The sequence below is a fragment of the Corynebacterium choanae genome, assembly GCF_003813965.1.
GTDB classification, from domain to species: Bacteria; Actinomycetota; Actinomycetes; order Mycobacteriales; family Mycobacteriaceae; genus Corynebacterium; species Corynebacterium choanae.
Window position 1 is genome coordinate 288,358 of sequence record NZ_CP033896.1, and the last position, 57,671, is coordinate 346,028.

The following is a 57,671-nucleotide window of genomic DNA, read 5'->3' on the forward strand; positions in this document are numbered from 1 at the left end:
ACGTTGCTCCCGTTACAAGTTCCTGATGCTGCAGGCGCTTCCTTATGCTGCAGGCGCTTTACTTGGGCAGGCTGGGGGCTATGCGGGCAGTTGACTCCCTCGGTGGTGTGGGATACCGCCGGTTGTGGCGTTGAGGTCTTGCAACAACTACCACCGCATTGGATGGTTTTCGCTAAGGTTGGGACGTGTGGCACACCTGGCATGGTGCAGCAACTGTTGACGGTGTGCCGGAATGATGGTTTGGGCTGATACAACAACGGTGAAGGAATGCAAGTGGCTGGCCTCACATTGACCCGGGCGCGACGTGGTGCCGGTGCACGACTGCGTCAATTTCATGACGATGGGCTCACTCGGCTGCGGTCATCGCTTGTCCCCATTGTGCAAGGCTCGCTGGCGGCCGGGGTGTCCTGGTGGGTGGCAACCCACTGGTTTGGTCACCACAATGTGTTCTTCGCCCCCATGGCTGCGATCATCATCATCGGTCTTACCGGCGGGGAGCGGCTGCGCCGTGCTGTTGAACTGAATATTGGCGTTACCCTCGGGGTGGGGTTAGGTGATCTGCTGGTTACCTGGCTTGGCGGTGGTGCCTGGCAAATGGGGGTGATTGTGGCTATCGCGTTAGCGGCAGCAGTGTATGCGGATCGTTCCCAACTGGTATTCACCCAAGCTGGTATTGGGGTCGTGCTGATTGCCACGATTTTCCCGCCCGGCACTTCCGGTGGGGTGGATCGGATGCTGGATTCGTTTATTGGTGGGTCGGTGGCCATTGTGATTTTGGCGCTGGTTCCCGATAATCCGTTGAAGGGTGCCCGCAACGAAATTTCAACGATTCTGTCGATTGCGGCTCATGTGCTCGCGGAGGTCGCTCTTGCTCTTCCTACCCATGATGCGCCCCGGATTCGTCGGGCCTTACAGACTGCCCGGGGCACCCAGGGCAATATCAATAATCTCATTGCACAAGCAAAAGCTGGGCAAGAGGCCGCGCTGGTCAGCCCGCTGCATTGGAAAACAAAACGGCGCGTTCGGTCGCTCAACCGGGTGTTGAACCCAGTCGATAATGCGATGCGCAATACGCGGGTGCTGGCCCGCCGAGCCCTCGTGTTAGCGGAAGACAATGATGAGGTCTCCGCCGACCAGTTGCATCTCATTACTGGCCTTTCTGAGGTGATGACGGTACTGGCGGTGGCGTACCGGCAGCCACAACACAAACTCGAAGCGTCAGTAATCGGTGAGCTCACGGCGAAATTGCGACGAATGGGGGCGATGGCCGGTCCTGCTGTCGTTGATGGGAAAGTGCTCTCGGCGGTGATGGTGCTTGGACAGACCCGTTCCCTGATTGTGGATTTGCTCTCTATTTGTGGATTGTCCCGCAGCTCAGCGAAGGCGGTGCTGCAGCCAACGAGTGAACATCCGGAAGTGCCGCCCGAGTTGCATGAGCCCCGCCCGGAAGAGCGGCACGCCCATTTTCGGCAGCCCACGATCAGCGGCGAGCAGCTCAATGATCCTGCCGATACGGCTGAACAATAGCTGGAGTTGCGTAGCAGTGTTATGCAACCTTTTTAAGTTGCACCACGTTGTCATCCACTCTTGAACCACGTTGTCATGCACACTTGAGCCATGGGCATGGCCTTATGTGAGCTTTCCCTGACACCTGCTGGTGGGACTGAATTTATCAGCACCACGCTTGCAGTGCACCGCGTACGTGTTGCGCTCCGCAATCTTGCTAGATCCGCCCAATCTTGCCGCGTTCCCTTTTTCTTCCGTGGCATACTAGCTAGCTTTGCACCAGTTGCTGTGTTGTGGTTGCTGTGTTGCAGTTGGCAATGGTGCAGCGGTGTTTTCGCCATGGTGCAGGATTGCTACGGCTGTGAACCACCGCGGGTGATGAACTATTTGGCTGTGCGGTCATCACTTGGATCAGCGGGCCGCACAAGCTGCAGATCCCGCAGATGACGATAGAACGTTACTCGTTTCACCGGTCGGGGTCGGGCAATCCCGTCAATGGTGACCACCAGCTCGAGACCGCCGGCCTGGAGGGCACGGCCGGTGGCTAACGTCGCTGGATCATATTCGACCGGCGGCTGTTTCCCGGCCGGGGTAGGACTTGCAGTGAGACCAAATAGGCGACGCAACACTCCCGGTGTTCCTTGTGGATCAAAGGTGGTGATTGCCCGGGCGGCTGCAATGCCGGGTGCAGTATTCATGGGTACGAGCCGCACCCCATAGTTGCCGTGGCGGGGTAGTCGTTTGGTTGCTTCGTGCCGCAGCAGCACTGTGTCATCGACAATGATCTCCCCGGTGATCTCCCTAAAGTCGGCGCGGTGAATCGTGGCATAGCCGACTACCGCATTGGCGGAATCATCGCGGATGAGCGGAATAGGATGAACTTCACCTGTGGCGGCAAGCGTCCACGCCGCAGCACTGGTTGTGGGTATGGCGAAGTTTGCCGCCACCACAGAGGCAGGATCGGTTGGCACATAAGCTACTTCGATCCAATGCTCATCCCGCCGCATCAGCCGGGTGACAATGAGGCTGAAGAAGCTGTCATCGCCGTACACAATGATGCGCATCTCCACATCTATTAGCTGGCTGCGTTGTGGAATGCCCAATGCGGGCACAGCGTTACTTGCCTGAATCTCTTCGAGACTCGGTCCGGTGTCGGCGGGACGATACTGCGCAAGGATGTCGTCGAGTGTTTTGAGTTCGCGGCGGGTGGGACGCGGCGGCAACGAAACCACTGTGGCCTGTGACACCACCTGTGGTGCTGCGGCTGGAAGTGGGCTGCCCGGCACATCAGTGGCGGAATCCATGGCGACGACCAAGACTGTCATAGCTACAGCAGTCTACTGGGTGGTCAGTAGTACCTGTTATGCAGGGATGGAAGCCTTTGGTGTGGAGAGAACGTGTTTGGCTAAAGGCGCGTCGAAGGTGGGCTGTAATCAGGCCGAGTTTTTTTCTTTTGTTTCACCGACGAACGGCAAACGGGCTGCTTGCAAGGTGAGCACTTGACTTGGGGTGGTCTTTCCCACACTGGCCGGGCAGGTGTGCCGTGTACACTATGATGCGTTCTTGTCCCAACACGTGCCGTGGATGAGGACAATCACCAAGGGCAGTGCAACTCTGGCCGAATCTCGACACTTCAAGTAGGTGCACCAATGGCAGTAATCGTGGTAGTCGGCGCTCAATGGGGCGACGAAGGCAAAGGAAAAGCCACCGATATTCTGGGCGGACAAGTGGACTATGTTGTCAAGCCTAACGGTGGCAACAATGCTGGTCACACTGTTGTAGTGGGTGGTGAAAAATATGAGTTGAAGCTGCTTCCTGCCGGTGTGTTGAGCGAAAACGCCACCCCAATTCTTGGCAACGGTGTGGTGATCAACTTGGAGGCACTCTTCGACGAGATCGACGGATTGGAGGCCCGGGGCGCGAACGCTTCCCGGCTGCGGATCTCGGCAAATGCCCACATTGTTGCCCCCTATCATCAGGTACTTGACCGGGTGCAGGAACGATTCCTTGGTAAGCGTGCCATCGGCACTACTGGCCGCGGTATCGGGCCGACCTATGCCGATAAAGTATCCCGGGTTGGTATCCGGGTGCAGGATCTCTTCGACGAGTCGATTCTGCGGCAAAAAGTTGAATCTGCGTTGGATGTGAAAAACCAGATTCTGGTGAAAATGTATAACCGCAAAGCGATCGAAGCTGATGCGATTGTCGACTATCTGCTGTCTTTCGCTGACCGGCTGCGGCCGATGGTTATCGAAACCGAATTAGAGCTCAACCAGGCGCTCGACGCCGGCAAACACATTCTTATGGAAGGTGGCCAGGCCACCATGTTGGATGTGGATCACGGCACCTATCCTTTTGTGACCTCGTCGAACCCGACCGCCGGTGGCGCCTGTGTCGGCTCCGGGATTGGGCCTACGAAGATCACCGCTTCGTTAGGCATTGTCAAGGCGTACACCACTCGCGTCGGTGCCGGTCCCTTCCCCACGGAATTGTTCGATGAGTGGGGCGAGTTTTTGCAAACCACCGGTGGCGAGGTGGGGGTCAACACTGGTCGGAAGCGGCGCTGCGGCTGGTATGACTCGGTGGTGGCACGCTATGCCAGCCGGGTGAATGGGTTTACTGACCTGTTTGTCACCAAGTTGGATGTGCTCACCGGGATCGGGGAGATTCCGATCTGTGTGGCCTATGACGTCGATGGGGTGCGTTTCGATGAGATGCCGGTGTCCCAGTCGGACTTCCATCATGCCAAGCCGATCTATGAGACGATGCCGGCATGGGATGAGGATATTACCGGCTGCCGCACCTTCGAGGAGCTGCCGCCGAAGGCGCAGGCCTATGTGCGCCGGCTCGAGGAATTGTCTGGCTGCCGGGTGTCCTATATTGGGGTCGGCCCTGGCCGGGATCAAACCATTGTGATCAACGACGTGATGGAGAGCTAGCAGGGGTGTGCTGTCGCTGGCGGCCGTGGTGTGTTGCCTGGTGCTGGCGGTTGTAGCAGTTGTGCTCAGCGGGCTATCGCACCTTGGTTGTTGACACATCCCACACGAGTAAAGCAGCCTGTGGCAATCGTTGTTTGAACGATATGCTGCAGGCTGCTTTTCCTTATGTCTTGGTAGAGACCAGGTAACCTCCGGATGCACAGCCACCAACGGCGCGCCACCACACTGTGCACCACTGGTTTGGGTACCACAGTCGCGGGGACGCGCCGAGGGGGTGTTGGAACACTGCCTTCGCAGTAGGTTGTTGCTTGATAGAAGTCTTAGAAATCTAGTTCGTAGACTTTTCTACTGGCTTTTCCGCCGACCAGGGGAACACAATCCACTCGTCGGTGCGTTTCCACACGAAGGTCGGATCGACGACAGAGCGGGATTTCGCGTAGAGCACCGCGGAACGCACATCGCCGGCGCCGGCTTTCTTTAGCAGCTCGAGTACCAGGGCAAGGGTGCGACCAGAGTCGGCTACATCGTCAACAACGAGGAGTTTTTTTCCGGCGATCTCATCCATGTCGAGCAGGGGCGCCAGCAGCACCGGATCGGGAAGGGTTTCTTCGACGTCGGTGTAAAACTCGACGTTCATTGTGTCCGCCAATTTCACCCCCATGGCATAGGACAAGGCGCCGGCAGGCACCAGGCCGCCGCGGGCAACGGCAATAATAATGTCCGGGGTGAAATCCTGATCGACAATGGTTTGTGCCAGCTCACGGGTGGCTTCACCAAACCCATCCCAGGTGAGCACTTCTTTTACTGTGAGATCGCTTGAGTCTGCATGGTATGCCATAGCAGCAGTGTACTGCAGATTTCGCGGGCTGTGCGGATGCCTTGACGTAGCATGGGGTTTCCTACCTGGGAGGAAAACCTAAGAGTTGTTGTGGTATTCGCCACCCTGGCAGGGTGTGCTGCTTGTAGGGTGGAAGGCAAGCCCTATGGCGTAGCCGGCTGTTGGCGGCACCATTAGTTCGGTGTACTGGTGTTGTGTTCCAGCACGGTGTGCCGGTGCATCCTTCAAACCACCTATGGTGCTGTGGCGCAGGCGAGCGCTGCTATGTTAGCTGTCCGGTGTTCTGCACCGTCTGGTGACAACCAGATGGTGACAAGTTGGCAGCTGCACGAACTGTTTGGTCATCCCGGGCAGGGTGGTGGCCGGATTGGGCGAAAACTGGTTTGCTGCTGTGCGAACAATCAAGCGACGTGAAACACAAAAAGTGAAGGTGTTGTGCTGATGTTTACCCCGACCGAATTTGGTTGCCCGCATCCGAAACAGGCCATTACGGTCATGCTGCTGGGCGCTGGGGAGTTAGGCAAAGAAGTGGCTATTGCGTTTGCCCGCTACGGTGTGGTGGTGCATGCGGTTGACCGCTATGCAGGTGCCCCCGCCCATCAGGTCGCAGATGTTGCCCATGTTGTCGATATGACTGATCCGGTGGCGCTGCGGGAACTGATCACCACAGTGCAGCCGGATGTGGTTGTCCCGGAGATTGAAGCGGTGGCAACCAGTGTCCTGCAGGAGTTGGAAGACACCACCGAGGTCACTGTCATCCCCACCGCACAGGCCACTTGTTTGACAATGGATCGGGAAGGGATCCGCCGGCTTGCCGCCGCAGAACTCGGACTTCCGACCAGCCCCTATGCGTTTGCTGGATCATTGCCGGAGCTGCAGGAGGCAGCCGCCGACATTGGTTTTCCTTGCGTGATTAAACCGGTGATGTCTTCCTCCGGGAAAGGCCAGTCGGTGGCGCATTCCGCAGCAGAGCTTCCCGCCGCCTGGGAGACTGCCCAACGTGGCGGACGGGTGACCAACACCCGGGTGATTGTGGAAGGGTTTGTCGACTTCGACTATGAGATCACCTTGCTGACGGTGAAAAGTATTGATCCGGCAACCGGGCAGGATGCCACCTGGTTTTGTGAACCGATCGGCCACCAGCAGCTTGACGGTGACTATGTGCAGTCGTGGCAGCCGGCAGCAATGTCGGATGCCGCGAAAGAAGCAGCCCGCTCCATTGCTGCGCGGATCACTACTGCCCTTGGCGGGCGGGGAGTATTCGGTGTGGAACTGTTCGTTGCCGGCGACGATGTGCTGTTTTCTGAAGTGTCGCCGCGGCCGCATGATACCGGTATGGTGACGATGGCAAGCCAACGGTGCAGCGAATTTGAACTGCACGCCCGCGCGATTTTAGGGCTGCCCATCGACGTGACACTGACAACACCTGGGGCAAGTCAGGTGATCTATGGGCAGACCACCACAGATATGCCCGCATTCACCGGTTTGCGGGAGGCGCTAGCTATTCCCGAATCCCAGGTACGGCTATTTGGTAAACCTTCGGCGACACCCCGGCGTCGCATGGGGGTGGCATTAGCGACCGCGGACACAGTGGAGCAAGCCCGGCAGCGTGCCGCTGAGGCGGCCAGCTGTGTGCGGCCAGTAGACACTAGCTTGGAGGGCCAAGCGGGGCAGTAACCTTGGTGGATGATCCTTCGTGCGTCATAGCAGAAGGAACATGGAAGCAAATACTGTGCCGGGGTTTGGGTGCTCGAGTGGTGCTGCCCACCCGGTGTCGAGTACCCCACGCCGAGTGGGTGGCTGTCCCCGGATCCCAACAGGGCGCCCCAGCAGGTTGGTGACGTGAAAACAGTACAACCCTGGCACTGGTCGGAAGAAGGAATATCTTCTCCTCACCGCAGCCAGCAGCACCTGGAACTGGCCGGGAGGAGTAATACTGTGCTGTGATAGGTGCAGTAGAAACCCGGCGTTGCTGTGGCACCGGGCAGAAAAACCCCATGCTGTGAGCCACAGCCGCACCAGTGGAAAGATGAGTCGGTTATGACAGATGCCAAAGTCGCGCAGGCACTGCGGGCGGCAAAATTGTATTACACCGATGAGATGTCCCAGTCGCAGGTTGCTGAAGCGTTAGGGATCTCTCGCCCCACCGTGGCGAAATTGCTGCGTTTCGCCAGGGACACGTCCCTGGTCACCATCACTATTCACGATCCGAGCTCGCAAACCAGCGCCCTTGCCACCGCCCTTGAACAGGCGTTTCCGATTACTGCGGCAACGGTGGTGATCCCCGCCTCGAATGCGCACAAGCATGTGTTGACAGAACTTGCTCAAGCGAGCACGGCGGTGATTCCACCGCTGGTGGATGATGGAATGCGGGTGGGGATCTCGTGGGGCAACACCATGTATGCAGTGTCGCAGGCGCTGGCTGCGCATCCGTCACCGCGCCGGGATGTGCAGGTGGTGCAGCTCAAAGGCGGTACTTCCCATTCCACCCATTCCACCTTTGACGCGGAAACGTTACGCAATGTCGCGGAGGCGTTTACTGCCCGGGCAGTGCCGCTGCCGCTGCCGGTGATTTTTGATGATCCCACGACGAAAACCATTGTGGAACAAGACCGTTTTATTGCCGATATTTTGGCCGCCGGGGCAGCAGTTGATGTGGCGGTGTTTACCGTCGGTGATATTCACCGGGAGGCGCTGCTGTTAAATCTTGGGTTGATAACGGAAGGTGAGATCACCGAACTGCTTTCCCGGGCGGTGGGGGATGCATGTTCCCGGTTCTTCACGATTGATGGACAGATCGCCGTACCCGATATTGATGCCCGCACTGTGGGGATCACATTGGCACAGTTAGCTTCCCGTCCGGCGCGGGTGCTGATCGCCGGTGGGGTGGAAAAAGCACAAGCAATCAGTGCAGCCTTATCGATGGGATTGGCCACACATCTCATTATTGATGCCCCCACTGCGGAGCTGGTTCTGCAAACCGTGTAGCAGCCTGCTGCCGCTACTGGTGGGCAACACCGGTGCCGCTATAAGCGCGTCACGAGTTGCCGCTGGTAACAGCGGCTCACTGCTGGCCTGGTTGGGGTATGTCACCCTCTGGCAAGGGGGTGACCTGTGTGGCGCGGTAGCTTGTTTTCGTGGTGGGCGGTTTCCCGCATGACACCACCACCTCATCGACAGTGCTGGCGGTTACCGTAACGGTGAAACGACGACCATCCCGGTGGGTGACGATGTCGCCGTTGACGGTGAGATCCCCGAAATGGAGTGACTCCCCGGCCGCCGCAAGCCTGTGGGCGACAGCAAGTTCACGAACTTGGCCTGGCTGATCGAATAATGTTGAACCCCGGTTACCGGGCAGGAACATCTCGCCGCGATATGCTGCCCGCAGCAGGGCGATTGTGGCCTGTTCGTTGAGCTGCCCATAGGAATAGCCCCACGGATAGAGCAACACTGCTGGGGCGAAACGGTGACCACCCGCATGGGAGCATTCCCACACATGGGCGGCAGGGTATGCCTCCGCGGCTGCCGCCACAATCGGGCGGCCTTTCACCGCACAGCATTGATCCCGTTTCGCGTGGGTGCACACCAGCAGCAATGGTTCGTCTAACACTGTCGCCCCGTGGGCGGTGTTGCGACCAGGGTCGGTGAAGTCCAAGGTGGGTACGGTTTCCTCCGGGGCGAGGAGCGTTTCGATGATGCCTTCACTGGGATAGATGAGATAGATCCGCCGCAGTGTTTTGGGATGTCGGCCTTCCCGACCGGGGCGGCGAATGAGCATCAACCCCGGGATGTCGCGGAAACGGTCGGTGTCGGTGAGTGTGCCGCCATCTAAAATATCCCGTGACCAGGGGCCGGGATGTTCCATGGCGACAAACATGCGCCCGGTGCGGGCGGTTCCCGGCAACGGTTCAACAGTCGAATCACTGCAGGCGTGTTGCATAGTAGGCCAGTGTACTCATCCACGGCGCACCACCGGTGGGGTAAGGATGGACCCGTGCCCGTCCAGGCAAGCATCAGGCCACGTATCAGCGCCGGTAGGGAAGGGTGGGGTGCGGGTCGGTGCCTCGGCAGTGGATTGTTGCGGCGCGGTCGGTGCCTCGGCAGTGGATTGCTGGGGCGCGGTAGGCTGAAAGGACGCGCACACCGATCATCCCGGTTACCCACCTTGCGTTTCGTGTCGAGTCGCGCCCCTTGTTGTTGCTATTTTTGTCTCCCGTAGTCCAAGTACCACCCCGGGTGAATCATGATTGCTTGGGGCCGGTGTTTTCGGTAGTGGAGCCACAACCCTGGTGGTGCCACAATGTTGGCCAACACCCGGCTACACGATGGTGGGAAACCGCTGGGCGTGTGACAAAACAGGGTGTTTGCCGCACGGCGACACCATTGCAGAATAGGAGCTGTCATGCATCCCAAACTCGCCATTGATGCCACCAAGTTATTTGTTGCCCTTGTCGGATTGGTGGCGCTTCTTCTTGCCGCTATTGGCATCTCCTCCCGGGCAGGTGATCTTCCGCCGTGGCCGAGTTTCTCCGGGAGTGGTACCACCCGCGGCCCGGTGACCCGGGACAGTGATCTTGCCGCTAATCCCCAAATCGAAAACCCGCATCAGACGACATGGGATGGATACGAGATCATCGGGGATGGTTCGCAGATTCGCGTGTTCTTCACCACCGGAACGCATCGCTGCTATGGCATCAACACCGCCGTGACACAAACCCCCACCCAGGTGAAGATCACCGTGTTTCAGGGGCGGCTGCCGGATGCGCCGATGGCTTGCACCCGGGAGCTTGTGGTGACCTCTACGGTGGTGGATCTTGACCAGCCGCTAGGTGCCCGAATGGTGACACAATAAGTCGGCTGTGCGCCCCTGGGCTGGTCGGCCACATCCCTTCGCTTGCTTCTTACGCTGTAGCAATACCGGTTGTGGGTTTTGGTGTACCCCCGTTTCATCTGGTGTGGCAACACTTGTCGCCCACAACAGGCACACCTGGGGTGTACCCCGATGGGGCAGCTGGGTATGTAGTACGCGACGAGCTTGGTGCGCCGCATAAGGGGCTTGTGCACGGCGGGGCTTGTGCACGGCGGGGTGTGGTCACTGGGGAAAGGGAGCTTGTGCACGGCGGGCTGTCATGCATGGTGGGTGGAACATTGTTCGCATCCTGCGAGGCAAACAACCCGGCTCAGCACCTACAAACACCGCACCCGCCACCGGCTGTGCGTGCGACGCGACGCCGGTGACGGGTGATCGATGGGAAAAACTGTTTTTGTGTTGCCGCTTCCCATCGCTGGAACGGGACGGTTGCGACTTTGGTGGGCAAAGCCCTAGAAGGCCACCACACCAACAATTGCGGCATTGAGCATGTTGACTAAGAAACCAGTCATCAACGCCAGCGGCCCGAGTTTCGCGACTTCGCCGCGGCGCTCCGGGCACAGCCCGCCAATGGAACCGATTTGGATTGCAATCGAGGAGAAGTTTGCAAAACCAGCCAGGGCGAAGGTGGCGATCATCAGCGACTTCGGGTCGAGCGCATCCAAATTGTCCCCCATAGAGGTGAAGCCGACGAACTCGTTGATTACCGTCTTTTCACCGATGAAGGAACCAACCAGTGGGGCTTGATCCCATGGCACACCGATTGCCCACGCAAATGGGGCGAACACGGCACCGAAGATTCCTTCCAGTGACCAGTCATCTTGCCCGAACCAGGTGCCGACGCCGTGGATCATGGTCGACAGCATGGTGATAATGGCAATGAAGGCGATGAGCAGGCAGCCGACAGCAATTGCAATGCGACCGCCGGCCATGGCGCCGGCGCCGATCGCGTCGATAATGTTGCGGGAATCCTCATCGCGGACGTCCCGCACCGTGGCATCCAGGCTGGATTCTTCCGTCTCTGGCCAGAAGGCTTTTGCGACGATCAGCGAACCTGGGGCGTTCATCAGCGAGGCGGCAAGCAAATATTCCAGCGGGGCACCGAGCAGCGAATAGCCGATCAGGGTGGAACCGGCAACCGAAGCAAACCCGCCGGTCATACAAGTAAACAGTTCTGAGCGGGTGAGTTTCGGCAGATAGGGGCGAATCACAAGGGGTGCTTCCGACTGGCCGAGGAAGATCACCGTCGATGCCCACACCGACTCCACCTTTGAGGTGCCAAGAAGCCATTTCAGGGCGCCGCCGAGATAGTCCACAAAATATTGGATAACCCGCCAATAGTAGAGGGCACCGATAATTGCCCCGAGCACAATAATGACCGGCAGTACGTTCAGTGCAAACACAAAGCCGTTGTCTTCGCCGAAAAGTCCACCGAAGACAAACTGGGTGCCCTGGTTGGTAAATTCGGTGAGTTTCTCCAGGCCGCGGGCTACCGCCTCGAGGGCTTGGCGTCCTGGTGTCCACTTTAAGACGATCAGCGCGAACGCGATTTGCAACAGCAGCCCGACGCCGAGCGTGCGCCACTTGATGTGGGTGCGGTGCCGAGAAAACGAGATGAGAAAGACGAAGATCAGCGCAATACCGATCAAGCCTTGCAGTCGTTCCATGGAATGTCCTTACCTGACATGGGTGGGTGGGGTGGCAGAACACCAACACGGTGTCGCACAACTAGTTTCCGTGTGCGCAAATCGGCACCATAGTTGCGACCCCCACCTGGTCGGGTGTGGCACAGCTGACCAGGCATCGCCGGGACGCGCAGGGTGACGTGGTTGGGCGAGGTGTTGGCGTTGGTTGATTTTTTTGACCCGGTTGGGGTGACAGCGGCTGGGTGCGCTGTCAATAGGGTGACGCATATGTTGGTCGTTCCCAGGCTACAACTGGCAAACGAGAGGCTACAACTATGCCGTGCTCCCCGTTGGTGGAATGTTAGAGTGCGTCGGGTCCAAAGGCGTGCGGTAGCAGTTCGCTAAACGGCAAGACCAGGGGATTGTCGGCATCGTCCGGGTTTTCGACGACGACTGTTTCGCAGGAAAACTCGGAGAGGAATTGCCGGCAGGCGCCGCACGGCCAGCAGGGTGCGGCTTGTAGACCGACGATCGCCGCAACTTTGATCTTTTTGCGTGGCGGATGACCGTCACCGGGGGCGTGCTCGCTGCTGGCAACCATGCGAGTGATGGCGCATCGTTCCGCACAGATCGCCAAACCATAGGAGGCGTTTTCCACATTGCAGCCGGTCACAACTGTGCCGTCGTCGAGGAGCAGGGCGGCGCCGACGGGGAACGAGGAATAGGGGGCGTAGGCGTGTGCGGCGGCAGCTTTTGCCTGCTGCAGAAGTGCGTGATGATCCGTCATGGGATGAGGGTCCTTTCGCTGTGCTGCTGTGCATGTGGTGGGCGTGTGCACAATCACGGCCACGGTGAACAGGTGTTGCCTGTGCCCTGCACAATACGGTGATCAGTGGTGGTGAACAGGGCTGTTGCGGGTGGCGGTGGTGGCGAAGTGGAATATTCGGCCAGCGCCACAACCACACATTGCGAACAAATGGAAACCAAAGTGCTTGACAAATGTTCGTAATGGATCATAATCGATATCGGTAGGACACGACACATAGGACGTCGCTTTATGTGACAGATCACATTACCTTCGGGATGTGCTGGTCGCACGCAGCGTGCCGCGACACAACCGGGGAAGGCGCCTGCACGGAAGCTTGCGTGCGGTGGTGTCCGCGAACAACAACCCATTACACACACCAGTTCCTGCAACCGGTCTTCACCGCCCCTTCATTGGCGGTGGCAGAAAAAACCGGCTCATCTGGTGCAACAGCTGGAGGTTTGCCCACTCATGGCGCACACATTCGACACCGTGGACATTATTCGTTGCAAACGAGACGGTGGCGTGTTGTCCACCGAGCAGATCAATTGGGTCATCGACGCCTATACGCGCGGCGACGTCGCCGATGAACAAATGGCCAGTCTGGCGATGGCGATTTTCCTGCAAGGAATGAACAACGACGAGATTCTGGCGCTCACCCAGGCAATGATCAATTCCGGGGAGACCATGGATTTCTCCGGGTTGGGGAAAATCACGGCAGATAAACATTCCACCGGTGGGGTGGGTGACAAAATCACCCTGCCACTGGCGCCGTTGGTGGCATCCTTTGGGGTGGCAGTGCCGCAACTGTCCGGCCGGGGACTTGGCCACACCGGTGGCACCCTCGACAAACTCGAGGCTATCCCCGGCTGGCAGGCCGACATTTCCAACGACCGACTCATGGAGATCCTCGCCGGTCCTGGATGTGTGGTGTGTGCCGCCGGTGCCGGTCTTGCCCCAGCGGATAAAAAACTCTACGCCTTGCGTGATATCACCGGCACTGTGGACTGTATTCCGTTGATTGCTTCCTCAATCATGTCGAAGAAGATCGCCGAAGGCACTGCCTCCCTGGTGTTGGATGTAAAAGTCGGTTCGGGGGCGTTTATGAAAGACCTCGCCCAGGCACGCGAACTTGCCGAAACCATGGTCACCCTAGGCAACAATGCCGGCTGCGCCACCACTGCATTGCTTACCGACATGAACACCCCACTGGGGTGCAAGGTGGGCAACGCGCTGGAAGTGGCTGAATCTGTGGAAGTATTACAAGGCGGCGGTCCTGCCGATGTGCGGGAACTCACCCTTGCTTTAGCGACAGAAATGCTTACCGCTGCTGGTTTGCCGGATGCTGATCCGGCTGCCGCCCTTGATAACGGGCAAGCCTATGACACCTGGCGGCAAATGATCACCGCCCAAGGTGGTGACCCGGATGCGCCACTGCCGACCGCGAAACACACCCACACTGTTGTTGCTGATCAGTCCGGGGTAATTTCCGAATTAGATGCGCTCGCAGTCGGTGTCGCCTCCTGGCGGCTCGGTGCTGGACGTGCCCGCAAAGAAGACCCAGTACAGCTCGGGGCCGGCATCGAAATCCATAAACAACTCGGGGCGACCGTGCATGCCGGTGACGCACTGTTTACCCTGCACACCGACACCGAAGACCGCTTCGAACGCGCCTTAAGCGTGCTGAACGACGGGTGGAAAGTCAGCAATGATGCCCCGCCCGTCCGCAGCTCGGTCATTCTCGACCGGATCAGCGCCACCAGCTAACCGAGCTGCCCCGGTGCAGTGACTCGGCCAATGTGGACGCTGTCGTCATCCTGGCGCTGTCGCCACCCAGTCGCTGCTGTCACCGCTGGCATCCCATACCCTTGTACCTACACGCTCGCAACAGCAGAAAGAACACCTCCTATGAGCCAACACACCCGCGCCGAAGTAGCCGCAATGATCGACCACACCCTGCTAAAACCTGAAGCCACCCAGGCGCAGGTAGCAGCCCTGCTCGCCGAAGCGGCAACACTCGGGGTGTATTCGATCTGTGTCTCCCCATCGATGCTGCCCGTGCAGCGCACCGGGGAGGTAAAAATCGCCACCGTCATCGGTTTCCCCTCTGGGGCGGTGAAACCCGAAGTGAAAGCCGCCGAAGCCCGGCAGGCTGCCGCCGACGGTGCCGACGAGATCGACATGGTCATCAACATCGCCAACGCAATCGAACACGACTTCGCCGCAGTTGAACGGGAAGTCCGCCTCGTTCGCGAAGCCGCCCCCAATGTGCTGCTGAAAGTTATTTTAGAAACCGCTGCACTCGACGATGCGGCGATCATCGGCTGCTGCACCGCCTGTGAAAAGGCCGGCGCCGACTATGTGAAAACCTCCACCGGATTCCATCCTGCCGGCGGCGCCAGCGAACACGCCGTCGCCGTCATGCACCGCACCGTCGGTGGCCGACTCGGGGTAAAAGCCTCCGGCGGAATCCGTAACGCTACCCAAGCAGCCGCAATGATCGACGCCGGGGCAACCCGACTCGGCCTATCGGCCTCCAAAGACGTGCTCGACGGCTTCGCTGATGCCTAAGCACCACCTCTCTTCTGTTTTCGTCTGCCCCTCATTGCTCCCTTAGGAAAGAAGGTTCGCGATGAACCAACCCCTCACCACCCTCATCGACCTTGGCCGCAACTGGGCCAACCATGATGTCAGCGACACCGATCGGCAAGCCCTCACCGAACTCATAGATCTTGCCGCCGCCGACGGGGAAGGCAGCAAAGCCCACGAAGCACTCGACATTGTCATGGGTGCCCCGCTCACCTTCGGTACCGCTGGGCTGCGGGGAGTGCTCTCCCCGGGGCAAGGAGCAATGAACCGGGCAACCGTTATCCGCGCCACCAAAGGGCTCATCGACTGGCTACACACCCACATTGACCAGGCCAAAGTGGTGATCGGCTGCGACGCCCGGCACGGCTCCAGTGCCTTCGCCCGTGACGCGGCAGCAGTCATTGCGGCCGCCGGCGGCATCCCACTCGTGCTCGACCCCAAGCAGCCCACCCCAATGACTGCCTTCGCGGTACGCCACTTTGATGCCGACGCCGGAATCATGGTCACTGCCAGCCACAATCCACCCCAAGATAACGGCTACAAAGTGTATCTGGGTGGCCGGATCATCACCGGTGCCGGGCAAGGTGCACAGCTGATCGCTCCCGCCGATGAACAAATCCACACCCTGATTCAACAAGCCCCACCAGCCGATGAAATAGCGCGCGACTACAGCACCGTCCATCCCGTTGACGTGCGACGCGCCTATCTTGACCGCGCAGCCGAACTTGGTGCCCGCGGCAACATCGGCCAAGCCCACAAAGACAATCTCACCATCGTTGTCACCCCCATGCACGGGGTGGGCGGCGCGACGGTTGTACAAGCCCTGCACCGTGCCGGATTCACAGGTGTGCATCTTGTCACGGCACAGGCCTATCCTGATCCAAACTTCCCCACCGTGGCATTCCCCAACCCGGAAGAACCAGGGGCACTCGATTGCGCCATCGCCACCGCCAACACGGTTGGTGCCGACATTATCGTCGCCCTCGACCCGGATGCCGACCGCTGCGCGGTCGCCGTACCCGATCCGACTGCCGCCACCGGCTACACCCAGCTCACCGGTGACGAACTCGGTGCCCTGCTGGGGGAATTCGTACTCAGTGTCACCGACCACGGCGGGGTAGCGAACTCCATCGTGTCCTCCCAACTCCTCGCCGCTATCGCCACCGCCCAGGATCGACCAGCCACCCAAACCCTCACCGGGTTTAAATGGATTGCCCGCACCCCAAATATTGTCTTCGGCTACGAGGAAGCAATCGGCTACTGCGTTGACCCTGAATATGTGCGGGACAAAGACGGCATTACTGCCGCGATCACGGCCTGTCTGGTGGCGGCGTGGGATAAGAGCCGGGAAACGACACTGCTGACCCATGTTGCCGCACTGCGGGAACGCTACGGCATGATCGTCAGCGCCCCACTGACATTCCGGGTCGACGACGTGAGCCAAATCAGTGCAGCGATGCAACGACTGACCCAGAATCCACCAGCACAGCTCGCCGGTGCTACCGTCACCGAAACGATCAACCTTGCCGACGGCTATGGGGATCTGCCCCCAACCAGTGGTTTGATCCTGCATCTGGAATCGGCAACAAGTCGGGATCGAGTCATCATTCGCCCCTCCGGGACAGAGCCGAAGCTGAAGTGCTATCTCGACGTGCACATCACCGACCCCGAAAGCAGCGACCCACGCGCCGCCGCGGATGCACGCATTGCCGCTATCCGGGCGGATCTCTACGAGCTCATCGGCATACAGCAGTAGCCCGGGAACACCCGCGACCCACCCCAACATCACGCGAGTATCCCAACATCAAGGGAATATTCCGATCCCTCATCATGCAGGTGGCATCATACAAAGCAAGGCGGCAGGAACACCCCTGCCGCCTTGCAGTCGTTACCGGCCGCGCCGCATCATCGGCAGATGATCCATTCCATCCCAGTCGAAGACATCCCCGCAGCGGACAAACCCGAACGATTCGTAATACTGCTCCAAGGGAACCTGGGCGGTAATAACCTGTAACACCCCAGGATATTCCGCATCAGCAAGTGCACACGCATACTCCAACAGGCGCCGCCCCTCGCCCTGGCCGCGAGCCGACGTTGCAGTCACCAATCGGCCAATCTGTACTAAATCAGATGCGTCATCTAAGACCACATCGCCAAGACACTTCTGAACGAAATGCTCCCGTGTATCGGGAAAGAGCCGGGCGCAGCCCATAATCATCCCACGGTCATCGCGCCCAATAATGTGCAACGTGTCAGTAAGCGGATCGATATCGTCAATCTCCTGATACGGGCACTGCTGTTCGTGGACAAAAACATCAACTCGCAGCTTGTACAGATCATGGATATCCTTCCACGACAGCTGCGACAGGCGGGCATGGGAAAGCTGTAATGACAACGTAAAGGCTCCGAATCGTAATCCAACTGAAGGAAGGTGGGAACAAACCTGCTTGACAGCACAGCCCCAAGCAAACTGGCAGCAGCGAGCAGGTAGTCTCCACTGTAGTTCAGGAGGCGTTCACTCGTGGGATGGGTGATGACAGCTGCTCAGCAACAGTCGCAAGGATTGATCGCACGCACGGACCGCGGTGCTGGTGATAACAGCCGGTGCAAGGATCCCCAGCCGGTGTATCCATCAGGATAAAACAGAATACTAGTCGCGGCAGTACTCCCACGCGGCCTGCCACTGTGCCGCGAGCGAATCGATCGTGGCGTGCGCATTCAACCCGCTTGGTTGCGGCACCACCACCAAGGCTGTATCCACTGGCCAACCTGGGAAAATGCTTGTTTCTTGAGTACCCAATTGGGCTTTTCGCTGCTGCGTTGCCACACGATACGCAGTAATCCCAGCTACTGTCACCACATTCGGTTTGAGTATTCCAGTAAGCCGCACCACCTCGTGCCAACCCTGAATCAGTTCCGCAGGCAACAGTTCATCGGCACGGGCTGTAGCACGATTCACGAGATTCGTAATACCGATCCCCAAATCAACGAGTCGCTGTTCATCCGTATCAGACATACCCGCTGTGCAATCAATGGCCGGAGTGATAATGCCTGCCCGGTCAAGAGATGGCCAGAAGCGATTGCCGGGATAGGCGAAGGGAGCATTGACTGCGGCAGTCCACAAACCCGGGTTGACTCCAACAATAAGCATTCGCACCGGATATGGAGTGTCAGCAGTTGGCAGTCTGTCATCGACAGTCTTCCCCCGAAAAGCGGGCAGCTCACGACGGGTCGGGCGGCGGCCCGCACACGGGGATGGAAAACGAGTACTCATATCCGCCCAGTCTGCCACCCCACGATAGGAGACGGGAAACACCGGAGAAATAGACAGCGACCCGGCACCAGTAATCATCCCTGGTAATAAGGGGTGACACCGATGTCGGGTCGATGCGATGGTTATTTGCTAGGGGTGCTTCGTAGGAGCACTATAAGCAAACTTTTTACGGCTCCTGACGGCGGCGACGGAAGAACGCCAAGAGGCTGCCGACGACCATTGCGAGAAGCCCACCAAGTACGGTGCGATCAACATCGGCACCGGTGGTTGCCAAAAGTTGGCCGTTTGTCACATCGCGATTCGGGGACTGCACCACATCAGACTGCGGAGCATTTCCATCCGTTGCGCCAAGGTCTGTGGGAACTTCACTTGGTGAAGGCACATCGAGTGGCAGATGCGTGTTCGGCAGCAGCGCAGGAATACTGCCAATAACCCCGAGAATCCCGGCGAGTGCACCAAGACCAAGCACGACCGGAATGATCGACTTGAGCGCATCGTTTTCGATACTGGAGGTGTTCTCACTCGGTGGCGTGATCTGCCCCTCGTTATCGGTGTCACCAGGGTTTGCAGGAGGCGTGAAACGTTCCACGGAAACAGTTAAGGATGCCTGCAATTGCTGGCCATCTTCCAACGTCAAGGTGGCCGGCAGCTTCACAATATCGGCCGACCCGGTGCCGGTGAAGACATAGTCTTGGGAAACTTTGACCTCAATTTGACCGGTGTTTGGATTCACCGTGGCGGAAATGCCAGTTGGAAGTGTCGAGGTATTGATCGACATCTGGGAGTGTTCAGGCAGCACCATTGGCGCTCCGGTTGTTGCATCAACGAACTTCGGCTCGACACGAATCTTCTGACCAGCGGAAACCTTACTGTCCGGATAAGAAAGGGCGTAGTCGCTGTTGACCCCCTCCACGATAATCGTGACGTCGATGTTTTCGCTGGTGCCGTCGGGGTAGGTGACCTTCACGGTTGCGGTCTTGTCACCAGGGGTGGACGTGTCGATGTCGCCTACGAACTCGAAGGTGGTGTCTGCTGGGAGTTGATCGGCGTTGGATATTGCCTTTTTCGCCTCGTCGGCACCTGGGGTGCTTTGTTGTCCGACGGTCACCGTTCCGGCTGCAGGGTCGTAGGTTTCCGCGTCGGTGGTAGACGAATCTTCCGCGACCTTGATGGTCACCTGGACTTCTTCGCTGGTGCCGTCCGGGTAGGTGACCTTCACGGTTGCGGTCTTGTCACCAGGGGTGGACGTGTCGATGGTACCGACGAACTCGAATTTGGTGTCCGCTGGCAGATCGGCGGCGTTGGTGATTGCCTTTTTCGCCTCGTCGGCACCTGGGGTGCTTTGTTGTCCGACGGTCACCGTTCCGGCTGCAGGGTCGTAGGTTTCCGCGTCGGTGGTAGACGAATCTTCCGCGACCTTGATGGTCACCTGGACTTCTTCGCTGGTGCCGTCCGGGTAGGTGACCTTCACGGTTGCGGTCTTGTCACCAGGGGTGGAGGTATCGATGTCGCCTACGAACTCGAAGGTGGTGTCTGCTGGGAGTTGATCGGCGTTGGATATTGCCTTTTTCGCCTCGTCGGCACCTGGGGTGCTTTGTTGTCCGACGGTCACCGTTCCGGCTGCAGGGTCGTAGGTTTCCGCGTCGGTGGTAGACGAATCTTCCGCGACCTTGATGGTCACCTGGACTTCTTCGCTGGTGCCGTCCGGGTAGGTGACCTTCACGGTTGCGGTCTTGTCACCAGGGGTGGAGGTGTCGATGTCGCCTACGAACTCGAATTTGGTGTCCGCTGGCAGATCGGCGGCGTTGGTGATTGCCTTTTTCGCCTCGTCGGCACCTGGGGTGCTTTGTTGTCCGACGGTCACCGTTCCGGCTGCAGGGTCGTAGGTTTCCGCGTCGGTGGTAGACGAATCTTCCGCGACCTTGATGGTCACCTGGACTTCTTCGCTGGTGCCGTCCGGGTAGGTGACCTTCACGGTTGCGGTCTTGTCACCAGGGGTGGAGGTGTCGATGTCGCCTACGAACTCGAATTTGGTGTCTGCAGGCAGATCGGCGGCGTTGGTGATTGCCTTTTTCGCCTCGTCGGCACCTGGTTCGGAGTTCTGGCCGACGGTCACGGTCCCTGGGTTGGGTGTGAACGTGGTTGCGTCGTCAGCGACCTTGACAGTTACAGGAACAGTCTCGCTGGTGCCGTCCGGGTAGGTGACCTTCACCGTTGCTTGTTTGTCACCAGGGGTAGAGGTGTCGATGGTGCCAACGAACTCGAATGTGGTGTTCGCTGGGAGTTGATCGGCGTTGGATATTGCCTTTTTCGCCTCGGTTGCGCCGGGTGTGCTCTGTTGCGGGACGGTGATGGTGCCACCGGTTGGGGTGTAGGTGTTCGCGTCGCTGAGGGTGACGGTGGTGGAGGCGGTGGTGGTGTCGGTGGTGTCATCGTTGTAGGTGACGGTGACTGGGAAGTCGTATTGTTTGGCTTCCTGGTTGGCGGTGGGGGTGAAGGTGATTTCACCGGTTGCCGGGTTGATTGACACCTGTTCCTGGGTGACTCCTTGTGGGAGTTTACCGAGTGCGTAGCTTTTCACCGGGTTGTCGGTGGTGGCTGTGGTTTCCCCGGTTTTGGTGGTCTGCGGGGTGGTGGTGATGGTGGTGCCTTGTTTCCCGGAGACAGCCGCAGGATAGGACACGTCGTAGGTGGTGTTTTGTGGTTCGTCTGTGACCTTGACGGTCACCTGGACTTCCTCGCTGGTGCCGTCTGGGTAGGTGACCTTCACCGTTGCTTGTTTGTCACCAGGGGTGGACGTGTCGACGGTACCGACGAACTCGAAGGTGGTGTCTGCAGGCAGATCGGCGGCGTTGGTGATTGCCTTTTTCGCCTCGTCGGCACCTGGTTCGGAGTTCTGGCCGACGGTCACGGTCCCTGGGTTGGGTGTGAACGTGGTTGCGTCGTCAGCGACCTTGACAGTTACAGGAACAGTCTCGCTGGTGCCGTCCGGGTAGGTGACCTTCACCGTTGCTTGTTTGGCACCAGGGGTGGACGTGTCGATGGTGTCAACGAACTCGAATTTGGTGTCCGCTGGCAGATCGGCGGCGTTGGTGATGGCTTGTTTTGCCTCGGTTGCGCCGGGTGTGCTCTGTTGCGGGACGGTGATGGTGCCACCGGTTGGGGTGTAGGTGTTCGCGTCGCTGAGGGTGACGGTGGTGGAGGCGGTGGTGGTGTCGGTGGTGTCATCGTTGTAGGTGACGGTGACTGGGAAGTCGTATTGTTTGGCTTCCTGGTTGGCGGTGGGGGTGAAGGTGATTTCACCGGTTGCCGGGTTGATTGACACCTGTTCCTGGGTGACTCCTTGTGGGAGTTCACCGAGTGCGTAGCTTTTCACCGGGTTGTCGGTGGTGGCTTCGGTTTCCCCGGTTTTGGTGATTTGCGGGGTGGTGGTGATGGTGGTGCCTTGTTTCCCGGAGACAGATGTCGGATAGCTTGCGTCGTACTTCGCCGCATCAGTTTGGGTAATGGTGACCGGGACGGTGACTTCAGTTTTATTCCCAGCATCATCGGTGACGGTAACCGTGACGTTCACCGGTCCATCAGTTGGGGTCGTTGGGGTGCCGGTCAAGATGATCTTGCCGTCTTGTACATCCCAGGAAAGACCATTGGGAAGATTGTCACTGACCTGCACATTGTTCTTGGCTAGCGGGGCTGCTTGGTCATCGCTGATGGTTGCCAAGGTGATCGGAGCATCCATAGGGATAGCTTCGCCGGCGGTGGTGCTTACCTGAGTCGGGGTGACCACTGGTTTTGTCGTGTCGGTTGAGACGACCGCAAACGGCACTGTGTCAGTGACTTTCGACCATTTCCCGGAGCGATCCTGCACCTCATAGGTGACAGAGAAAGGCTGTTCACCAGGTTGGGTGGGGGTGCCAGCAAGTACACCTTCCGGGCTGAGCGTCATGCCAGCAGGTGGATTGCCGTTGATGGCAAAGTTTCGAACCCGGTCGCCCATTTCAGGGGTGACCACGAGTGGAGCACTGTAATCGTTGCCGACAACAGCGTGTTCAGTGGTCGCATCGGTCGGGAACGGGGCATCCTTGTCCCGGGATGCCGCCGTGTCGACGATGGTGATCGAACCAGGAATATGGGTGATAGTGGAGCGTCCATCCTTGGTGGCGGTAGCCTCGATTTTGAACTCGTAGTCGCCCGGGATGGTCGGCGCGCCGGTGATTGCACCTGTTGCGGGGTCAAGTTCCAGGCCACGGGGCAGACTCGTGCCCGGCTGCAAGGCGTAGGTGACGGTGGTGCCGTCCGGCACTGGGAGATTCACAGAACCGGCATAGGGGGTGTCCGCGTCGATAGCGCGCGACGGCAGATCGGTGGCATAGGACGCCGCCATAAAGCTGTCGAGGGCGATAATATCGTTCGGGTCTTGGCTGCTGTAGAGCTGTGCTGTGTACAGCACGCGGCCTTCGAACTGCTTCGGTACGGTCACCGGACAAGAAGGGATCGATGAGTCGGGCTGTGGTGTGATCGTCGCACAGGTTGCTCCGGGGACTTCTGTTTTTTCCCCTAAGGTGCCGTCGTCCTGGACGGTCTGCTGATACCACTTGATGGTGTAGGTGGTGTCTGTAATCGGCGGGAACCCAGAGGCGGTGGTTTGCACCGTCACCCCGGGAGGGGCGATGTTGGTGATGGCGTCATAGTCGGTGACGTCAAAGTTGGTGGCACCGCGGGACAGTGCCATCTTAATGTTGCCGAGCGAGTTCGTCACCGACAGCCATAGCTGGTCTTTGTCTGGCGGACGAGTGACCGTGCCCGGATCAAAATAGCCAGCAAAGTTGAAGTCAGAGTACTCCCCGATCTCTGGGGGTGTGTCTGTTTGGATGTAGAGATAGTCCCGGTTGATGTGCTTGAACTCTTTAATCAGAGTTCGCCAGCCGAAGCCATTGAGCTTGCCATCAGTTTTATTACCAATGGTCATTTGTTCATCGACAACATCTTTTCGGTCGTTGAAGATGCCCTTGAAGTTCATTGAGAAATCGCCGCTGGCATTGGTGGTGGTGTAGATCGTCTCAGCGATATATTCCGGATGCTCGGCCACCAGTGCGCGGCTTTGTGCAGCGAGCTCGTCTTTGGTGAAGTCTGGATGGGCTTTCTTCCATGCATCCATGACTTCTTTGCCTGTGTCGTTGAGATAGGAGGCAATGACTTTCACCCCGCTAGCAGGCAAATCCCCCGCGGTTTTCCGGGGGATACCGACCGAATAGTGGTACGGGTCACCGGATGGTTCGTTGAGGTTCCAAAAGACGGTGCCTTGCAGGCGGCCATATGGAGAGGTGAGATTTGAGTCGTAGTTGTCTTTCCGGTCACCAAGTCCACCGTCGTACCACTGGTCTTCCGGCTTGTGCAGGCTCGACACCGGGATTTCTTGCACAGCAATGTGGAAGTCCCGGGCTGAGCCGGCAATCCAGGAACCAGTTTCACGGTTGGTGCCGAAGGTTTGCATTTTCCCTAAGGCATCGTTGTCTGCCAGCCGGTACGGGGAGCCGGAAAGGTCAGCCCAGACTTTTAAGCGTTCCCCGATGGCGGCGATAAAGTCGTGGGTTTTGCCGTCGGCGCCGACAAAGTCTGGCATCGCAATCGAGTAGTAGCCGGTTGCGTCGGTGACAGTGTAGAAGATCGGCGAGCGGAAGCCTTCCGACTCGTAGTAGGCATACACCGGAATTCCCGGAATACCGAGTTCGATCGGTTTGTCGTTGCTGATGGCATTGTTCCGGTCACGGTTGATATAGACCCGCCCATTGACGGTCTTGGGTTGGTCGGTGACACCGGGGGAGTAAATCGCTTCTTTTTCCGCGCCATCCGGCACAGAGACATAGGATCCGCCGATGACTGCTGCGGCGAGGGGTTGCACTGGCAGTGGCAGTAATGTTGCAGTAGAGGTGGCAAATGCTGTGGTGAGCGCTACCAAGGCGCGTTTTCCGGCGATGCGATTGCATGAGATGTTCATTTTGGGGTGTGGATCCTTCCCACAGTAAAAGTAGCCATCGGTACTGGCGTGTCGTACCGATGGATGGTGATCCGACGACGAGGTGTGGTTGTCGTAGGGATCGGGAAAAGTGCCAGTGCAACGGGCGCGCGTGATCGGGGCGCACAGGATGGTGGCGGTAACCTTCATCCTAGAACGGCCAGACCGGTTTCTGGCCAGCGAGTAACCGGATACCCCTTAGGCGCTGACCGGAGATCTATCAATGGGGATCTGCTGTTGAGGAATCTGGTCGGGGGCACCCCGCTTTTCCCAGTTCAAGACGGGTGGTGAGTGCTTTTCGTTGCTTATGGAAGCGGCGATGGTGCGCACCATGTGAGTTTTCCGTCGGCTGTTCCTTGTTCACCCCCGAGGGCAGTGCACCACAGCGTGGGCGCAGCTGATGAGAAAGCCAGGTGAAAATGCTGAGATTCGCGGCAAGTGTATCCGGGGTGGTGTTGCGTGCTGCTGCGCCGCGCGGCAGCGGGGCAGCGGGGCAGCTACGCCTTTTCGGTGGCAGTGACGTGGTAGCGCTGCAGGGTGCTGGTCGTGGCGCGCAGGATCCGAATAATGGCAGTGGAATTGTCCCGCATCATCAAATGGCTGGCCTGAATCGGCAGGAAAAATACGGTGGCATCCTGGTTGCGGGTGGCAAGACCCCGGGCGTGGCGGCGGAGTTTCCGCTGCCAGCGGCCAAGGATCCGACCGCCGAAGTTTGCCCACCCCTGGCAGGCGGCAACCACGACGGTGTCGCCGCGCAGCGGCAGGGTGCGGTCGATGAGCGCCAGTTCTTCCGCCCACAATTCATAGCCCCGCAGTTCGCGCAGCATACCGTCGACGAACTGTTCTGTGGCGGCAAGCCGCACCATGAGTCGCCGATCAGTGCCGCCGCGCAGGGGGGTGTCGCGGCCGGGTTTGACCAGCTGCCAGGCGTGGGCGAACACGATCCGGGCGGCGTCAATATCAAGGACGAAACGATCAAGCTTTTCTACCAAACCCGGGGTGCGGGTGTCGTGCCACAGCCGCTCAATGATTGCGCGACTACCGGTGGTTTTCGGCTCATAGGATCCATCGAGCAGGGTTAGGCGGGTGGTGCGCGCCGGATAAATCAGGGCGAACGCCTCCCCGATAAATCCGGCCATGGAGTGCGCCACAAGATGTGCCTTGTCAATACCGGTGGCTGCCATCACTTGCGCAACAATATCGACTTCGCTGGCCAGGGTTCCCGGGGGATGCCCATCGGTGGCAGTGGACAGGCCACTGCCGATCCGGTCGAAAACGACCACATAGTGATCCCGGGCAAGTTCTTCCGCCACCTGCTGCCAATCAAACCAGGGCACCGACAACCCGGAGAGCAGCACTATGGCGGGATTGGATTGGTTGCCGAAGGTGACCACATGCACTTGTGCGTCATAGGTTTTCGCATCGGCGTCGGGTCGCTGCGCCACCGTGGCGGTGTGCGCATCTAAGAAGAGGTGCGGTGTGTAGCGCACCGCAATATGGGTGCCAATCGCCACCGGGCTTTCCACCGGGGCGCGATCATGATTGCCGGCCATAGCTGTAATCCAACTGTAGTGCTGCCGTTTTCGGCAAGCGGGTGAACTTGTGGTGGGTGGGGTGACCACCCGATATTTTCAAGGATGCGGGGTTGTCGTGTTGTACGACGGTGCAGCCCCTTTGTTGCGGAGGTTACGAAACCGGTGCGGTTGGGCGTTTCGCGTCACTGTTGGCAGTGGTGTGCCGGGCGCGGGTCATACCGTCAAGGAAGCCATCAAACCCAAGCCACGAATTGATGCACCACAGCCACCACAGGCTGCACAGGGCAAGGGAGATCCGCTGGATGAGACCAAGATAGGGCAGATCGTGGATGAACACGCTGGCGGTGCAGTACAACGCGGCGGCAGTAAACCCAACCGCCAGCACGGTGCCACGGGTGACATGCCGGTCGGCGGGGAATCCTTGCCGATAGTGGCGGCGGGATCCCGCCGCCCGGGAAAGCTGGATCATCCGATCCAGGGAAGGATCAGGGCTACCGCTAGTCAACGGTATGCCGCGTCGTTTCGCCTGCGGGATGAGGAAATGCTGCATCAACGCCACGAGCAGCATGGCGATGACCGCCACAGTGCCAATGAGTCCCGAGGTGAACTCGTGAATGTGCAGCTCAGGGGTGTCACACAGCGGCCCGTTGATAGCCGACGGGGCAGTGGTCTCAACGGGGCAGGGCAGCGGGTTGGAGGCGTCAAAAATGGTGGCGATAGCAAAGATCAGCCCGCACAGCACCACCAATGCCCGACAGATCGTCAGCGGCCGGGTAATAATCCGGTCGTGGGTGATATGCACCCGGGCGGCAAGAATAGTCAACGCACACAGCAGGATGCCGGTAAGTAAATCCCCGAGCTGAAACAGCCACGAGAGATGCCACACCGGGGAGGCGTATTCACTGGCAAACGCATTGGTGGCATCCACCTCTGGCACGAGCGGACCTGCCGCCCAGGTGGCGTAGGCGAGCGCGGCCGCAATCGCTAACACATAAACAATTTTCAACATGGCAATCTAGGCGTAGCTGCCACCGGTGGGACGCTGATAGGGGAAGGCGATAATGCTGCGGATATCCACCCCCAGCAGCAGCATCACCATCCGGTCGATGCCCATGCCCATGCCCCCGGTGGGGGCAAGACCCAACTCGAGGGCGTGCAGGAAGTCTTCGTCGACACTCATCGCCTCCGGGTCGCCGGCGGCAGCCGCCAGCGACTGTTCGACAAACCGGTCGCGTTGATCGATCGGATCCGTAAGCTCTGTGTAGGCGCAGCCCAATTCCATGCCGAAGGCAACAAGATCCCAGCGTTCCGCAAGCAGCGGATTATCCCGATGTTTGCGGGTCAGCGGAGAGCCTTCAGCCGGAAAATCGGTGTAGAACGTTGGCAGCCCGGTGCGGCTTTCCACCAGTTCGTCATACAGCTCTGTGATCATTGATGCAGTCGTTGCAGTGGGTGGAATGGCCACGTTGAGCCGGTCACAGATCGCCGCCAACTGTGCTTGTTCAGTGGTGATATCGATCTGTTCGCCGACCACAGCTGATACCGCATCACACACCCGCACCACCGGCCAAGGTGCAGCAATATCAACTGCCACCATCCCTGATGGGAGCGCAGCGGAATGCTCCACCACCTGTGGGGTGGGCGCAAAGGGAAGCGGATCGGTGCTGAACTGTTCCACCTTCGCCGCTGGTTGCCACACCACCTGTTCGCCGTGCACGGCAGTGGCTGCGGCGCGAATAAGAGCCTCGGTGAGATGCCGCATGGTGGTGTAGTCGCCCCCGGCCCGATACGCCTCAAGGGAGGTGAACTCCGGGTTGTGGGTGGCGTCGACTCCCTCATTGCGGAAGGAACGACCGATCTCAAAAATGGCATCCATGCCGCCGATCGCCAACCGTTTCAAATACAGCTCGGGGGCGATACGTAAAAACGCCTGCGCGTCATAGGCGTTGAAATGGGTGGTAAACGGTCGCGCATTCGCCCCACCTTGCACCGCCTGCAAGATAGGGGTTTCCACTTCCAGGAAGCCGGCATCGGTTAAGGTGTGGCGCACCGCGGCGATCGCCGCCGACCTGGCATAGAGCAGCTCCCGCTGACGCGGTACCGCAATAAGCGCCTGGGTGCGGTTTTTTACCCCAGCTGCCGGTGATGACACCGGTGCACTCGGAGGTTTGTTTGCCCCCCACAGCGGTGGCAACGCCACCGGGGTCAAGGTTTTCGCCAACATCTGCCAGGAGTCGGCAAATACTGACCAGCAGCCGGTGCGGGTCGCCCCCAGCACACCGGTGACCGATATCAGATCACCCGCGTCGAGTAGTTTCAACAGGGAAAAATGCGCGCAGCGATCCCGTTCGCAGGCGATTTGTACCTTGGTTGATCCGGTAAACACGTCCAGGAACACAATGCCGCCGTGGCGGCGTTGTTTCCCTACCCGGGCATGCACTGTGACCGTGGTGCCCGCGGGCAAATGGGCGAGCTCCGATAAGGCGGTGACTGTCACCCCGGGTGTTGCCGGGGGATAGGGATCCATGCCTTGTGCCTGTAATGTTGCCGCATGTTGACGGCGCACCTGCGCCTGATCGGAATATTTTCGTTGCGGCAGGGCAGGGGCCGCCGCGGCGGAGGCGTAAATCGCTTGCACTGCTGCGGCATGGGTGGGATCCCCCAGCCAGCTTGGTGTGCCCGCATGACGCGAAAGCAGTGAAGGTAAAAACCCTTCCAATGTGGCGGCCGCCGTAAGGACCACGGTTAACCGGGCGGAATCCGGATAGGCGAAATAGCGTGGCCGCCACGACGGCTGATAGCGGGCATTTGATTCCAGCAGGGATTCCAGCTGCCAGAATCGTGAAAATACTTGCATAATGCGCCGCAGTAGCCGATCACCAAGATGCGCGTCCACCGCAGCACCTTGCACAAACACGTTGCGCAGCATGGCAAAGTTCAACGAGATTTCAGCAATATGCACATCACGGCAATAGTCGATGAGGCTTAACACCATCGCTTCAACAACACCGTTGACGCTGCCTGGGCGGCGGCGCATCACATTCAGCGACAATCCGTGTCGCCCAAACGGAACGAAGGTGAGTAGCCCCTGCACCACCCCGTCCGTGTCGTAGGCGGTGACAACCAGCTGCTGTGAGTCAAGCGGATCCAACACCCTATCGAGCGCCATGGAAAACCCACGTTCATCACCCACCCGATAGGCGGCGGCCGCCGCCTGCAGGGTGCGCTGCTCCTCGGCGGTGATCGTGGCGAGTTTCCGGCAGGTGATCGTCACCCCTGCGCGGGCAACCCGGCGCCGCGCCACCTGCAGCGGTTTCATTTGTGGATCACTTAAACTAAACCGGTCAACGGCGATGACTGCCTCATCACCCATGAGACGAATCTTGAGTCCCGCCGCCCGATAGGCGCGGGCACCTTTCTCCGACGCGGAGATCACCCCCGGGATGAGACCGCGCTGATAGGTTTGCGCCAACCAGGCTTGGATAGCCGCATCCCACTGGCCTGGATCACCGATTGGATCACCACCAGCCATGGACACCCCGCGCGCCTCAGCGAAAGAAACCGCCGCCTGGCCGGACGGTGCAAACACCACATTCCGGTTCGTGCCGGTGGCGAAATAGCTTAAGGAATCCCCCGGATATTTCGCCAGCAATGCATGCACGGCCAGATCGTCGGCAGCGCTGCGCGGCTGCCGTCGATTCGCCCGCAGGAAAACAAGTAGCCCGGCGAAAAACGCAAGTCCTGACAATAGTGCCAGCACAAAGGCCAACCAGGCTGGTCCGCCACTGGGTAGTCCATCTTCGCCGAATACTGTTTCAAACCCCATGGCGCGCAGCGCCCAGTCCAACCGGTGGGTATCAGTAAAGAGTCGGTTGGGTACCAGCTCCACTGAGACAAACCCGATAACGAACACCAGTGCCTGTCCGATGAGCATCACCACAATGCCCAATCCGGCGGCTTTCAGCGACAACCGGGATGGCAAAGCCGGACGAGCCCACCACACGGCGGCAATAATGACGATGGCGCTGAGGACATTGGCTATCCACGACAGTGCCCACACCCGATCAGGGCCAAACAGGTTAAACACTTGGTTTGTTGCTACTGCAGTAAGCACAATCGCCTGAAAGACGATCGTCACCCACACCACGACCCGTTTCCGTAGAAACGCGGCAACCGCGAATACCAGCATCATGCCCGCCACGGACAGGGATGGTTCGTGGACAACATTGATGAGATCCAACCCGTAGCCGATGCCGTCAACAAGCGGCGAAGGGACATAGCGGAAGAGGAACTCCACTAAGGAAAACACGGCCGCAAACAGCGACATCCAGCCGATCGTATCGGCAATTTTTCCCCGCAGCGGATCAGTTGCCTGCGCCACCATTGACGGTGGCGGTGCGACCACAGTCCTTGTGGCCTGATCGGCAGGAGCAGCCGCTTGACCAGCATGCGTCACAGCATTTTGCTTCGACACCCGAACCCCTTACACAACGTTGAACCTGACACCCGAAGCCTGCGACGACGACCAGTAGCAACACGGTATCGCCGAAAACAGACAATCATGTTCAACAATAGATCCCGAAGATCAGGCTTGCCTGAGTAACAACTGGCAGTTCAGCAAAATCCCAGCACAATATTCACAGGTCATACCATTGCGTTCGGTATCGTTAGCCAAGCACCCCACCTACGGATCGATATTCACCGCTGCTTCACTGCGCCGCCCGCCAACGGCTTACACAGGGGTCTGCTGACATGACAAACCCCTGGCCGTTGCGCGCTTCCGGTGAAGGTGAAAGCGCCGCAACACCAGGGGGTTAAACCGCATCTACACCCGCTTTAGTGGGGTAGCCCTAAGCGGTTGAGGATATAGCCGATAAGGCCGATGCCAACGATCGCGCCGAGCAGCTTGCCAAGCCCGATTCCGAAGGATTTTGCCCCACCTTCCAACGTGGAGGAGTTGGTTTCTTTGGTTGAAGAGCCAACCTTGCTGGAAACCTCGTCACCAGTGCTGGCTTCCGGATCGGTCGTTTCCGAAGAGCTGTCCAGACCGAGCTTGCTGAAAAAGCCATCATCAGCAGTTGGGGTTGTTGTGTTCGCTGCTGGTGGTGGGGTTTGCTGAGCCACCGCCGGGGCGACGGGGGCAACAAGACTTGCAGCGACAACAGCTGCGATCACGGAACGACGAGCAGGCAGGAAACGCATAAGGTTGATGACCAATCGTGGAAGTAATAGGAGCGGTGGCATGGCAGCCACTCAAAGGGAAAGTGCCGGATAACAAGCACATCGCACCATGTGCTGGGGTGCCGTAGCTCAAGCGTCGGCTAGACAACCGGTGAGGTATCCGACTTGCGGCATGGCATCGACAGCAAGCAGGTAGCCGCCCATCACAGACAGGCACAAGGCTCAAGCTGTTTGCAGTGAAGCCCCGGACATTGTGTGTTATCGACTGTTGCCAGCGATGGTGTTACACCAGCCGGCGAACCTTGTGCCGCAGGTGCTGGCAGGGACTACCCGTCGAGGTCACCTTCCTGGTACTTGGCGTGGCGCACCATATCGTCCCATTCGACAATCTTGTGGCGTTCGCGGCCTTCCTGCTGCCCGAGGGCTTGCTCAGCAGCGTCAAGGCGGTGCCACCCCTGCCAAGTGGTGAACTCAATATTTTTGTCCTGCAGGAACCTCACAACCGCATCAACCTCCGGCTGCGCTGGTGTGTCGAGGGCGCCTGCAGTGTAGTCACCGACAAGCATGTCGATGGTTTGTTTCGCATCAGATTTCGTGTTGCCAATAAGCCCAACCGGCCCACGCTTAATCCAGCCGGTGCAGTACAAGCCAGCAATGGGGGCGCCAGTTTCCGGGTCGAGGACGTGTCCGCCATCATTCGGGATGACGAAACGGTTCTCATCAAATGGCACACCTGCGACCGGATCAGACTGGTAGCCAACCGCCCGATAGACAGCTTGCACTGGCCATTCGTGGAATTCGCCGGTGCCGGTCACTTGACCGTTGCCGTCGAGCTCCATCCGCTCAGTCTTCAGGCCAGCCACATGGCCGTCCTTTTCGATGATCTCCACAGGGGAGTGAAGGAAGTGAATATAGAGCTTGTGCGGCGCGTCACTGGGATCAGCCATGGCGTAGCCTTCTAGCACCTGGCAGACTAGATCGACTGTTTTCGAGTCGCGTCGTGCCTGCTCCCCAGCTTCGTCGTAGACGATGTCTTCGGGATCGACCACGACTTCGATGGTGTCGGAGTGGTTGAGTTCTTTCAGCTCAAGCGGGGTGAACTTGGCCTGGGCTGGGCCGCGGCGGCCAAAGACGTGTACCTCTTTGGCTTTATTGTTCTTCAAGTTTTGGTACACATTGTCCGGGATTTCGGTGACATGCAGCTCGTCACCGGTTTTCGCCAGCACTCGGGCGATGTCAAGGGCAACGTTGCCGACCCCGATAACAGCGACTTGTTCCGCTTCGAGATTCCAGTCACGAGAGAAGTTTGGATTGCCGTCGTAGAAGCCAACGAATTCCCCGGCACCGTAGTGCTCCGGAAGATCTGCGCCTGGAATGTTGAGGTCACGGTCGCCGTAGGCGCCGGTGGAAAACACGATCGCATCATAGAACTGCTTGAGCTCTTCGATGGTGACGTCTTTGCCGACCTCAATATTGCCCAGCAGGCGCAGCTGCGGGGATTCCATCACCTTGTGCAGGCTCATGACGATGCCCTTAATACGGGGATGGTCAGGGGCGACACCGTAGCGGATGAGCCCGAATGGGGCAGGCATCATCTCGTAGAGGTCGATGGCAACTTCCTGGCCGGACTTCATCAACAGATCAGAGGCGTAAATACCGGCAGGACCTGCGCCGATGACAGCAACACGAAGGGGACGGGTCATAGGGGAAACCAAGCTACTTTCGTAAAAGGTCAGTGATGTCGGTTGCCTGCGTCGACAACGTCGGCAACCGGCAGGGAATGATCAATCAGCACAACTTGTGGCACAGACAGGTGTTCCTGTCTCGCCGATGTGGCGTGCAGAACAACAGCATGAGCATTGCGCTTGAGAGCCACAGGTGTCGGCAACTATGCCACAACTGCTGCAATTTACCGCTTTAGCGTCGATATTTCTAGCCTGATTGCGTCCAGCAGGCGAAGCGGTGGACGTGGAAACACTGGAAGTCCTTGGCTGCTGTGCTCTGTAAAGATGCAGTGCAGTGTCAGATTGTGCGCGCCATGTCTGGATGCCACCCCACCCGGGGAAGTTGGCTTTCGGCAGCCTGCCGACGGGCATGGGGGTATCTCGTCGCGGGTGGAGCGATCCGGGGGCACTGCAATTGTGGTGTTGCCTGTCACAGTAGTGTGATTTTGCCCAAGGTAAGCGTCGTGTGAACAGGGATTTTTCGTCGACGGGGGAGGGTTGGCAAGCGGGAAAGCGGACACCTTTGTGTAGTCGTATGTCGCAATCCCTTACACTTATGCCATGACTCACACTTTTTCGGTGCCGTGCCCTCGGCCACCGGAAGGCGTGATGGCAAGCGACAATTCACCGTTGCTTGCTGCCCGCTCTCTCGACGAGCGAACTTTGTCCATCCCATGACGATCTCGGGGACACTGGTGATCCCCGAACCAAGGAGAAGCTGTCACGTGACTGCCGCACAACCGCAACTGAACGGATCATTCATTTGCTCCTGCGTCGCCGCGAATCCGGCGGAAGTGAATTTCTCAACGATTGCTAGCACGTTGGGGATTGATCACCGGCAGCTGGTGGGCGAAGAGTTCACCCTTGCCGCAGTGCTTGAGCAATCACCAGTCACTGACAAACCGGCACTTCTTGTCGGCACCGGCAACACAGTCTTTGACGCCCGGTGTGCCGCAAGCCTTGGTGTACCACTGCTGTTAGTTGCAAAATTCCCCGGCCATCACGTGGATTTGGCGGTCGCCGATGCGAAAGCAACCGATGCGACGGTGCTCGGATGTTTAGTGGGGCAGGATGTAAACGCTGATCGGGTACAAGAGATTGTTGCCACAGCCCCTGCTGAGGTTCCTGTGGTGATGGGGCCGGAAGTTTTCGAGCACATGCTCATCAGCAAGGCGAAAGAGCAGCGGCGCCATATTGTGCTTCCCGAGGGGGAGGATGATCGCATTCTCACCGCCGCATCGATCCTGCTGGAAAAAGATGTTTGCGATTTGACGATTCTCGGCGATCCGGCCGCGATGCAGGCTCGTGCGAAAGAGTTAGGTGTGGATATCTCTCGGGCAAAGCTCGACGATCCGAAAGCATCCCCACTGGCAGAAGAGTTCGCTGAAACCTTTGCCGAGCTGCGCAAATCTAAGGGAGTGACCCTGGAGCAGGCGCGGGAGACGATGCAGGATATTTCCTACTTCGCCACGATGATGATCTATAAGGGGTTGGCTGACGGCATGGTCTCTGGTGCGGTAAACACCACGGCACACACGATTAAGCCTTCCTTCCAGATCATCAAGACTAAGCCGGGTGTTTCGGTGGTCTCCTCGATCTTCCTCATGGTCATGCAAGATACGTTGTGGGCATTCGGTGACTGTGCCGTCAATCCGAATCCGACTGCGGAGCAGCTCGCTGAGATTGCAGCTGTGTCGGCTGAAACCGCTGCCGGGTTTGGTATTGATCCGAAGGTTGCCATGCTCAGCTACTCGACTGGTACCTCCGGTACCGGACCTGACGTCAATCGGGCAGCTGAAGCGGTACGGATCGCTCACGAGAAGTTCCCGGATCTTGTCGTCGACGGTCCGCTGCAATTTGATGCTTCGGTTGATCCGGTTGTGGCAAGAAAGAAGGCGCCGGAATCCCCGGTCGCAGGGCAGGCCAATGTCATGATCTTCCCCGATCTTGAGGCTGGCAACATCGGCTACAAGGCGGTGCAGCGCAGCGCGAGTGCCCTGGCGGTCGGTCCAATCCTGCAGGGGTTGAAGAAGCCGGTGAACGACCTATCCCGGGGTGCAACGGTGCCAGATATTGTCAACACTGTTGCCATCACCGCCATTCAGGCGCAAAGCTAGATCGCCTCTTTCAACTTCACCTGGGTGTCCCGCAGCACTTGACCAATGATTGCTGCGGGGCATCGCGTGGGAATCCCCTGTGGTTGTGTCTTGCCTGCGGGCAGGAGCACCGTTGCCACGCGCGGGTATCCCCGCGCGTACCTTCATCGTTTCGGTGACCCAGGGTGGTGGCCACAGTGACTACTGCAGCAGCAGGCACTGGGTGCACCTCAGGTGGCAGTCACCGCCCGTTTTCATCATGAGTCTTAGTTCTTAGTCTTCCCAGTTTTACAACACAGAAACACCCCAATTATGAGTCTTGCACTGGTATTAAACTCCGGATCGTCGTCAATCAAATTCCAGGTGGTGAATCCGAAAAATCACGCCACCGATGCTCCGCTCGTCTCCGGGCTCGTCGAGCAGATCGGGGAGCCGACTGGCTCGATCACCTTGAAATATGATGGCGAAAAGTATGTGCTGAAAGCACCGATTCCGGATCATTCCGCCGGTCTCGACTTGGCCTTCAAGCTTATGGATGAGCACGGCTGTGGTATTGCGCAGCTCGATATTGTGGCGGTCGGCCACCGGGTGGTGCACGGCGGGATTTTGTTCTCCCAGCCGCAGGTGATCACCGATGAGATTCTTGGCATGGTGAAGGATCTCATCCCGCTTGCCCCGCTGCACAATCCGGCCAACATTGACGGCATTGAAGTGGCAATGAAGCTGCTGCCGGATGTGCCGCATATCGCAGTGTTTGACACCGGTTTTTATCATTCGATGCCACCGGCTGCGGCACTGTATGCGATTAATAAAGAAACCGCCGCGGAGCATGGGGTACGCCGCTACGGGTTCCATGGCACCAGCCACGAATATGTTTCCCAGCATGTGCCTGCGCTGCTTGGGAAAGATCCCGATGAGGTCAACCAGATTACGCTGCACCTGGGCAACGGTGCTTCGGCGACGGCTGTGCGCGGCGGGAAAGCAGTGGACACCTCGATGGGGATGACACCACTTGCCGGGCTGGTGATGGGTACCCGCTCGGGGGATATCGATCCGGGTATTGTTTTCCACCTGCACCGCTCGGCGGGAATGAGCATTGATGAGATCGATAAGCTGCTCAACCGGGATTCTGGTGTCAAGGGCATCTCTGGGGTGAACGATTTCCGCGAACTCGGTCGTCTCATTGAGGATGAGGATCCTGATGCTTGGCTTGCCTACTCGATCTACATTCACCAGCTGCGACGCTATATTGGCTCGTACATGATCGCCCTGGGGCGGGTGGACGCGATCACCTTCACCGCTGGCGTGGGGGAAAATGATGCGATGGTGCGTGCGGATGCGCTTGCCAACCTGGGGATGTACGGCATCAAGATTGATCCGGAGCGCAATGCTATTCGCGCCTCTGAGGCACGGGAAATCTCCACCGATGATTCCACGGTGAAGGTGTTTGTTATCCCCACCAACGAGGAGCTGGCTATCGCCCGCTACGCGGTCTCTTTGGCTGGTGTTGAGTAAACGAGCAGCTTGTAAGTCTTTTTAGTTTCACCTAGCGGTGCCGTTGCGAGCAGTGGCACCGCTAGGTGCTTATCTGAGCAGTGCACACGTCTGGCCAAGTCATAGGCATCACAGTCTGTGACTTTGCCATTGGTACAGCCACTGCCGCTGGCGCTGTGTGAGCCGCTGCCGTTGTCGTAGGGCATTGCCCAGGGCGCAAGATAGTTTGCTTGGCTGTTCCTCACACGTTCGGTGACTAGTTCAGGGCATAGCGCAAGTTGAGCGAAGTTCATCCCGCGGTGCGGCTGGTGTAAGAACATACCCGAGCCGCACCGTTGTTGTGTGGTGGGTATCTGTGTACTGCTGTGCAAGCAGCGTCATTATTCCACACATTGCATGCCTCATACGTCACGGTAGACTACAGCTGTCACACTATGTGGTGGGTTTGTCCCGCGGACACTGCTTTGTGTGAGGTAGCTACTTCTCCAAGGAACAAGGACGACGTGAACATGATGCGCAGCGCCCAGTTAGTGCCGGCACCCGGTAAAGCATGTACCACGGTGCACCGCCGCCGGGTAGGACTGGCGATGCTCGTCGGGATCGGTCTTATTAGTACACCGGCGACGGCGACCGCCATACCAACCGTGCCAACCGCGCCACCCGTATCGGGAGTCCTTGTCGCCGATGCTGCACTGGATAATGCAGTGGAACAAGGCACGGTGATGCTCCCGGAGCGTCTCCAAGCAGTAGCGCAAACCTTTGGGGGAGTTGTTGCGGTAGCAAGTGATCTGCCACCAGCGATTGCCGCACTACTAGCGGGTGCGTATATGGACGAGCCGGTGACACAGACTGTCACCGTAGTGCCGACAGATCAAGGTAACCGCTATCAGATCACCCCGGCACCAGGAGTAACCGAACTGCCAGTCAACGCCCGCTACGCCGGTTGGCTGCAAGCCATCGCCCTGGGTGTGCCGGACACGCCAACCCTGCGGCACCAGTATTACTGCCACTTTGATGGCCGGGCAGCACTCGTCGACAAGCCCACCTGGAATATTGAGGATTTCCGGCCAGATAAAGGCATGGACGGCTTTTACGCGAGCCTCTGTAACTAGCAGGAACAATATCCTGCCGGGCAGGCATCTCAAAGCGTGTTGCTCCCCGTGGAAGCGGGTGCTTCCAGTTCGGGCGGTAAAGCAGCGGGTTGACTACACTGTTAGCGCATGACCACCCCACCTGCGCAGACGGATTTGGAAGTTGCGGCGTTACAGATACTGCGGCGTTTGACGAAGAATCCACACGCGGAATTTCGCCCAGGTCAACTCGAAGCGATCACCGCACTCGTGGAACGTCGGCAGCATGTGCTGGTGGTGCAGCGCACCGGATGGGGCAAGTCCGCGGTGTATTTTGTGGCCGCACTGCTGCTGCGCGCCGGATTTGGTTCATCTGACCGTCCTGCCCATCACCCATATCCGCAAGGACCTGCAATTATTGTCAGCCCCTTGCTGTCACTGATGCGCAACCAGATTGCGGCCGCCACCCAAGCAGGTGTCGTGGCCGTCACCATCAACTCAGGCAACGCGGAACAGTGGGATGCGATCGCCGAACGTATCCGTGCCCGGGACGTGGATGTCCTGCTTATCAGCCCGGAACGACTCGTCAACACCGACTTTCAACAAGGGATCCTGCAGGAAATCTTCGCTGAAGTCTCACTGCTTGTTGTCGATGAGGCGCATTGCATCAGCGACTGGGGGCATGATTTCCGCCCCGACTATCGGCGCATCCGGGAACTGATCAATACAATCGGCGCAGACTTACCCGTCCTGGCCACCACTGCGACAGCCAATACCCGGGTGATGGAAGACGTCGCCGCCCAATTAGGTGCCGGCACTGTCACACTGCGCGGGCCGCTATCCCGGGCTTCCCTGCAGCTTGGGGTGGGGCCGGTTGCCCCACTAGAGGACCATCTTGCATGGCTGGTGGACCATGTTGCCGACATGCCCGGGTCGGGAATTATCTACACCTTGACGGTGAATGCGGCTGAAGATACCGCGGCACTGCTATCCGCCGCAGGGATCACTGCACACGCCTACACCGGTCGCACCGATGCGGCAACCAGGGAAGCGCTGGAAGCAGCGCTGATCGCCAATGAAGTGAAAGTACTCGTTGCCACGAGTGCTTTAGGGATGGGATTCGATAAGCCCGATCTAGGATTTGTCATCCACCTGGGCGCCCCATCGTCGGCGGTGGCCTACTACCAGCAAGTAGGGCGTGCCGGCCGCGCGACGAAGCGCGCCCAAGCCATTTTGCTCCCATCACCAAGTGATGCAGCGATTTGGGCATATTTCGCCACCGCCGCGATGCCCGCTGCAGACACCGCATATGCGGTGCTTGCTGCCCTCCAGGAGGCCACCACACCACTGAGCATTCCCCAGCTCGAACAGGTTGTTGGGGTGAAACGCTCCCGCCTGGAACTCTTACTTAAAACCCTGCACGTCGAGGGGGCAGTAGCAAAAGCTGGCGGCAAATATCAGCCAGGACCACAGCCGAACTGGGAATATGATCATGCCCGCTACGCGGCGGTCGCCAAGGCGCGCCGGGCGGAAGCGGATGCCATGCGGGGCTATATCACCACCAGCGAGTGTCGCATGGTCTATCTTGCCCACCAGTTGGATGATTTCACCGCACAGCCGTGTGGGATTTGTGACCGTTGCCAAGGACCGTTCTTCCCCACCACCATTGGGGATGCGGCGAGAAAGCACCTGAACATGTTGCAATCTGCCCCCGGCATTGTCCTTGAGGTGCGCAAACGTTGGCCCAATGGGTTGCGCCAGTTTGGGATTGACTATGCGGGGATTATCAACGAACAAGCTCGTGCCGAACCCGGTCGGGCAGTTGCCCGGGCAACCGATTTAGGCTTAGGTCAACGGCTGCGCGAACTCGTCACAGCAAGCGATAAGGATCAACCCCTCCCCGCGGAGTTGCACGATGCTATTTTTGCCACGTTGCACCACTGGGACTGGGATACGCGCCCCACTGTGGTGGTTGGGCTTCCCCCACGAGAACAACCCCAATTGGGTCACTCACTGGTGAAGCTCATCTCGTCGGCCGGCCGTATCCCCTTTGCCGGAAGTCTGCGCTATACGGCAGGCGCCGGTTCCCGGGATGTCAACAGCACCTTCCGGGTGAAACACTTGGCGAACTCGCTTGTGTTGCCCCCGGAGGTTGCGGCAGCAGTGACCGGTGAAACCGTGCTCCTCGTCGATGTGGATACTGCCAGTGGTTGGACGTTTACTGTCGCCGCAGCACTGCTGAAAGATGCCGGTGCACAGGCGGTGTTGCCGTTTGCCCTGTTGCAATCCCGGTAACGAACCCTGCGGGTTATGCAGCCGGAAGTGTCGCGGCTGCGTACATGAGTTGTGCCGCGTGTAGTGAGCCACCCCCAAAGTGGTGGGGAACAGGGATGTTCAACTGCGAAAAATGTTCTTTGACGGCTGTGACTGTGGTCTTGTGGATAGTGCAGATAGCCTGTCCCTGCAGGCAGTCCCGAGCGCCTTATTGGTGTGATGATAAAGGGTCTCATTTCTTCCTAATCGTCATATGAATAATTGCAGGTCACCAATCATTTTCTGGCTCTTTCATCACTGCTAAGCTGCGAGGTACAAGCACTGTTTGCCGCGGGAGCCGCAAGCTTCCAAAAAGCAGACAGCAGAACAGCTGGCGGATATCAACGACAGCAACACGCACAACAGCAGTGATCATCATGGAAGGGGCGGAGCGGTTCGTGACTGTGCAACTACAGCAAGCCATTGCAGCGCGGATCAGGCAACTGGTCGAAGACGCTGCAGTCGCTGCTGCCATGGATCACACCACGACCGGCCAGCCGGGGCAACAACACGTCGGTGAATATCTCGCCATCAAACGCGCAATAGACACCCTCCATCGACCCAGCTACGAATTACTCCCGCGCAGCGGCTATCCCCTTGCCGGCAGACGGCGCAATGCGAGTATTCCCCCAGTCGCAGGAGCTGGCAGCCGACCAAGTGGGCCGGTGGGGGCGATCCCGCCGAGCTATCGCCATCGGGCGCAACTACACGCGCTGGAAGAACGACTCGCCCAGCTGGAGCAGTCCGCAGAACATCCCCTGGCGACCAGTGAATCCCCCGATCAGCGTGCAGCTGTAGAACAAGCCGTTGCCAACGCGCTTTCTCGCCTCGCGGAAGATGACTATATCCAAGACCAACTCGCTGACCTGCAAGACACCATCAACTATGTTGAGGAAAGCAACCGCCAGTGGCGGGATTTGGTCTACACCTGTGCCCATCTGCAGGCGGCAGCTGCCGATCCGCGGGTTTTAAGTGCTGCCCCGCGGGAGCAGGTTGCCGATGTTGCTGATCTGCTTGCCCACTATCTGCGAACGATTACCCAGTTTCAACAAGTCAGCAAGCAACGCGCCGCCGAGCAGCACAGTCATCCGTCGCGACCGGCTGCCAATACTGGACCCGCAGCAAATTCGGCGGAGAAGAAGGCCGCACCGGGGTTGGACGAAGTCGGCTGGCAGAAAATACCAGTACCGCCAAGCCACCAGACTCAGGCTCAAGATTCTGGCCAACCGTATCTCGACGGTGTGCAGCAGCCGGGCGCTCAACTGCAGTCTCAAGGTGGATCATCGAACCAGGTTGCTGCCGGCGATAGCGGATCGCCGTGGATCACCGCCCTACCCAGACTGCTTGTATTACTAGTTGCTGGGTGGTGGTTGATGGTGGGGCAAGCACATCTTCTGCCAGAACTGGTTTCCGCAGAACACTTTGCAGCGGTTCACCGCATCGGCGTGACGGTGCTCGTGGCAATGCTGTTTGGTATTTGTTGTTGGATGTTGTGTGCGCTCAGCGGGATGAGTAAACCTGCCAAAGCGCTAATCAGCCACCGGAAACCAACCAGCCATGACAGTGTTACCGCCGCCCCATGGCTGCAGGCCGACCTGGCGGAGGCACAGCTCAGTGCACTGCTCGCAGCAGCGCAAGCAGCACAGTCGGCGCGTCCGAATATTTCCCGGCACGATCGGGATATCCTCTTGGCCACAGAGCCGATCAATGTCAGCGACCTCACCGATCATGCGCCGATGGTGCTCCACCATCCGGAGGCACAGACATTGCTTGCCGAAGTCGTCGATCTTGTGGCGCGCTATTGTGTCGACGACAATCCCACAGCTGAACCACCGGATCTCCCCGAGCTAGAGATCGACCTGCAGCCGCCGACTTCAGCTGCCGGCAAGTTCCTCTACGAGGTGTGGCTGCAGGAATAACATCATCGCTGCATCTGTCAGCCTCGTACAGCACCAGTAGCGATGGTAAGCGACAGGCAACATTTGCCTGCCTCAGCCCTCTAAGGTGGCCACATGCGCCCGCGGGCGGTGTGTTTTCGTCGCAGCAGGCAACGAGCAGTTGCGGTAGCTGGCAGGCTTGATGTTTTCACTCACCAAGTTGTGGGAACGCTTTGCGGTGAGGGGGACTCGACCCGCTCGCGCAGCCAGGGCGAAGCTACGTGTAAAGCACTGCACGTTGAGTACTGCTGGCCTTGGTGCTACTTGCTAACGGTGCAACATACCTCACCATGATTGCTGGGGTATTTGCTCACGATCGGCACTTGGGTGTGAAGAACCCCGGGTCGGTCCCCAGAAAATTATGGATGCCTATAGCTTGCGGGGTGGGAAGCGCGGCAACCAGGTGATGGCAGAGGTCATTGAGCAGGTCGCATCCGAGATCCCGCAAGGCATCGATGAGCTGCGGGTATGAGGTCGGACGATGAACGAGCACGACGAGGACATTCAGATGTAGTTCAATCCTGAGACATCGAACGGGACAGTTGAAGCGATCCATAGTCGGCTGGAGCACCTACGGGGATCCGCTGTAGGGTTCAAGAATTTGGAACACTGCATCTTGTAATCATTGCTTTACGCCGGGCAACTCTGGGGGAGGTTTGATGCACCGTAAATTCTGAAGGATTACTTAAAATCTCCTTGAGCATTTCCGCAGGTAGGTCTCTAGTTGCATAGATGATTGCTAAAAAAGGTGGGAAACCTTAGGTTTTTCACATTTTTCGCAGTGTCTTTCCTGCTCGCCGGCAGTCTACTTTCAGTAGATCCCATTGCCTCAGCTGAGCCGTCCGGCGCAAGTCTTGATAGCATTGCTCTCGAGAGACGGTCCTTCGGGGAAAACTTGGAAGAAAGCATCCAGATTAACTATTCCCCGATCGACATCGAAACATCTCCGAGAGTTCTCCAAAACACCGGCGGCTTAACTGCTGAACAGGTAAAAGAAGCTCAAGGTGTAGCAGCAAGCTGGCCTGAATCACCTGCTTATACGCCGGACGATCCTAAGGCAACCTTGATTACGTCCCCTAGAGCGAAGAGGTCACTCGCGCAACCGAGATGCCGACGATTTGCGCCCCACAATATCGAGGTTTGCGGAGCAATCCTCGGGCGTGATGAGCAAGTTGGTGGGGTGATTTCACCCTTTTTGTGGCCCGTTGAACCTATGCAATGAAATCCGGATGGATGCGGCTACCGGCTTGCTCTTGCAAACGGAATGATCTACTGGTCGCCCGAAACGGGGGCACATGTCGTTTCAACACAGGTTGTAGCTGTATGGTCTGCACTAGGGTGGGAAGCCGCCGAGCTTGGTTACCCGACGACTGATCAAGATGGCATCTCTGCAAATCCTATTGAGCGCATGCAGCAATTCCAGGGAGGTGCCATCGTACAAAACTGGCTAGGTGTCAACGCCGCCGTTTACGGGCGGATCTACAATCGATGGATTGAGTCTGGCGGCATCAGGGGTGCTGCAGGATTTCCAAGCACGAATGAATCCGATTCAATTTCTCGGCGAGGTCGCTTGAATGTATTTGAGCACGGGATCATCGTATGGTCTCCTGAAAACTGATGCGCATACACTCACCGGTAATCCACTGGCGCAGTGGATTACCAACGGATTTGAAGTAGGGAAATGGGGGGTTTCCACCCAGGAAGCCCTAACATTCGAAGGCGATACGCATCAGGAGTTTCAGGGAGGGATTTCCACGCCCGGAAATCGCGAGTTCGACAAGCAATTAATCCACCTAGATGGAAATATGGTCTACAAAGGGGATGTGGACTTTCTGGACAATTGCAACAATCTGGAAAATAGATTTCAACCACTCCGAACTGGAAGGTCTTTCAAAGAGCGTCAAGGAGCTTTCGATTTCGAGAGCTCAGTCAAAATACCTAGCACTTATCCACCTGCCGAAGAAGTTAAGGAATCGTTGAAAGATTTCTGCACCTCCTCCCCGGATCTATTCCCGCTTGGTAGGCAACCGCTTGTGCGATTAGATCTACGAGGGTCGTGCGCCCGTCACAATACCTGCCACTATGAGTCCGATCGCAAGTTGGCCTCGATCGAAGCATGAAAAAACGGGTAACTTGTGACGAGAATTTCAAAAAGGATCTGAAAGCAGTTAGCTCGGAATTTTTCTCCGAAGGGTTCGACTATTCGAACCTTTACTTCAAGACCAAGTGCTTGCAGAATAGCCTCAAGGCATCGCTAGTTCCGAATATTTACTACGATGCTGTTCGTGTCTCTCACACGCTTACCCAGCATTACAATTCATACGAACTTCCCAGTGTCAGTGATGTTCAACCGTGGCAACGCGATCCGGATCATTGGTATCTCAGTATTTGAACGGCAAAAACATATCCCTGGAAGGACTAGAGGATCCCTGTTATGCAGACCGACAACTTGTCCGCGCCCCGCACAAACCACACCCGTCGGGAGTCGTTATTTTTCCTCATGTTGGCGGTGGGGCAATTATCGGTTGTGGTTCCCGCACAGATTCCTGGGGTGAAATTTATCGATTCTGAAACCTCCCAGGTGGTGCTGCTTCCTCATTCTCTTGCCAGGGCGGTGCTTGTCGGGGTGGTTCCTGCACCTGTGTACTGTCTGCTGTGTGTCGGGTGTGCATGGCTTGTTGTCGCGGCAGTTCGCCGCGGCACCAGCGCCGACGAGAAGCTGTATTCGGCTGGCTGGTTCTGGCAGGTGGTTGGTGCTGTGGTGACAGGGTTCGCTGTCACCAGCTTTTCTTCTTGGTCACGGGTCGGGGTCTTCGACGTGGCCTACACGGGAGTGCTCGCGCAGCGCAATAGTAGATACCCACTGATCTGGGGTCTCCCAATGACGATCCTGTTTGGGCTGGGTGCCGCCACCATAGTTGTGGCACTAGCCTGTTGGTTGGCTGCCCGCAGAAGTCCCCTGCTGCGCATTGGAGTCTTGTGTCTTGCCGTGGTGGGCTTGAGTGTCGCAGAGGTATTCGAGACGGCCACCACAGGTAGCCTCAACTGGGTGGTCGCCGGGATGACTGTACTGTGTTGCGGTGCCGGGGTGGGCGTGGCCTATGCGCTTCTACCAGCAGACATTCGTGTCACAGCTGATGGCCTGCCACCGGCAGGACACCACACAGTCCCACAGGTGATGAAGTAAGAAGGCTGCCCTGGCTCGCTACCCGACCTGCAAGACCCCAACCTCGGGGTATGAGATCAAGTGGTAACCGGCAGACTCGGTGTTTCGTCTAACCGAGTTGTGGGAACGCTGCGCGGTGAGCTGGAACAGATCCGCTAGTGCAGCGCAGGTCGAAAATACGTGAAAGGCACGCTCACCTGATCATGAACGCTGCAGAACATACCCCTAAATCATTACCAGCGGAGCCACTGGAATGGGAGAATGTTGCAGACGTCTCGAACGGTACTCACGATTCGACGAAGCCGCTCGACGCTGATCCGATGGCTACTGCAGCAGCGATCACTCGATTGTCGATTGCACTGGCCAAAGCACGCGCGGCGGAAGCAGAACCCGCGGTGATCGAAAGCCTTGAGGAACAATTGCGCCTGTTAGAAGGCGGTGATGGCGCTGACGTAACTCCCACGGATGCTGTGTGGTCGTACGGAAGTGATGATAGTGCGGCTTCATCGACCACCGCAGTTTCCTCGTCAACGTTGGTGTGGCCGGGCACGGCTGAGGTGGATGCAGCTGCATCGCAACAGGAAACACCAACGGTAACGCAGACTTCCACCGATGAGGCTGCGGACGACTCAGCGGTTCCCGCACACGGCCGCTCGCCAGAACCAGCCCCGGCTTCGGAGTCAGACGAAGAAACGCTGACAGCAGAGCCGCATGCTGCGAAGCGGCCAACAGTGACCGAACCGCCAGCTACAGACACGCCGGAAGAGTTAGCAGCAGCACAACAAGTCCGCAAACTCATTGCGGCAATTGCAGCGAGTAACACGAATTATCAGGATGCGGCGCATCTGTTGGCGGATATTTATCGCACAGCAGGGGATGCGGATGAGCTGCAGCAATATTCTTTTGAACTGCGCAATGCTGTGGAAAAAGCGCTCGCTGACTATATCGCGGAGTACACCGACTCGATTGAGGTGGGTGAGGCGATGGAGGTAGTTGGGCGCGCACTAGGTTGGGAAAATCTGCGAATTGGAGATAATTTCGGTGATTACGCTGATTTTATTGCCAAGGGCAAATCGCGAATTCGGCTAGTGCCTACTGGACAGTTCATCTGGCGAACGCAGACGTGGTTATGGTGGCTGGCATTGTATATCCCCTGGCGGATTATCCGCCGACTCATGGAGAACGTTGAAGGACTCTCGTTTATCTGGGATAGCATATTTCTCGGGGTGCTTGTTCCCGTCGGATTATGTCTGTACTTTGCAACCACACTTGCCAATAAGTATAAGGAAAAGTCGGAGCCCCGGGTGGTGGAGACTGCTCAATATCCTGCTCTGCACGACGCATTACGGCCGATACGGTGGGTATCGGTAGTCGAAGAATTTCAGTTGGCGCTGATGATGGCGCGCGGCGTGCCGGGTGATGTATCCCTTTACTTTGCGACTCACGACGAGCCACTTGCGTTCACCGAGGAAGTCCTCGACTATGAGCCGTTGCGTGTCGATGCCGCCACGGCGATGGGGATGAAGACGTACGAGTCGGAGCCTGCGGGGCAGCGTACTGGTGCAGCCGAATTACTCGCGGATATTAGCGTTGAACGCGCAGAGCCTATCGACAGTGATGCAGGCCGGTTGGCGTTGTTGGTATGGGATCGTCTGGACCGGCCTGCGATCCTTGAGCAGTACCTGTAAGTTGCTGCTAAAACCAGGTGGCCGGACGCACTGAGTTCGCCATATCAACCAGCTGATACCGGTGGCGGGGAAATGGTGCTTGGCGGGCGAGTGCCCGCAAGCCATCGGCAAGGCCAAGCTGTAGGCCGCGATGGGTGAATGGAAACCCGAGCAGATCGTTCACCGATGCGGCTGCTTGCAGATGGTGGGCGCGGAGCCACTTCAAGGCGGCGTATTGGATGGCTACATGAATCTGTAGCAGGCGCGGCTCATTGGTGGGGATCGCTTCCAGACGCCGGGCGGCACGCCGAATGCGGGATTCGGTGAGTTGTTCCGCAGGCCCTGACACCAGCAACACAATAGTGGTTAACTGTGCCATGCGATGATGCCGGGAGGCTTGCGGTACCCGGTCTAAGGCGGCAACCGCTAACTCGACTTGACCTTCCGCGTTGAGTTGGCGGGCAAGCCCAAACGCGGAAGACACTGTGGCAGGATTCGTTGCCCACACCAGGCCGTAGAGCCGCAGCGAGTGGAAGCGTAACGCGACCGGGTTGGCGGTGAGATGTGTCCACCGCTCCCCGAGGATATCCATGGTCGACTGGTCAATATCTTCCAAGGTGGTGCCGGGACGGTTACACAGGCGAGTGTTTTCCTCCCCGAGTAACCCGGTGGTGTGATTGCCTTGGGCTTGCAGCATGAGCTCGTCGACGGCCGCAAGTGCCAACTTCGGTGCAGCTTCACCAGGCAAAATGTTGAGCACATTATTAAAGTGCACCTGCGCTGCTGAATAGTCTTCGAGCAGGAGATGGGTCACCCCGGAATACCATTGATGACGCCAGTCGTCACCGAGGGTGGCTTCTAAGGTTTTCAGCCACGATTGCGCTTGCAGGGTGAGCCCTAAGTCGAGCAGTGCTCGCACCACGCCCAGAGGGATTTCTGCTGATGTTTGATATTCCTCGGCTTGCATCGCTTGCCGCATGGTCTCAAGGGCCTCGGAGGGTTCCGCATAAGATGACCCCTGCAGCAGACTGGCGCCAACGTCGGTGCGGTCAATGAGCGGGACAGGAAGGGCAGCAACAACCTCCGGGGGTGTGATGCGCACCTGCCGGGAAATCCCGTCGATGAGCTGGTCGGTACGAAACACTGCATGTTTCGTGCCAAAGGTGGTACGTTGCGGTGAAAACAGGGAATGCTGTGCGGGGAAGTGTTTCCCATCCCGAACCGCGAGGATCTCCCGCAGCACCCCGTAGAGCTGGGTGGCGAATTGGCGAATATCTGGGAAACGGACTTGCGGATCAGGGTTGGTTGCTCGCAGCAGCAGCCGGTAGAAGGATAAGTATTCCCGCAGCAGTGGCATCTCTGTTGGTAGCGGCAGGCGTTGCTCATACACCCCATCGATAAGCGGAATCGGCAAGGTGAGCACGGCAAGGGTGCGCCCAATAGAGTAAATATCTGACCGAACCGACGGGCCTTCCGTGGCCACTTCGGGGGCTTGGAAGCCTTTCGTGCCATAAATATAGCCGTAGGCGCCGATCCCGCTCACTGCGCCCAAGTCGATAAGTTTCACCTGGTCTTCGGTGACAATAATATTATCCGGTTTGAAATCGTTATAGACCACACCGCGGGAGTGCAGATAGTCAATAGCCGGCAGCACCTCGAGCAGATAGCCGATGGCTAAGGTGACATCCAACACCCCGTCGGGGCTGTCTTTTTTCCGATCCTTCAACGACGGGCCGCCGACATATTCCATAACAATATATTCAGCTTCATGGTTATGGTCGTCGATAAAGTTGAAGATTTTTACAATCTGCGGATGGGTGATATCGGACAGGAAGTCTTTTTCTACTTCGGCAATAGCTTTCGACTGCGGCGAGTCGGCGGTGAACATCCCCTTGAGCACCACCCAGCGGCCAGACACATTTTGGTCTTTCGCTAAATAGATCCAGCCCATGCCGCCGTGGGCGATCACCCCACACACTTCATACTGGTTGGCGACAATATCGCCCGGCTGCAGGGTAGGGGCGGCGACACCGCGGGCAATATCGTCCGCTGGATCGATGAGTGCTTCCATCGGTTCAGGAAGCTCAATAAACGGTAGCTCCACCATGCCGTCGGCGATCAGCCGGCCAAAGCGTTCATTGCGGCGGGAAGATTTAAACGTCGATAAGGCTTGCTGGCGGGATTGTTGGGAAGGATCATGCGGGTTTTCCGCGCCCTGCTGATGCAGCTGGGACAGATCTTCAAGGAGGGCTTGAATATCGGATTCGGCGATGAGCGCTTTGCCCCCCACTCGTCCCCGCCGGGGTGGGGTTGCGGAAGTTGCGGCAGGACTGGGGAGTTGGCTGGCGGCAGCAACCCCAATCGGATAGCCGAAATCGTCGCTGGTATCGTCGTCTTCTTCAAATGGGTTAAATGCCACAGCAGTCGTTGCGGCGGGTTGTACTTCGTTGGTGGAAGAATGCTCCCGATTGGTGTGGCCGGGCACATAGTCTTCGTGGGCAGTGGGGCTGGTGGCGGTGCCCGCTTGGTCGCTGGCAGTGCCACTTCCCCCACGGGCAAGATCGGCTATATCCAGGCTTGGTGACTCAGGCGCAGTGCTGGTCTGAGGGTGTTGGTCGTTGCCGTCTTGGCTGCCGTGCATGCTGTGTGCGTGTGCTTCGCCATTGTCCTTGTCATCTTCGTCTTCATCATCGTCGTCGGCGAAGGGGTCGAAGAGTACTGCCGCGGTTGCCGCAGGATCACTTGCCGGCTGTGTGTCAGTGTCTGGGGTGGGGTGTGTCCCGGTGGTGGCATGTGACGCGGTGGTGTTGGCATCGTCATCGTCGGCGAAAGGATCAAACAGCACCGCTTCAGTGGCGACCGGCTCTGCAGGATCGGCAGGGTGCCGCTGGGGTGTGCTGGCAGGGTCATGGGCGGCGGCCGTCATCGGTGGCTGTCCTTTTCATCGGTGGCATCCGGGGATGATGTCCGGGCAGGTGATGCTGCCCGGTGGGAAACCTGTGCTGCGCGCTCGTCAGCAGGCTGCGGCTCAGGGGCGGCTGGCAGATGTGCCTCTGCTTCGCGATACACCGGTGCTGGCAGCGGAGAAACCACAAAATACTCCCCAAACCAGGTGTTTGCTAACGCTGCTAACGTTCCCTCCCGGCGCATTCGTTCAATCGTCGCATTGACTTGGGCGATCAGCCCCTCGACTTCCGGGGAGGACGATGCGGGAAACGCGGCCCCGTAAAACTCTTCCGTTACCGGGGTGCCCACAATATGGGTGTGCGGATCTTGGGCGGCCAAACCGGCAAGCACCGTATCATCGGCAAATATTGCATCGGCCTGCGACTGTTGCATTGCCACTAAACAGTCCGCCCAATTGTTGGTCATCAGGAGGGGAAACACTTCCCGTGCCGTGCGGGCGAGCAGTGCCGGGGTGGAATCGTTGCGAACACACACCCGGGTATCGCCCAGGGAATCAGGGTCAGTAATCGGGGAGCTTTTCGGCACCAGCAGGCGCGTGTTGCTGCGCAGATACGGTGCCGAAAACGATAGTGCTGTTTCCCGCTGAGGGGTGATTGATAAGGAACGGAACACCATGTCGATGCTGCCGGCGGCAAGCTGCTCCCGCCAGCTGGAAGCATCCACAAAGCGGAATTCCACCGCGCCAGGGTCACCGAAAATATCGCGCGCAATCTCGTGGGCAATATCGATCTCAAAGCCGGTGAGTTCCCCGGTTGCCGGGTTGCGATAGGACAAGAGATATTGGCCGGCTTGCACCCCGATAATGATGCGGCCGCGCCGCACAATCTGCGGAACTCGCTGTTGTGGGGTGAAATCCCCGGGGGCTATGCTGCGCCCCTGGTAGCCGGTTTGTTCTGCCAGCGCCTGCCAGTCCCGATCATTGGTGGTGTCGCCGTGCAGCAGCCCGGCGGTGCCGGTTCGTGCCCCCGGTGGCAGGGGGATAAAGTCCGTGTCTGGGCGGTTCTGCAGATCAATCGGTGGGGTGTTGGGTTGCGTGGTGGTGGGATCGTGTCGAAATGTTGGCACCGCAAGAGGGGGTGTGGTGGTCTGTCCACAGCCGGCCACGGCAACACTGATCCCGGTGAGAACTGCAAGTAGTTGTCGTGTGCGGCGGTGACATCCCACCGACTGGGGGCATGCTGCTATCGGGGCGGCTGGCGGGTTGAGGGGAAGGATCGACATGGCGGCTACACATACTCCTGCAGGCGTGCCCGCATTCCCAACGCCACTGCAAGCATGGCAGCGATCGTGGCAATGGTGACGATCGTGGACAGTAACGTGTTGGCGGCCAGCCCCCCGGTGAGATAGTCCTGCATCACCGACCGGGCGCCGGTGATCAGTCTGGCTAAGTCCGCATCAAGCTGGGCATAGGATTCTGCGGCGGTAGTTTGCTGTGCCCGGGTAGTGTCCACCGGTGCGTCGAGCAGCAGCCGCGAGTCGATAGTGTCCGGGGTGAGGATAACCGCCGGGGCGCTTTCCACATTTTGCGGCAAAGCGATTGCGGCGGCAGCCGCAAAATCGCCCCGCTGTTCGGCGGCGACAATCTGCCGGTGGGCGTCTTCCCAGGCGCTGAGATGCGCCCGGGCGGCGGCAATCGCCGGATTCGGGGAATTGTGGGCGGTGGCCTGTTCAGTGTGATCCAAGGCGCGCGCCACCGTATCGGTAGCATCACTAAACCCGTCTGAGCCGCTGGCCGACACTTCCCGGGAAATGAGCGCTAAGGTTTCATCGGTTCTTGCTTGCTGGGCAACAATCCGCGCCTCTGTGAGGGTTGCTAAGGGGGAGGCCGCCTCGGTGAAACCACGCTCCCCGGCATACCACAACACCCCGGAGGCGCCAGCGGTCCACAACAGTGCAAAACCCATGCAAACAGTGGCTGTGAGCAGGCCTTTATTGAGTCGGCGGCGAGTGACCCGCCACAACCAAATTTGTGCCATCACCAACACTATAAGAGCAGCCAACTGCCCGGAAAGCGGCACCCATTGCGGTTCGGTTAATGCTGTTTGTTGGGTGGCCACCTCCCCTGCGGTGAGCTGAAACAGGGTGGCTGCCGCGGGCAAAATATCTTGCCGCATCATCTCGTTGGCTTCGCCAAGATAGGCACTGCCAACCGGGTTGCCGGCACGGGCATTTGCCCGGGCTGTTTCCACCAGCCCGGAATAGATCGGCAACTGTGACTCGATTTGGCGGATCGCCGCCACCGCATCCTCTGATCCGGTTTGCGGCAGCCCGGAAGCCGCCTCGACGGCGGCACCGGCTGCCCGCTGCAGCGAAGCAAGATAACGTCCCCGGGATAGTCGATCATCACCCTGTGGATTCGCAAACCCGGTTGTTGCCGCCGTATCCGCCGCCGACAGCGACGTGTAGAGATTATGTGCCGCAAACGACACTGGTTCTGTGGCAGCAATCAAGGTGCGTAACTGTTGCTGCCTGGTGGCGGAGGACTGCGCCGCCGAAAAACCGGCCGCCCCAATCGCCAACAACACCACCAAGGTCACCGCAGTCATGACCCCCGGCGGGGTGGCAACAAAGGCGGCGAGTCGACGGCCCAGCAGCAGCGGCTGGGCAAACGTGGAAGCCAACGCCTGGAGCAGCGGATGCCGTGGACTGCGGGGCTGCTGCAATGATCCATCAATCCAGGACTCGTCATCGCTGTGACCCCGGGGATCATGCACAACCGAAGGCGGCGCGAAGGCAGGCTGCCCGTCGCGTTTTCCACCCTGGCCAAAGACATTCACACGCCCAATCGTAGAGCATCGACAACCCCAGTCACCAGCAAAACCGCTAAACCACACCCGTCACACCAGTGCGCAGGAGTCACACTTGTGCTCGTGCTGCCCACACCAGCACCGGCCAAGTAGGATCGACTACACACCCCACATCACCCACACCACCAGCACCCACCCAACCCACCTGCAGCACCCCACACTAGTGCCCGCTGACACTACCCGGGGCAAGCAACGAAAAAAGCGCAGCGAAACGAATATCAAGCCCAGCGCAACGAACGGGAAACCTTAATGAAGGAAAACCAATTGCGCAGCCTAAGACAAAAAGCACCGTGAGTGCACCGAAAAGAAGTAAGTGCGGGGAAAAGAACAGGGAGGAAATGATGCACACCACCGGTCATGACGGCGACGGCTGGGCGGCAGGGCCAGGCGGCACCACACGCTGGGGTCGCTACGGTGCCGCCGGCCTACTGCTAGTAGTCCCCGTTGATACAGCTCCCCACCACCCAGCGCCCGATCGCCGCGAACCCCTCGTCCTGTTGCAACACCGCTCACCCCACACGGCCAGCGGTGACACTTGGGGGCTCCCCGGTGGGGCACGCAATAGTGACGAAGACGTGATCGCCGCAGCCCTGCGGGAAACTGAAGAAGAAACCGGAATCCACCCTGCCGACGTCACAGTACACACCACACTCCAAACAGCAGGCCCCTATCCGGCTGATCCACACCGGCCAGAACTTGCCGCTAACTGGACATACACCGTTGTCATCGCCACCGCCGCCACCGCACTGCCCACGGTTGCCAACGAAGAATCCCTTGCCCTTTCCTGGATTCCCCTCTCCCAGGTTCCCCACCGCAACCTGCTTCCCGCCTTCCGGGAAAGCTGGCCACAACTGTTGCAAATCCTCACCGAAATCTGCGCGGACTCAAGCGGTTGCCTGCCAGTGAACAAGTTGCTCGCCGACCCGGCGGTGCCTGCCGAATACGAATCAGCAACCCCACCATTGGAAAGAATAAATAGCCACCGGCCAACCTTTATGGAACACTAACCAACCATGATTGAAGTGACCGGCTTAACGAAACGGTATGGCAACGTCACTGCAGTCGACGATCTCACCTTTAGCATTGCCCCCGGAAAAGTCACCGGCTTTCTTGGGCCAAACGGTGCTGGCAAGTCCACCACCATGCGCATGATTATCGGGCTTGATCGTCCCACTGCAGGAACCGCCACTATTGACGGCAAACCCTATGCTGAACTGACCAATCCACTGCGGAAGGTCGGCTCCCTGTTGGATGCCAAATCGTGGCATCCCAACCGCAGCGCCCACAATCGGCTGAAGTGGATCGCCCAATCCAACGGCATCCCCACCTCACGGGTTGACGAAGTGCTGCGCATCGTCGGCCTGTCGGAAGTTGCGAAGAAAAAAGTTGGCGGCTTCTCCCTCGGTATGGGGCAGCGTCTCGGCCTGGCTGCGGCACTGCTCGGCGACCCGGAAGTCCTCATCTTGGATGAACCTGTCAACGGGCTCGACCCGGAAGGTATCGTCTGGATGCGCACACTGATGCGGTCACTCGCCGCCGAAGGCCGCACCGTATTGGTCAGCTCCCACCTCCTTTCAGAGATGGCCAACACTGCCGATCATCTCATCGTCATTGGCCGCGGCAAACTCATAGCAAACGCACCGATGAACGAATTCATCGGCGCGGCTGGTTCCCAATCAGCGCTGCTCCGCACCCCGGACATGGATGTGATGAAACAGGTGCTGGCACAGGAAGGGTTCACCTTCACCGAAGAGGTCGACTCCTCTCAGCGGCAGATCCTCGTCGTGCACGACGTCTCCACTGACCGGCTTGGGGCGCTCGCATTTAGCCACGGCATTACCGTCTTTGAACTGCAGGGTAAACAGTCCACCCTGGAGCAGGCGTTCATGGAATCCACCGGGGCGGCGCAACAGTTTTCCACCGACAATCCAAGTGAGGTCTAGCCAATGCTGCATCAAATGAAAGCGGAATGGACGAAACTCACCACAACGAAATCGTTGTATTGGACCACCGCACTATTTTTATTCTTCAGCATCGGATCGTCGGCGCTATTCGCGTTTGCGATCTTGCGTTCCACCGCCGACCAGGGGCAACAGTTTGGCTACACGAGCCCAGCACTGGCGCTATCCGGTTTGCAGGCCCTCGGCCTGCCAGTGGTGATTATTCAAGCGGCCATGGTGTTTACCGCCGAATATCGGCACAACATCGCGTCGATGACATTTGCTGCCACCTCGAAACGCCTGCTGGTACCGATCGCTAAATTCCTGGTTTATGCGATCTTCATGGCCATCATCACGGCAATGACCGTGTTGCTGTGCTATCAGGTAGCCCTGTCCATTGTCGGCGAAGGCGATAACAGTTTCCGGTTCGATGCCTTCCACGATCCCGAAGCGCTACGCTTCTACTGGGCATATCCACTCATCGTGGTACTGCTCATCGCGTTTACGTTGGGCTTGGCAATGATGATCCGGCAAACTGCTGGCACGATTACCGTTGCCATGCTGTGGTTTGTGCTACTGGAAGTAGTGATGGGGCAGGTGCCGAAATTCGGTGCCATTATCACTCGCTATCTGCCATTTACTAACTTGCAAGCATTTATCAACAAGGCGGATATTGTTGATTCTGTTGTGGGCTGGCAAGGCTCCTTTGGAATCTTTGCCGCCTGGTGCATTGGTTTGTTCGTTATCGGCTGCGTGCTCGTACAACGCCGCGACGTATAACCTCCCTGCAGTCTTTACAAAAGAACAAGACACACCCATCCCCGGTGCGTGAGCAATCACGCGCCGGGGATGACGCAATTTCTGAAGCGGATCAGCAAACCCATCGCCACCTGCGTCGGTAACAACTCGGCACTGCTCGGTATTGCGCCGCAGAACCCCGTTGGGGGAGATACTGTTTTCCTAGCGGATTCACCGGTTGTCAGGCATGTGCATGGTGCAATGGCATGGTGACCACTGTGGGCCACGGTGGTGACGTTCTTGCAGCGCTGGACAGAGCTAGGAAAAGGAACGCTATCTCAAGTACTCACAGCTGGATCCTGCAAGATTTTCGAGCATCGTCGACACATTGACGAGAAGAACGCACAGGCAGATCCCTTCCCATGCCATGCCCTCGTGTAACCCCAACAGGCTCACTACAGGTTGACAATTACCGCAGGCAATATAAGTTTTCGACCCTGCCCGGTGTCCATTTTCAGCGCTGGCAAACATTGAGGACCGGCTCTGAATCCTGAAGGGCGGAACCGGTCGTGACAGCGGCAATACTGAATCTGGCTACTACTGTCACATGATCTGAAGAGCTCGCAGCTGGGGTGTGATTGCTAAAGTCGTGCTACTGCAGCGCAGAGGTGAGCCGCATGGCATTGTCGAGGTATTTGTTCATCATGGACCGGTTTTCCCATTCCTGCTTTCCTAACACCCGGGAGAGGCTGTAATAGCTTTGGGTGAGCGCATTAAGCTGGCGGATCAGCTGGCCTTGCGCCACATAGAGCGAAACTTCGTAGTTCAACCCGAATGAGCGCATATCCATATTCGATGAGCCAACCACGGCGGAACCATGTTCCGTGTCCGGGTCAATCAGCAAATACTTGGTGTGCAGCACCATCGGTTTTGGATACAGATGAATGGTGACACCGACTTCTAGCAGGCTGCGATAATACGATGCCTGGGCGTGGCCGACCATAAACTGATCGGATTGCTCACATACCAAAAGATGCACATCCACCCCGCGATAGCAGGCGGCTTTCACTGCTTCAAGGAGGGATTCGTCGGGGATGAAATAGGGAGAACACATGATGACTTCGTCCTTGGCTTGATGCACCATGGCGACGAACATCTTCAAGTTTGGATCCCCCTTATATCCCGGCCCGGATGGCACCAGCTGCACCAAGTTTCGGGTGCGATCCGGGTTTTTTTCCTCTTCATAGGGGCGGTCTTCAATAGGCAGCACTTCGCCGGTTTCGAGATACCAGTCGGTGGCAAACAGCAGCTCCAAGGAGGACAGTACCGACCCGGAAAGTTCAATGATGACATCGACCCATTCCCGGCCGATCGCAACATTTTTCTTCGACAGATAGCTGGGGTCGATCAGGTTTTGGGAACCCATAAACCCAATCTCCCCGTCGACAATGAGGAGTTTGCGATGATTCCGCAGATCAGGGCGACGGAAGCGCCACCGCCATGGTGCCAGCGGCTGGGTGAGATGCCATTGCACACCGATAGCGTCGAGGCGTTTGCCTAAGGTGCGATATCCGGGATATTTCCACGATCCGACCTGGTCGAAAAGCAGTCGTACTTCTACGCCTCGTTCGACGGCGCGGCGACAGGCTTGGAAGAACGGGTCGGTGACCTCATCCCAGGAAGTGATATAAAACTCTGCCCACACAAAGTCTTCTGCCCGGTCGATTGCGCCAGCCATGCGCACAATGGCTTTGCGGGCGTCGGGCAAAATATCGTCGACACCTGCCCAACAGGCGGGCATGCCGGTAAGAAATCTGTTGAGCCGCACAATGGTGCTTAAATTTTCCGGAATGGTTGCATCTGGTGGCAGATCCGGCAGGGTGGCATGCGGGTCGCCGACAACAGAGGCGGCATGTTGTTGGGTTTCGTGTCGCCGTTCGCTGATAATCTTCGATCCCATGAGCAGATAGAGCGGCAATCCGATCAGCGGGATGAACAAAATAGCGAGCAGCCAGGCGGAGGATGAGCCAGGTTTTTGACCGCCGGGCACAATACCGATCGCGGCGATTTTGAACCCGTACTCTAAAACGAGCAGCAGCCATTGCCACCATTCCAAGGTGGCAAAGGTGTGGGTGGGATCCATGATGCGGGTACTCCAATGCGATGGCGGTGTCGAAACAGGAGTGGAGTCGCTGAATCGGACAACAATGGCGGGAACAACTGGGTTATTTGCGAATGCAACGCTGCTTGAATTGCCTAGCCTAGCTGGTGAAAAGACCGGCGGTAAGAAGCACCGTGCCAACGACCCCTATCCGTTTACCTTCGGTGACTTAGAAGTCAGCCGGATAAGCGGCGTGCTGTGGGGACTGGCCGCGATATGGCAGCTTGCCGATCGGGGCAGTAGCGCTGGCTAGTCAAGGTCATAGTCGACGATGAGCGGCACATGGTCGCTGGTTTTCACTGTGCCGCGTTCCGTAATGTCGACGCTGGCCTGCGTTGCCCGTCGGGCAAGTTCAGCGGTGGCATAGTGGAAGTCGATACGCATCCCTTCACCGCGGAAGAATCGTGCCCCTT

At 58.3% G+C, this 57,671-nt stretch carries 37 protein-coding genes and 3 pseudogenes (1 of these 40 running past the window's edge); 22 read left to right on the forward strand and 18 right to left on the reverse strand.

All coding sequences use genetic code 11. The features are described from left to right. Positions 1 to 267 precede the first annotated feature (267 nt). Positions 268 to 1,527, forward strand: a complete 1,260-nt coding sequence (locus tag CCHOA_RS01015) for an FUSC family protein (RefSeq protein WP_123925874.1) — start codon at positions 268 to 270, stop codon at positions 1,525 to 1,527. Between the two features lie 362 nt (positions 1,528 to 1,889). Here the strand turns inward: CCHOA_RS01015 and CCHOA_RS01020 are convergent, their stop codons facing one another. Beyond that, positions 1,890 to 2,831, reverse strand: a complete 942-nt coding sequence (locus tag CCHOA_RS01020; protein ID WP_206425805.1) for a hypothetical protein — start codon at positions 2,829 to 2,831, stop codon at positions 1,890 to 1,892. 324 nt (positions 2,832 to 3,155) lie between these two features. On the opposite strand from CCHOA_RS01020, the gene CCHOA_RS01025 reads away from it, so the two are divergent. Next, a complete protein-coding gene (locus tag CCHOA_RS01025) occupies positions 3,156 to 4,445 on the forward strand; it encodes an adenylosuccinate synthase (RefSeq protein WP_123925876.1) in 1,290 nt (429 codons plus the stop codon). A gap of 328 nt (positions 4,446 to 4,773) precedes the next feature. Here the strand turns inward: CCHOA_RS01025 and CCHOA_RS01030 are convergent, their stop codons facing one another. Continuing rightward, positions 4,774 to 5,283: a phosphoribosyltransferase gene (locus CCHOA_RS01030; RefSeq protein WP_123925878.1), complete on the reverse strand. Its 510-nt coding sequence runs from the start codon at positions 5,281 to 5,283 to the stop codon at positions 4,774 to 4,776. 441 nt (positions 5,284 to 5,724) lie between these two features. Here CCHOA_RS01030 and purT point away from each other — a divergent pair, with 441 nt between their 5' ends. Both purT and CCHOA_RS01040 read left to right on the forward strand, forming a co-directional pair. Beyond that, positions 5,725 to 6,960: a formate-dependent phosphoribosylglycinamide formyltransferase gene (gene purT, locus CCHOA_RS01035; protein WP_123925880.1), complete on the forward strand. Its 1,236-nt coding sequence runs from the start codon at positions 5,725 to 5,727 to the stop codon at positions 6,958 to 6,960. Positions 6,961 to 7,323: 363 nt separating this feature from the next. Further along, on the forward strand, positions 7,324 to 8,271 hold the full coding sequence (locus tag CCHOA_RS01040; protein WP_123925882.1) for a sugar-binding transcriptional regulator: 948 nt from the start codon (positions 7,324 to 7,326) through the stop codon (positions 8,269 to 8,271). Between the two features lie 76 nt (positions 8,272 to 8,347). Here CCHOA_RS01040 and CCHOA_RS01045 read toward each other — a convergent pair whose 3' ends face one another. Then, entirely contained in the window at positions 8,348 to 9,223 is an 876-nt protein-coding gene (locus tag CCHOA_RS01045; protein ID WP_123925884.1) for a sucrase ferredoxin, read from the reverse strand. Between the two features lie 462 nt (positions 9,224 to 9,685). Here CCHOA_RS01045 and CCHOA_RS01050 point away from each other — a divergent pair, with 462 nt between their 5' ends. Beyond that, the gene (locus CCHOA_RS01050; protein ID WP_123925886.1) at positions 9,686 to 10,135 is read left to right on the forward strand and encodes a hypothetical protein; all 450 of its coding nucleotides are present in this window, start codon (positions 9,686 to 9,688) and stop codon (positions 10,133 to 10,135) included. Between the two features lie 470 nt (positions 10,136 to 10,605). On the opposite strand, the gene CCHOA_RS01055 is transcribed toward CCHOA_RS01050, so the two are convergent. Next, positions 10,606 to 11,820, reverse strand: coding sequence for a NupC/NupG family nucleoside CNT transporter (locus tag CCHOA_RS01055; protein WP_123925888.1), 1,215 nt, complete (start codon positions 11,818 to 11,820; stop codon positions 10,606 to 10,608). A gap of 319 nt (positions 11,821 to 12,139) precedes the next feature. After that, entirely contained in the window at positions 12,140 to 12,616 is a 477-nt protein-coding gene (locus CCHOA_RS01060; RefSeq protein WP_281273295.1) for a cytidine deaminase, read from the reverse strand. 438 nt (positions 12,617 to 13,054) lie between these two features. Between CCHOA_RS01060 and CCHOA_RS01065 the strand changes: the two genes are divergently transcribed. The 3 genes from CCHOA_RS01065 (at position 13,055) to CCHOA_RS01075 (ending at position 16,928) form a co-directional block, all read left to right on the forward strand. Further along, on the forward strand, positions 13,055 to 14,350 hold the full coding sequence (locus CCHOA_RS01065) for a thymidine phosphorylase (RefSeq protein WP_123925892.1): 1,296 nt from the start codon (positions 13,055 to 13,057) through the stop codon (positions 14,348 to 14,350). A gap of 141 nt (positions 14,351 to 14,491) precedes the next feature. Next, positions 14,492 to 15,154: a deoxyribose-phosphate aldolase gene (deoC, locus tag CCHOA_RS01070; RefSeq protein ID WP_123925894.1), complete on the forward strand. Its 663-nt coding sequence runs from the start codon at positions 14,492 to 14,494 to the stop codon at positions 15,152 to 15,154. 61 nt (positions 15,155 to 15,215) lie between these two features. Next, positions 15,216 to 16,928, forward strand: a complete 1,713-nt coding sequence (locus tag CCHOA_RS01075) for a phospho-sugar mutase (protein ID WP_123925896.1) — start codon at positions 15,216 to 15,218, stop codon at positions 16,926 to 16,928. A gap of 132 nt (positions 16,929 to 17,060) precedes the next feature. On the opposite strand, the gene CCHOA_RS01080 is transcribed toward CCHOA_RS01075, so the two are convergent. From CCHOA_RS01080 to CCHOA_RS01115, 8 genes are all read right to left on the reverse strand, one after another. Then, the gene (locus tag CCHOA_RS01080; protein WP_123925898.1) at positions 17,061 to 17,567 is read right to left on the reverse strand and encodes a GNAT family N-acetyltransferase; all 507 of its coding nucleotides are present in this window, start codon (positions 17,565 to 17,567) and stop codon (positions 17,061 to 17,063) included. Between the two features lie 255 nt (positions 17,568 to 17,822). After that, positions 17,823 to 18,446 carry a mismatch-specific DNA-glycosylase gene (locus tag CCHOA_RS01085; RefSeq protein ID WP_123925900.1) on the reverse strand — a complete coding sequence of 208 codons (624 nt, stop codon included), beginning with the start codon at positions 18,444 to 18,446 and terminating at the stop codon, positions 17,823 to 17,825. Positions 18,447 to 18,612: 166 nt separating this feature from the next. Beyond that, positions 18,613 to 24,444 carry a Rib/alpha-like domain-containing protein gene (locus CCHOA_RS01090; RefSeq protein ID WP_164472334.1) on the reverse strand — a complete coding sequence of 1,944 codons (5,832 nt, stop codon included), beginning with the start codon at positions 24,442 to 24,444 and terminating at the stop codon, positions 18,613 to 18,615. A gap of 515 nt (positions 24,445 to 24,959) precedes the next feature. Further along, positions 24,960 to 26,015 (reverse strand): alpha/beta hydrolase, encoded by a 1,056-nt coding sequence (locus CCHOA_RS01095; RefSeq protein ID WP_123925904.1) that lies wholly within the window; start codon positions 26,013 to 26,015, stop codon positions 24,960 to 24,962. A gap of 133 nt (positions 26,016 to 26,148) precedes the next feature. Then, a complete protein-coding gene (locus CCHOA_RS01100; protein ID WP_123925906.1) occupies positions 26,149 to 27,006 on the reverse strand; it encodes a DUF998 domain-containing protein in 858 nt (285 codons plus the stop codon). A 6-nt stretch (positions 27,007 to 27,012) separates the two neighbouring features. Further along, the gene (lysX, locus tag CCHOA_RS01105) at positions 27,013 to 30,471 is read right to left on the reverse strand and encodes a bifunctional lysylphosphatidylglycerol synthetase/lysine--tRNA ligase LysX (RefSeq protein WP_123925908.1); all 3,459 of its coding nucleotides are present in this window, start codon (positions 30,469 to 30,471) and stop codon (positions 27,013 to 27,015) included. A 362-nt stretch (positions 30,472 to 30,833) separates the two neighbouring features. Continuing rightward, positions 30,834 to 31,241, reverse strand: a complete 408-nt coding sequence (locus CCHOA_RS01110) for a hypothetical protein (protein WP_123925910.1) — start codon at positions 31,239 to 31,241, stop codon at positions 30,834 to 30,836. A 263-nt stretch (positions 31,242 to 31,504) separates the two neighbouring features. Further along, entirely contained in the window at positions 31,505 to 32,881 is a 1,377-nt protein-coding gene (locus CCHOA_RS01115) for an FAD-dependent oxidoreductase (protein ID WP_123925912.1), read from the reverse strand. Between the two features lie 767 nt (positions 32,882 to 33,648). On the opposite strand from CCHOA_RS01115, the gene pta reads away from it, so the two are divergent. The 10 genes and pseudogenes from pta (at position 33,649) to CCHOA_RS01165 (ending at position 46,666) form a co-directional block, all read left to right on the forward strand. Then, positions 33,649 to 35,019 (forward strand): phosphate acetyltransferase, encoded by a 1,371-nt coding sequence (gene pta, locus CCHOA_RS01120; protein ID WP_377739675.1) that lies wholly within the window; start codon positions 33,649 to 33,651, stop codon positions 35,017 to 35,019. Positions 35,020 to 35,310: 291 nt separating this feature from the next. Further along, the gene (locus tag CCHOA_RS01125; RefSeq protein ID WP_123925916.1) at positions 35,311 to 36,513 is read left to right on the forward strand and encodes an acetate kinase; all 1,203 of its coding nucleotides are present in this window, start codon (positions 35,311 to 35,313) and stop codon (positions 36,511 to 36,513) included. A gap of 488 nt (positions 36,514 to 37,001) precedes the next feature. After that, the gene (locus CCHOA_RS01130) at positions 37,002 to 37,604 is read left to right on the forward strand and encodes a DUF2599 domain-containing protein (protein WP_245992212.1); all 603 of its coding nucleotides are present in this window, start codon (positions 37,002 to 37,004) and stop codon (positions 37,602 to 37,604) included. A 108-nt stretch (positions 37,605 to 37,712) separates the two neighbouring features. Beyond that, entirely contained in the window at positions 37,713 to 39,857 is a 2,145-nt protein-coding gene (locus tag CCHOA_RS01135; RefSeq protein WP_123925920.1) for a RecQ family ATP-dependent DNA helicase, read from the forward strand. A gap of 416 nt (positions 39,858 to 40,273) precedes the next feature. Beyond that, positions 40,274 to 41,794 (forward strand): hypothetical protein, encoded by a 1,521-nt coding sequence (locus tag CCHOA_RS01140; RefSeq protein ID WP_123925922.1) that lies wholly within the window; start codon positions 40,274 to 40,276, stop codon positions 41,792 to 41,794. A gap of 538 nt (positions 41,795 to 42,332) precedes the next feature. Continuing rightward, positions 42,333 to 42,434 (forward strand): annotated as a pseudogene (locus tag CCHOA_RS11150) (transposase); the annotation flags it as partial. Positions 42,435 to 43,049: 615 nt separating this feature from the next. Then, positions 43,050 to 43,316 (forward strand): annotated as a pseudogene (locus CCHOA_RS11155) (LGFP repeat-containing protein); the annotation flags it as partial. A gap of 3 nt (positions 43,317 to 43,319) precedes the next feature. After that, entirely contained in the window at positions 43,320 to 43,430 is a 111-nt protein-coding gene (locus tag CCHOA_RS11160) for a hypothetical protein (RefSeq protein ID WP_425453755.1), read from the forward strand. Positions 43,431 to 44,246: 816 nt separating this feature from the next. Then, entirely contained in the window at positions 44,247 to 44,999 is a 753-nt protein-coding gene (locus CCHOA_RS01160) for a hypothetical protein (RefSeq protein WP_123925924.1), read from the forward strand. 182 nt (positions 45,000 to 45,181) lie between these two features. Beyond that, the gene (locus CCHOA_RS01165) at positions 45,182 to 46,666 is read left to right on the forward strand and encodes a hypothetical protein (protein ID WP_123925926.1); all 1,485 of its coding nucleotides are present in this window, start codon (positions 45,182 to 45,184) and stop codon (positions 46,664 to 46,666) included. A 7-nt stretch (positions 46,667 to 46,673) separates the two neighbouring features. On the opposite strand, the gene CCHOA_RS01170 is transcribed toward CCHOA_RS01165, so the two are convergent. The 3 genes from CCHOA_RS01170 to CCHOA_RS01180 are packed head-to-tail and all read right to left on the reverse strand — an operon-like array spanning position 46,674 to position 52,389. Then, complete coding sequence (locus CCHOA_RS01170; RefSeq protein ID WP_245992159.1) at positions 46,674 to 49,571, reverse strand: serine/threonine protein kinase; 2,898 nt, start codon at positions 49,569 to 49,571, stop codon at positions 46,674 to 46,676. After that, positions 49,568 to 50,833: a transporter substrate-binding domain-containing protein gene (locus tag CCHOA_RS01175; RefSeq protein ID WP_123925928.1), complete on the reverse strand. Its 1,266-nt coding sequence runs from the start codon at positions 50,831 to 50,833 to the stop codon at positions 49,568 to 49,570. The genes CCHOA_RS01170 and CCHOA_RS01175 overlap by 4 nt, the downstream gene beginning before the upstream one ends. Before the next feature lie 5 nt (positions 50,834 to 50,838). After that, on the reverse strand, positions 50,839 to 52,389 hold the full coding sequence (locus CCHOA_RS01180) for a hypothetical protein (protein WP_123925930.1): 1,551 nt from the start codon (positions 52,387 to 52,389) through the stop codon (positions 50,839 to 50,841). Between the two features lie 371 nt (positions 52,390 to 52,760). Here CCHOA_RS01180 and CCHOA_RS01185 point away from each other — a divergent pair. The 3 genes and pseudogenes from CCHOA_RS01185 to CCHOA_RS01195 all read left to right on the forward strand — a co-directional run. Further along, a pseudogene (locus CCHOA_RS01185) lies at positions 52,761 to 53,285 on the forward strand (NUDIX domain-containing protein); the annotation flags it as partial. Between the two features lie 147 nt (positions 53,286 to 53,432). After that, on the forward strand, positions 53,433 to 54,362 hold the full coding sequence (locus CCHOA_RS01190; RefSeq protein ID WP_123925932.1) for an ABC transporter ATP-binding protein: 930 nt from the start codon (positions 53,433 to 53,435) through the stop codon (positions 54,360 to 54,362). Between the two features lie 3 nt (positions 54,363 to 54,365). Beyond that, positions 54,366 to 55,139 carry a multidrug ABC transporter permease gene (locus tag CCHOA_RS01195; protein ID WP_123925934.1) on the forward strand — a complete coding sequence of 258 codons (774 nt, stop codon included), beginning with the start codon at positions 54,366 to 54,368 and terminating at the stop codon, positions 55,137 to 55,139. Positions 55,140 to 55,749: 610 nt separating this feature from the next. On the opposite strand, the gene cls is transcribed toward CCHOA_RS01195, so the two are convergent. Further along, positions 55,750 to 57,240, reverse strand: coding sequence for a cardiolipin synthase (gene cls, locus CCHOA_RS01200; RefSeq protein WP_123925936.1), 1,491 nt, complete (start codon positions 57,238 to 57,240; stop codon positions 55,750 to 55,752). Between cls and CCHOA_RS01205 the strand changes: the two genes are divergently transcribed. Beyond that, a complete protein-coding gene (locus tag CCHOA_RS01205) occupies positions 57,239 to 57,511 on the forward strand; it encodes a hypothetical protein (RefSeq protein ID WP_123925938.1) in 273 nt (90 codons plus the stop codon). The two genes, cls and CCHOA_RS01205, sit on opposite strands and share 2 nt — an antisense overlap. Here the strand turns inward: CCHOA_RS01205 and CCHOA_RS01210 are convergent. Beyond that, positions 57,508 to 57,671, reverse strand: the 3' end of a protein-coding gene (locus CCHOA_RS01210) for an exodeoxyribonuclease III (protein WP_123925940.1). The gene runs 637 nt beyond the window's last position; only the last 164 of its 801 coding nucleotides appear in the window; the start codon falls outside the window, past its right edge — the gene reads right to left on this strand; the stop codon is at positions 57,508 to 57,510. The two genes, CCHOA_RS01205 and CCHOA_RS01210, sit on opposite strands and share 4 nt — an antisense overlap.

What these genes read in the sequence shown, in the direction of transcription:
- CCHOA_RS01015 (WP_123925874.1), top strand. Translation starts at nt 268, where the DNA reads ATGCAAGTGGCTGGCCTCACATTGACCCGGGCGCGACGTGGTGCCGGT.
- CCHOA_RS01020 (WP_206425805.1), bottom strand. Translation starts at nt 2,831, where the DNA reads ATGACAGTCTTGGTCGTCGCCATGGATTCCGCCACTGATGTGCCGGGC.
- CCHOA_RS01025 (WP_123925876.1), top strand. Translation starts at nt 3,156, where the DNA reads ATGGCAGTAATCGTGGTAGTCGGCGCTCAATGGGGCGACGAAGGCAAA.
- CCHOA_RS01030 (WP_123925878.1), bottom strand. Translation starts at nt 5,283, where the DNA reads ATGGCATACCATGCAGACTCAAGCGATCTCACAGTAAAAGAAGTGCTC.
- purT (WP_123925880.1), top strand. Translation starts at nt 5,725, where the DNA reads ATGTTTACCCCGACCGAATTTGGTTGCCCGCATCCGAAACAGGCCATT.
- CCHOA_RS01040 (WP_123925882.1), top strand. Translation starts at nt 7,324, where the DNA reads ATGACAGATGCCAAAGTCGCGCAGGCACTGCGGGCGGCAAAATTGTAT.
- CCHOA_RS01045 (WP_123925884.1), bottom strand. Translation starts at nt 9,223, where the DNA reads ATGCAACACGCCTGCAGTGATTCGACTGTTGAACCGTTGCCGGGAACC.
- CCHOA_RS01050 (WP_123925886.1), top strand. Translation starts at nt 9,686, where the DNA reads ATGCATCCCAAACTCGCCATTGATGCCACCAAGTTATTTGTTGCCCTT.
- CCHOA_RS01055 (WP_123925888.1), bottom strand. Translation starts at nt 11,820, where the DNA reads ATGGAACGACTGCAAGGCTTGATCGGTATTGCGCTGATCTTCGTCTTT.
- CCHOA_RS01065 (WP_123925892.1), top strand. Translation starts at nt 13,055, where the DNA reads ATGGCGCACACATTCGACACCGTGGACATTATTCGTTGCAAACGAGAC.
- deoC (WP_123925894.1), top strand. Translation starts at nt 14,492, where the DNA reads ATGAGCCAACACACCCGCGCCGAAGTAGCCGCAATGATCGACCACACC.
- CCHOA_RS01075 (WP_123925896.1), top strand. Translation starts at nt 15,216, where the DNA reads ATGAACCAACCCCTCACCACCCTCATCGACCTTGGCCGCAACTGGGCC.
- CCHOA_RS01085 (WP_123925900.1), bottom strand. Translation starts at nt 18,446, where the DNA reads ATGAGTACTCGTTTTCCATCCCCGTGTGCGGGCCGCCGCCCGACCCGT.
- CCHOA_RS01090 (WP_164472334.1), bottom strand. Translation starts at nt 24,444, where the DNA reads ATGAACATCTCATGCAATCGCATCGCCGGAAAACGCGCCTTGGTAGCG.
- CCHOA_RS01095 (WP_123925904.1), bottom strand. Translation starts at nt 26,015, where the DNA reads ATGGCCGGCAATCATGATCGCGCCCCGGTGGAAAGCCCGGTGGCGATT.
- CCHOA_RS01100 (WP_123925906.1), bottom strand. Translation starts at nt 27,006, where the DNA reads ATGTTGAAAATTGTTTATGTGTTAGCGATTGCGGCCGCGCTCGCCTAC.
- CCHOA_RS01110 (WP_123925910.1), bottom strand. Translation starts at nt 31,241, where the DNA reads ATGCCACCGCTCCTATTACTTCCACGATTGGTCATCAACCTTATGCGT.
- CCHOA_RS01115 (WP_123925912.1), bottom strand. Translation starts at nt 32,881, where the DNA reads ATGACCCGTCCCCTTCGTGTTGCTGTCATCGGCGCAGGTCCTGCCGGT.
- CCHOA_RS01125 (WP_123925916.1), top strand. Translation starts at nt 35,311, where the DNA reads ATGAGTCTTGCACTGGTATTAAACTCCGGATCGTCGTCAATCAAATTC.
- CCHOA_RS01130 (WP_245992212.1), top strand. Translation starts at nt 37,002, where the DNA reads ATGATGCGCAGCGCCCAGTTAGTGCCGGCACCCGGTAAAGCATGTACC.
- CCHOA_RS01135 (WP_123925920.1), top strand. Translation starts at nt 37,713, where the DNA reads ATGACCACCCCACCTGCGCAGACGGATTTGGAAGTTGCGGCGTTACAG.
- CCHOA_RS01160 (WP_123925924.1), top strand. Translation starts at nt 44,247, where the DNA reads ATGCAGACCGACAACTTGTCCGCGCCCCGCACAAACCACACCCGTCGG.
- CCHOA_RS01165 (WP_123925926.1), top strand. Translation starts at nt 45,182, where the DNA reads ATGAACGCTGCAGAACATACCCCTAAATCATTACCAGCGGAGCCACTG.
- CCHOA_RS01170 (WP_245992159.1), bottom strand. Translation starts at nt 49,571, where the DNA reads ATGACGGCCGCCGCCCATGACCCTGCCAGCACACCCCAGCGGCACCCT.
- CCHOA_RS01175 (WP_123925928.1), bottom strand. Translation starts at nt 50,833, where the DNA reads ATGTCGATCCTTCCCCTCAACCCGCCAGCCGCCCCGATAGCAGCATGC.
- CCHOA_RS01190 (WP_123925932.1), top strand. Translation starts at nt 53,433, where the DNA reads ATGATTGAAGTGACCGGCTTAACGAAACGGTATGGCAACGTCACTGCA.
- CCHOA_RS01195 (WP_123925934.1), top strand. Translation starts at nt 54,366, where the DNA reads ATGCTGCATCAAATGAAAGCGGAATGGACGAAACTCACCACAACGAAA.
- CCHOA_RS01205 (WP_123925938.1), top strand. Translation starts at nt 57,239, where the DNA reads ATGATGCGGGTACTCCAATGCGATGGCGGTGTCGAAACAGGAGTGGAG.
- cls (WP_123925936.1), bottom strand. Translation starts at nt 57,240, where the DNA reads ATGGATCCCACCCACACCTTTGCCACCTTGGAATGGTGGCAATGGCTG.